46 protein-coding genes and 1 pseudogene (2 of these 47 running past the window's edge) are annotated in these 56,915 nt (G+C 71.0%); 20 read left to right on the top strand and 27 right to left on the bottom strand.

Annotation, left to right across the window (positions count from 1 at the left end; genetic code table 11):
• The 4 genes from Bra3105_RS12230 to Bra3105_RS12245 all read right to left on the bottom strand — a co-directional run.
• On the bottom strand, positions 1–705 hold the 5' portion of the coding sequence (locus Bra3105_RS12230; protein ID WP_267061682.1) for a Gfo/Idh/MocA family protein. Its footprint begins 561 nt before the window's first position; 705 of the gene's 1,266 nt are visible here — the first part of the coding sequence; the start codon lies at positions 703–705; the stop codon falls past the left edge of the window.
• A gap of 442 nt (positions 706–1,147) precedes the next feature.
• Complete coding sequence (locus Bra3105_RS12235) at positions 1,148–1,960, bottom strand: carbohydrate ABC transporter permease (RefSeq protein WP_228356995.1); 813 nt, start codon at positions 1,958–1,960, stop codon at positions 1,148–1,150.
• A 3-nt stretch (positions 1,961–1,963) separates the two neighbouring features.
• On the bottom strand, positions 1,964–2,872 hold the full coding sequence (locus Bra3105_RS12240; RefSeq protein WP_228356996.1) for a carbohydrate ABC transporter permease: 909 nt from the start codon (positions 2,870–2,872) through the stop codon (positions 1,964–1,966).
• Between the two features lie 2 nt (positions 2,873–2,874).
• Positions 2,875–4,203, bottom strand: a complete 1,329-nt coding sequence (locus Bra3105_RS12245; RefSeq protein ID WP_228356997.1) for an extracellular solute-binding protein — start codon at positions 4,201–4,203, stop codon at positions 2,875–2,877.
• A gap of 483 nt (positions 4,204–4,686) precedes the next feature.
• On the opposite strand from Bra3105_RS12245, the gene Bra3105_RS12250 reads away from it, so the two are divergent.
• A complete protein-coding gene (locus Bra3105_RS12250; RefSeq protein WP_228356998.1) occupies positions 4,687–5,826 on the top strand; it encodes a LacI family DNA-binding transcriptional regulator in 1,140 nt (379 codons plus the stop codon).
• 17 nt (positions 5,827–5,843) lie between these two features.
• Here the strand turns inward: Bra3105_RS12250 and Bra3105_RS12255 are convergent, their stop codons facing one another.
• Positions 5,844–7,040, bottom strand: coding sequence for an ROK family transcriptional regulator (locus tag Bra3105_RS12255; protein WP_228356999.1), 1,197 nt, complete (start codon positions 7,038–7,040; stop codon positions 5,844–5,846).
• Between the two features lie 191 nt (positions 7,041–7,231).
• On the opposite strand from Bra3105_RS12255, the gene xylA reads away from it, so the two are divergent.
• Complete coding sequence (gene xylA, locus Bra3105_RS12260; RefSeq protein ID WP_228357000.1) at positions 7,232–8,425, top strand: xylose isomerase; 1,194 nt, start codon at positions 7,232–7,234, stop codon at positions 8,423–8,425.
• A 120-nt stretch (positions 8,426–8,545) separates the two neighbouring features.
• On the opposite strand, the gene Bra3105_RS12265 is transcribed toward xylA, so the two are convergent.
• The 3 genes from Bra3105_RS12265 to Bra3105_RS12275 all read right to left on the bottom strand — a co-directional run bounded on the left by Bra3105_RS12265 (position 8,546) and on the right by Bra3105_RS12275 (position 12,681).
• On the bottom strand, positions 8,546–9,415 hold the full coding sequence (locus tag Bra3105_RS12265; RefSeq protein ID WP_228357001.1) for an endonuclease/exonuclease/phosphatase family protein: 870 nt from the start codon (positions 9,413–9,415) through the stop codon (positions 8,546–8,548).
• Positions 9,416–9,474: 59 nt separating this feature from the next.
• Entirely contained in the window at positions 9,475–10,371 is an 897-nt protein-coding gene (locus tag Bra3105_RS12270) for an ATP-grasp domain-containing protein (RefSeq protein ID WP_228357002.1), read from the bottom strand.
• 276 nt (positions 10,372–10,647) lie between these two features.
• Positions 10,648–12,681 carry a glycoside hydrolase family 127 protein gene (locus Bra3105_RS12275; protein ID WP_228357003.1) on the bottom strand — a complete coding sequence of 678 codons (2,034 nt, stop codon included), beginning with the start codon at positions 12,679–12,681 and terminating at the stop codon, positions 10,648–10,650.
• A 106-nt stretch (positions 12,682–12,787) separates the two neighbouring features.
• On the opposite strand from Bra3105_RS12275, the gene Bra3105_RS12280 reads away from it, so the two are divergent.
• The 4 genes from Bra3105_RS12280 (at position 12,788) to Bra3105_RS12295 (ending at position 17,325) form a co-directional block, all read left to right on the top strand.
• Positions 12,788–13,789, top strand: coding sequence for a LacI family DNA-binding transcriptional regulator (locus tag Bra3105_RS12280; protein ID WP_228357004.1), 1,002 nt, complete (start codon positions 12,788–12,790; stop codon positions 13,787–13,789).
• 208 nt (positions 13,790–13,997) lie between these two features.
• A complete protein-coding gene (locus Bra3105_RS12285; protein WP_228357005.1) occupies positions 13,998–15,161 on the top strand; it encodes a Gfo/Idh/MocA family protein in 1,164 nt (387 codons plus the stop codon).
• 5 nt (positions 15,162–15,166) lie between these two features.
• Entirely contained in the window at positions 15,167–16,456 is a 1,290-nt protein-coding gene (locus tag Bra3105_RS12290) for a DUF993 family protein (protein ID WP_228359658.1), read from the top strand.
• Entirely contained in the window at positions 16,453–17,325 is an 873-nt protein-coding gene (locus tag Bra3105_RS12295; protein WP_228357006.1) for a sugar phosphate isomerase/epimerase family protein, read from the top strand. Before Bra3105_RS12290 ends, Bra3105_RS12295 begins: the two co-directional genes overlap by 4 nt.
• Before the next feature lie 98 nt (positions 17,326–17,423).
• Here the strand turns inward: Bra3105_RS12295 and Bra3105_RS12300 are convergent, their stop codons facing one another.
• From Bra3105_RS12300 to Bra3105_RS12335, 8 genes are all read right to left on the bottom strand, one after another.
• On the bottom strand, positions 17,424–19,310 hold the full coding sequence (locus tag Bra3105_RS12300; RefSeq protein WP_228357007.1) for a M48 family metallopeptidase: 1,887 nt from the start codon (positions 19,308–19,310) through the stop codon (positions 17,424–17,426).
• Positions 19,311–19,713: 403 nt separating this feature from the next.
• Positions 19,714–20,844 (bottom strand): LacI family DNA-binding transcriptional regulator, encoded by a 1,131-nt coding sequence (locus Bra3105_RS12305; protein ID WP_228357008.1) that lies wholly within the window; start codon positions 20,842–20,844, stop codon positions 19,714–19,716.
• A gap of 204 nt (positions 20,845–21,048) precedes the next feature.
• Positions 21,049–22,359 (bottom strand): D-arabinono-1,4-lactone oxidase, encoded by a 1,311-nt coding sequence (locus Bra3105_RS12310; protein WP_228357009.1) that lies wholly within the window; start codon positions 22,357–22,359, stop codon positions 21,049–21,051.
• 3 nt (positions 22,360–22,362) lie between these two features.
• Positions 22,363–23,871 carry an L-arabinose isomerase gene (araA, locus tag Bra3105_RS12315; protein WP_228357010.1) on the bottom strand — a complete coding sequence of 503 codons (1,509 nt, stop codon included), beginning with the start codon at positions 23,869–23,871 and terminating at the stop codon, positions 22,363–22,365.
• 142 nt (positions 23,872–24,013) lie between these two features.
• Positions 24,014–25,897 (bottom strand): BCCT family transporter, encoded by a 1,884-nt coding sequence (locus tag Bra3105_RS12320; protein WP_407650879.1) that lies wholly within the window; start codon positions 25,895–25,897, stop codon positions 24,014–24,016.
• A gap of 253 nt (positions 25,898–26,150) precedes the next feature.
• Entirely contained in the window at positions 26,151–26,903 is a 753-nt protein-coding gene (locus Bra3105_RS12325; protein ID WP_228357011.1) for an L-ribulose-5-phosphate 4-epimerase, read from the bottom strand.
• Positions 26,904–27,029: 126 nt separating this feature from the next.
• Positions 27,030–28,718 (bottom strand): xylulokinase, encoded by a 1,689-nt coding sequence (locus tag Bra3105_RS12330; RefSeq protein WP_228357012.1) that lies wholly within the window; start codon positions 28,716–28,718, stop codon positions 27,030–27,032.
• A gap of 116 nt (positions 28,719–28,834) precedes the next feature.
• Complete coding sequence (locus tag Bra3105_RS12335; protein WP_228357013.1) at positions 28,835–29,872, bottom strand: LacI family DNA-binding transcriptional regulator; 1,038 nt, start codon at positions 29,870–29,872, stop codon at positions 28,835–28,837.
• A gap of 329 nt (positions 29,873–30,201) precedes the next feature.
• On the opposite strand from Bra3105_RS12335, the gene chvE reads away from it, so the two are divergent.
• From chvE to mmsB, 3 genes are all read left to right on the top strand, one after another.
• On the top strand, positions 30,202–31,371 hold the full coding sequence (gene chvE, locus Bra3105_RS12340) for a multiple monosaccharide ABC transporter substrate-binding protein (protein ID WP_228357014.1): 1,170 nt from the start codon (positions 30,202–30,204) through the stop codon (positions 31,369–31,371).
• A gap of 166 nt (positions 31,372–31,537) precedes the next feature.
• On the top strand, positions 31,538–33,082 hold the full coding sequence (gene mmsA, locus Bra3105_RS12345; RefSeq protein WP_228357015.1) for a multiple monosaccharide ABC transporter ATP-binding protein: 1,545 nt from the start codon (positions 31,538–31,540) through the stop codon (positions 33,080–33,082).
• A gap of 10 nt (positions 33,083–33,092) precedes the next feature.
• A complete protein-coding gene (mmsB, locus tag Bra3105_RS12350) occupies positions 33,093–34,274 on the top strand; it encodes a multiple monosaccharide ABC transporter permease (RefSeq protein WP_152354119.1) in 1,182 nt (393 codons plus the stop codon).
• 438 nt (positions 34,275–34,712) lie between these two features.
• Here mmsB and Bra3105_RS12355 read toward each other — a convergent pair whose 3' ends face one another.
• From Bra3105_RS12355 to Bra3105_RS12370, 4 genes are all read right to left on the bottom strand, one after another.
• The gene (locus tag Bra3105_RS12355) at positions 34,713–35,645 is read right to left on the bottom strand and encodes a carbohydrate ABC transporter permease (protein ID WP_228357016.1); all 933 of its coding nucleotides are present in this window, start codon (positions 35,643–35,645) and stop codon (positions 34,713–34,715) included.
• Between the two features lie 3 nt (positions 35,646–35,648).
• Positions 35,649–36,641 carry a carbohydrate ABC transporter permease gene (locus Bra3105_RS12360; protein ID WP_228357017.1) on the bottom strand — a complete coding sequence of 331 codons (993 nt, stop codon included), beginning with the start codon at positions 36,639–36,641 and terminating at the stop codon, positions 35,649–35,651.
• Positions 36,642–36,661: 20 nt separating this feature from the next.
• Positions 36,662–38,023: an extracellular solute-binding protein gene (locus Bra3105_RS12365; protein WP_228357018.1), complete on the bottom strand. Its 1,362-nt coding sequence runs from the start codon at positions 38,021–38,023 to the stop codon at positions 36,662–36,664.
• 204 nt (positions 38,024–38,227) lie between these two features.
• A complete protein-coding gene (locus Bra3105_RS12370) occupies positions 38,228–39,289 on the bottom strand; it encodes a LacI family DNA-binding transcriptional regulator (RefSeq protein ID WP_228357019.1) in 1,062 nt (353 codons plus the stop codon).
• A gap of 186 nt (positions 39,290–39,475) precedes the next feature.
• Between Bra3105_RS12370 and arfA the strand changes: the two are divergent.
• Positions 39,476–40,918 (top strand): annotated as a pseudogene (arfA, locus tag Bra3105_RS18665) (arabinosylfuranosidase ArfA); the annotation flags it as partial.
• 85 nt (positions 40,919–41,003) lie between these two features.
• Here arfA and Bra3105_RS12380 read toward each other — a convergent pair.
• Positions 41,004–41,372: a MerR family transcriptional regulator gene (locus Bra3105_RS12380; RefSeq protein WP_228357021.1), complete on the bottom strand. Its 369-nt coding sequence runs from the start codon at positions 41,370–41,372 to the stop codon at positions 41,004–41,006.
• Between the two features lie 53 nt (positions 41,373–41,425).
• Between Bra3105_RS12380 and Bra3105_RS12385 the strand changes: the two genes are divergently transcribed.
• From Bra3105_RS12385 to Bra3105_RS12400, 4 genes are read left to right on the top strand one after another with little or no spacing between them, the layout of a single operon-like run.
• Positions 41,426–42,403: an alpha/beta fold hydrolase gene (locus Bra3105_RS12385; RefSeq protein ID WP_228357022.1), complete on the top strand. Its 978-nt coding sequence runs from the start codon at positions 41,426–41,428 to the stop codon at positions 42,401–42,403.
• Positions 42,404–42,460: 57 nt separating this feature from the next.
• Positions 42,461–42,832, top strand: coding sequence for an ArsR/SmtB family transcription factor (locus Bra3105_RS12390; RefSeq protein ID WP_228357023.1), 372 nt, complete (start codon positions 42,461–42,463; stop codon positions 42,830–42,832).
• A complete protein-coding gene (locus tag Bra3105_RS12395; RefSeq protein ID WP_228357024.1) occupies positions 42,829–43,338 on the top strand; it encodes an SRPBCC domain-containing protein in 510 nt (169 codons plus the stop codon). Before Bra3105_RS12390 ends, Bra3105_RS12395 begins: the two co-directional genes overlap by 4 nt.
• Positions 43,335–43,955: a TIGR03086 family metal-binding protein gene (locus Bra3105_RS12400; protein WP_228357025.1), complete on the top strand. Its 621-nt coding sequence runs from the start codon at positions 43,335–43,337 to the stop codon at positions 43,953–43,955. The genes Bra3105_RS12395 and Bra3105_RS12400 overlap by 4 nt, the downstream gene beginning before the upstream one ends.
• On the opposite strand, the gene Bra3105_RS12405 is transcribed toward Bra3105_RS12400, so the two are convergent.
• Entirely contained in the window at positions 43,923–45,386 is a 1,464-nt protein-coding gene (locus Bra3105_RS12405) for an MFS transporter (RefSeq protein WP_228357026.1), read from the bottom strand. The two genes, Bra3105_RS12400 and Bra3105_RS12405, sit on opposite strands and share 33 nt — an antisense overlap.
• A gap of 110 nt (positions 45,387–45,496) precedes the next feature.
• Between Bra3105_RS12405 and Bra3105_RS12410 the strand changes: the two genes are divergently transcribed.
• A complete protein-coding gene (locus Bra3105_RS12410; RefSeq protein WP_228357027.1) occupies positions 45,497–45,964 on the top strand; it encodes a MarR family winged helix-turn-helix transcriptional regulator in 468 nt (155 codons plus the stop codon).
• A gap of 89 nt (positions 45,965–46,053) precedes the next feature.
• Entirely contained in the window at positions 46,054–46,902 is an 849-nt protein-coding gene (locus Bra3105_RS12415; RefSeq protein ID WP_228357028.1) for a sugar phosphate isomerase/epimerase family protein, read from the top strand.
• A 171-nt stretch (positions 46,903–47,073) separates the two neighbouring features.
• Here the strand turns inward: Bra3105_RS12415 and Bra3105_RS12420 are convergent, their stop codons facing one another.
• The 5 genes from Bra3105_RS12420 to Bra3105_RS12440 form a co-directional block, all read right to left on the bottom strand.
• Entirely contained in the window at positions 47,074–48,069 is a 996-nt protein-coding gene (locus tag Bra3105_RS12420; protein WP_228357029.1) for a glycoside hydrolase family 130 protein, read from the bottom strand.
• 128 nt (positions 48,070–48,197) lie between these two features.
• Positions 48,198–49,076 carry a carbohydrate ABC transporter permease gene (locus Bra3105_RS12425; RefSeq protein ID WP_228357030.1) on the bottom strand — a complete coding sequence of 293 codons (879 nt, stop codon included), beginning with the start codon at positions 49,074–49,076 and terminating at the stop codon, positions 48,198–48,200.
• A 1-nt stretch (position 49,077) separates the two neighbouring features.
• Positions 49,078–50,013: a carbohydrate ABC transporter permease gene (locus tag Bra3105_RS12430; protein WP_228357031.1), complete on the bottom strand. Its 936-nt coding sequence runs from the start codon at positions 50,011–50,013 to the stop codon at positions 49,078–49,080.
• Positions 50,014–50,018: 5 nt separating this feature from the next.
• Positions 50,019–51,314: an extracellular solute-binding protein gene (locus Bra3105_RS12435; protein WP_228357032.1), complete on the bottom strand. Its 1,296-nt coding sequence runs from the start codon at positions 51,312–51,314 to the stop codon at positions 50,019–50,021.
• A gap of 71 nt (positions 51,315–51,385) precedes the next feature.
• A complete protein-coding gene (locus Bra3105_RS12440; RefSeq protein ID WP_228357033.1) occupies positions 51,386–52,459 on the bottom strand; it encodes a LacI family DNA-binding transcriptional regulator in 1,074 nt (357 codons plus the stop codon).
• 442 nt (positions 52,460–52,901) lie between these two features.
• On the opposite strand from Bra3105_RS12440, the gene Bra3105_RS12445 reads away from it, so the two are divergent.
• The 4 genes in view from Bra3105_RS12445 to Bra3105_RS12460 are tightly spaced (each overlapping or abutting the next) and all read left to right on the top strand, a layout consistent with a single transcriptional unit that may run on beyond the window.
• Entirely contained in the window at positions 52,902–54,248 is a 1,347-nt protein-coding gene (locus Bra3105_RS12445; RefSeq protein WP_228357034.1) for an ABC transporter substrate-binding protein, read from the top strand.
• A complete protein-coding gene (locus Bra3105_RS12450; RefSeq protein WP_228357035.1) occupies positions 54,245–55,465 on the top strand; it encodes a carbohydrate ABC transporter permease in 1,221 nt (406 codons plus the stop codon). Before Bra3105_RS12445 ends, Bra3105_RS12450 begins: the two co-directional genes overlap by 4 nt.
• Entirely contained in the window at positions 55,462–56,313 is an 852-nt protein-coding gene (locus tag Bra3105_RS12455; RefSeq protein ID WP_228357036.1) for a carbohydrate ABC transporter permease, read from the top strand. The genes Bra3105_RS12450 and Bra3105_RS12455 overlap by 4 nt, the downstream gene beginning before the upstream one ends.
• Positions 56,310–56,915: the 5' portion of a glycoside hydrolase family 43 protein gene (locus Bra3105_RS12460; RefSeq protein WP_228357037.1), read on the top strand. 303 nt of this gene lie beyond the right edge of the window; only the first 606 of its 909 coding nucleotides appear in the window; it begins with the start codon at positions 56,310–56,312; its stop codon lies beyond the right edge, outside the window. Before Bra3105_RS12455 ends, Bra3105_RS12460 begins: the two co-directional genes overlap by 4 nt.

A 56,915-nucleotide genomic window follows, 5' to 3' on the forward strand; every position in this document is an offset into this window, starting at 1 on the left:
GCCTGCGGTGGGGCGGGTGGGGACCACGGTGGCGAGCGTCCCGGAGACGGCCTCGATGTCCGTGCCGGTGACCCATTGGACGAGGTCGACGACGTGCGCGCCGATGTCGCCGAGGGCGCCGGAGCCGGCCGTCTCCTTCTCCAGCCGCCAGGTCATGGGGGCGTCGGCGTCGGCGAGCCAGTCCTGCAGGTACTGCGCGCGGACCTGCCGGATCTCGCCCACGAAGCCCGAGGCGACGAGCTGGCGGGCATAGGCCAGGGCGGGGGTGCGGCGGTAGGAGAACCCGCACAGCGAGCGGACGCCGCGGGCGGAGGCGGAGCGGGCTGCGTCCGCCATCTCCTCGGCCTCCGTCACGGAGTTCGCGAGCGGCTTCTCGCACAGCACGTGCTTGCCGGCGGCGAGCGCGGCGAGGGCGATCTCCCGGTGGGTGTCGCCGGGGGTGCAGATGTCCACGAGGTCGATCTCGGGGTCCTCGACGACGTCCTGCCAGCGGGTGGTGGTGGACGCGAAGCCGTACCGCTGCGCGGACTCGGCGAGGGTCTCGGGGCGCCGGCCCGCGAGGGTGCGCAGCTCGGGGGTCAGCGGCAGGTCGAAGAAGCGGTGCGCGGTGCGCCAGGCATGGGAATGGGCGGCGCCCATGAAGCCGTGGCCGATGAGGCCGACGCGCAGCGGGCGGGAGGACGGGGTGGTCACGGCGGGGGTCACGGCTCCTCGGTGAGCGGACGATGGCGGCGGGACGGATCAGGGGCGGGCAGGACGTCGCCCGCTGGCGGCCCCCTCGAACCTATCCGGGCCGACACCGGTGGACAACCGTCATGGCCGCGCAGGTCAGCGCGCAGAAGGACGGGGAGGGCCGCCGCGGCGGCCCTCCCCGTCCCACGGGGTCGGGTGGGGTCAGAGGATGCCGCCGAGGAGGCCGCCGACGACGCCGAGGATCGACTCGAGAAGGCCGGTGACGAGGTCCATGGTGTGTCCTTTCGCGGGGACGGAGGGATTCCGTCGCGGACCTTCAGCCTCCAGGGGACACGACCAGAAGTTACCGTCCGGTCACTGGCTATGACCCCTTCGTGACCGGCCCGTCCGGCACGCGGGCGGATGTTGACCGCGCCGCTCGGGTCTCGCGTGGTGCTTCCCGGCCGGGAGCCGCTCATTTGCCGGCCCCCGCGGTCATGCCGCCCACGAGGTACCGGCGGCCCAGGGCGTACAGCACGATGATCGGGATCGAGGAGAGCACCACGGCGGCCATCACCACGGGCACGTTGGTCGCGTACTCGCCCTGGAAGGACCACAGCGCGAGCGGCAGTGTGCGCTTGTCGGGGCTCTGGGTGAGGATCAGTGGGAACAGGAAGCCGTTCCACGACATCAGCGCCTGGTACACACCGACGGTGACCAGCGCGGGGCGGGTCATCGGGAAGGCGAGGCGCCACATCTTCTGCCACTCGCTGCAGCCGTCGATGTCCATCGCCTCGAACAGCTCCCCGGGCACGTCCCGCATCGAGTTGGAGATGATGAGGATGCTCAGCGGCAGACCGAACGCGATCCCGGGGAGCATCAGGGCGCCCAGCGAGTCGTACATGTGCAGGCGGATGATCAGCAGGTAGATGGGCACGATCGTCGCCTGCACGGGGATCGCGAGGCCCAGCAGGAACACGCTGCGCAGGGGCCTCGAGAAGCGGCTGGTGGCGCGGACGATCGAGTACGAGGCCATGAAGGCCATGAGCACGAGCGGGATCACCGTGCCGAGCGCGACGAGCACGCTGTTGGCCAGGTACATCCCGAAGTCGGCCTCGAGCACGGCGGTGAAGTTCTCGAACGCGAGCGCGGCCGAGGGCAGCACGGGGTTCGAGCCGAAGTACGTGGAGATCGACTTCAGGCTCGTGATGCCCACGAAGTAGATGGGCAGCAGCACGAGCAGCAGCCAGAGCCAGCCGAAGGCCCCGCCGATCCAGTTCCTGCGCATGTCTCAGGCTCCTTCCGTCTGGCTGGCCGAGGCGTCCTTGCCGCCCAGGCGCTGCACGCCGAGCGCGAGTCCGAGGCCCAGGACCACGAGGATCACGGCCAGCGCGCTCGCGACCCCCATCTCGTTGCCGCGGAATCCCGTGAGGTACATGTCCAGAGGGAGGATCCGCGTGGACGAGCCGGGCCCGCCCTGGGTGAGCACGAAGATGATGTCGAAGTAGGTGAGCGCGCCGACGACCATCAGGGTCGAGCTCGTGATCAGCGTGTACTTGAGCTGCGGCAGGGTGATCGAGAAGAACTGGCGCACGCGGCCGGCGCCGTCGATCTGCGCCGCCTCGTACATCGTCAGCGGGATCTGCCGCACCGCGCCCTGGTAGATGAGCGTGTGGAAGGGGATGAACTGCCAGGCGATGATCACCAGCAGCACGATCCACACGAGGGTCGAATCGCCCAGCCAGTTCTGCCTGAGGAAGGGCATGTTCAGCCCGCTCGCGAGCCCGAAGTTCGGGTCCAGAAGGGACTTGAAGGTGATCGCGATGGCCGCCGAGGACAGCAGCAGCGGCAGGAAGTAGAGCACTGCGAGCACGTTGCGATAGCGCTGGCGGCCCGCGAGGAACGTGCCCAGCAGAATGCTCAGCGGCGTCTGCAGCACCCAGGTCGCCACGATCATCAGCACCACGAGCGCGAGCCCGTGCCAGGTCGTGGAGCGGGTGAGCACCTCGCCCCAGCTGGTGAGCCCGGTGAAGGTGATGGCGCCGATGCCGTTCCACGAGGTGAAGGACAGCACGAGCACGCCCACCAGCGGCAGCAGCGCGAAGATCGCGAAGAACCCCAGCGCGGGCAGGGCGAACAGCACGTGCGAGAGCTGCAGGCGCTCGCGGCCGGGGGCGCCGCGGGCCGACGGGCTGGTCATGCTCAGGCCCCCTTGCCGCTGTTCATGTTCTCGGCGAACTGCTCGGGCTCGAGCTTGCCGAGGAAGAGCTGCTCGGTGTTCACCAGCAGCGTCTCGGCGTCGGTGGGCTGCAGCGCCTGGTCCCAGGACTGGGTGAAGGCGGGCGCGTCCTGGAGGGACTGGTAGACCCACTGGAGGTAGTCGGCGTCGTCGCTCGCCTTCAGCGCGTCCTCCTGGCCGGTGACGACGGGGGCGGAGCCGGAGTCGACGAAGGCCGCGGCCACGTCGTCGGTCATCATGCCCTCGAGGAAGAAGTCCTGGGCGACGGTCTTCTCGGCGTCGGAGGCGGCGGAGGACAGCGAGACGTAGTTGCAGGGGTTCCCCACGAGGTCGCCGAGCTCTCCCTTGCCGCCCTCGATGGTGGGGAAGGGGCCGTAGCCCAGGTGCCCGCCGGAGACGAAGTCGCCGCCGCTGGCCTTCATGCCGCCGAAGGTCCAGCCGCCGTGCAGCATGAGAGCGGCCTTGTCGGACCACAGCAGGGCCTGATCGGTGTTGGAGTCGGCGGCCATGGACTCGAACCCGTCGGCGAAGGCCTTGACCTCGAGCAGCTCCTTGACCCTCTCTCCCATCTCGACGACGGCGTCGTCGAGCCAGGCGTCCTTCTCCCCGGCGGCGATCCTCTCGAACACCTTCGGACCGCCGATGCGGTCCAGCAGGTACTCGAGCCACATCATCGAGGTCCAGCGGGACTGCCCGGCGAGGGAAATCGGCGCGACGCCGCCGGAGTGCGCCTTCTCGATGACGTCCAGGAGGTCGTCCCAGGTGGTGGGGGCCTTCGCCCCGATCTTCTCGAGCACGGTCTTGTTGTGGAACATGATGATCGGCTGGGTCGCGCCGATCGGGAGCGCATAGATCTTGTCGTCCACGGTCGCGGCGCCCCACACGGACTCGATGAAGCGGTCCTTGAAGTCGGCGTTCTCATCGAGCCACGAGGTGAGGTCATCGACCTGCTTCTCCTCGGCGTAGGTGCGCAGGCCGCCTCCGCCCCAGCCGTAGATGATCGTGGGCGCCTCGCCTGCACCGATGGCGGTGCGGATCTTCTGCTTGTAGGCGTCGTTCTGGAAGAACGTGAGGTCGATGGTGCCCTTGTCGAGCTCGTTGAAGGCGTCGACGGAGTCCTTGTAGATACCTTCGTTCGGCTGCCCCGAAAGCTGCCAGAAAGTTGCGGAGTCGCCGCCGCCCGAGGAGCCGGATCCGCCGGGCCCCGAGGTGCCGCAGGCGGCGAGGGCGAGGGCGGAGGCGCCGGCGGCGGTGCCGAGCGCGGTGCGGCGCGAGATGAGGGGTGTGTGCATGACCTGCTCCTGCTGTCGACGGTGACGAGAAGTGCGGTGGGAAGCGGGGCGCCGCGGGGCCGATGGCCACCGTCGCGCGATAAGTGAGGCTAATTTACAAAGGGGCGGCGCATCGGTCAAGGGCGGGTTCTGAGTGTCCCGGCCGACGGCCTTGGCGGGTGAAGACGCAGGTGATGGCGGTGCGGCCCTGCGAGGTGCGGGGTGAGCGGCGCATGTCGCCACGGCGCGGCATCGCGCTGTGCTGTGCGCAGCGAGGCCTGCAGGCGTCCCGCTGCGGTGTGCTGCGAGGTGGGCAGGCCGGAGCGGACTGGGGTGCTGGGTCGTCCTCCGGGCGATCGCTGCGGCGTCGCCGCCGATCGTGGAGTGCGGTGCGTGGACGTGGACTCGGAGCAGGTACGGTGTGCCCATCGCCGCGCGGCGGAAAGGTTTCGAAAATATCGCCACGCAGCGGTCCGTCGACAGGGCTGAGAAGGGGGTCACGGGATGCTCGATGCGCAGGGGGCGGAGCCCGACGAGGGCGAACAGCGAGGTCACGAGATCCGTGAGGGCGCAGCGGAACGCGGCCGGACGGACGCGCGGCAGCGGAAGGTGACGCTCGGAGAGGTCGCGCGCCGTGCCGAGGTCTCGCTCGCCACAGCCTCGAAGGTCATGAACGCGCGCGCCGACGTGCGCAGGGAGACCCGCGAACGCGTGGCACGCATCGCCCAGGAGCTGGGCTATTCCCCGCGGGCCCGTGCGGCCGTTCCCGGGCCTGTCGCGCTCATCCGCTTCCCGCGCCTGGACAGCCCCTACGTCATCGACATCCTCGCCGGAGCCGAGCACGCCGCCCGGCGCGCGGGCGCGCAGCTCCTCGTCGAGACCGGCGGCGGCGACCTCGGCGCGCGCGAGCCGCTGACCCGGGAGCGGATGGAGGACGCCGCCCGCCGCGGCGCCGCGGGGGTCATCGCCGTCACCACTCCCGTCGGCCCCGAGCATGCGCGCTGGAGTCGCGAGCTCGATCTCCCCCTGATCGTCATCGACCCCATCTCGGTCCCGGAGGCGGACGTCGGCGCGCCCGTGCCGGACCTGGTGACGATCGCGGCGACGAACTGGGAGGGAGCGGTCTCGGCCGTCCGACACCTCGCCGCACTCGGCCACCGCCGGATCGCCACCCTCGCCGGACCGGAGGAGTCGATCCCCGGCAGGCAGCGCCTGCAGGGGTACCGCAGCGGCCTCGAGCAGCAGGGCATCGCCTTCGACCCCGCGCTCGTGCGGCACGGCCGCTTCGATGACGAGGACGGGGAGATCGGCGCCGCGCAGCTGCTGGACCTCGAGGACCCGCCCACGGCGATCTTCGCCGCCTCCGACGGACTCGGCGTCGGCGTGCTGCGCGAGGCGCGCCGACGCGGTCTCGACGTGCCCGGCGACCTCAGCGTGCTCGGATTCGACGACACGATCGTGTGCCGCTGGACCTGGCCGCGGCTCACCACGATCCGCCAGCCGCTGTTCGCCATGGGGCAGGTCGCCGTCGAGCGCCTGCTCGCACTCGCGGCGGACCCCGAGCTGTTCGCCCATCCCTTCCAGCTCGAGACGCGCCTCGTGGAGCGGGAGTCGACCGGGCCGGCGCCGACGCGCACCGACTGATCAGGGACGGCCCCGGATCAGGCCGCGCGGGCGATCCACTGGCCGGGAGCGGCGAAGACGGGTTCGAGCGCCCACCGTGCGGCGCCGCGCAGAGCCAGGTCGGCCGGGGCGTCCGAGCGCTCGATCGTGATGGGGCCGGCCTCGGTCGCGAGTGCGTGCTCGGCGACGGTCTCGCTGATCACGGGCCCGATCTCCTCGCCGATCGGTGCGAGATGGCCGGAGAGGACCACGGTCGAGAGGTCCAGGACATTCAGGGCGTTGGCGACGGCGGTGCCGATCGCGCGGCCGATCGTGCCGATCACCTCGCTGCGACCGTCGGCCCGGCCGTCCCCGCTCTCGCGGGCGAGCGCGTCGACCAGCTCCTCCAGCGAGGCGCCCGGGCCCAGCCCGGCCCGCTCGCGCAGGGCGTGTGCGGACACGTACGCCTCGAGGCAGCCGCGTCGCCCGCACCGGCAGAGCGCCCCGCCGGGCTCGACGACCATGTGCCCGAACTCGCCGGCCCATCCGTGCTCGCCCTCGAGCACGCGTCCGCCCAGCACGACCGCCCCGCCCACGCCGGTGTGCCCGCGCAGGTAGAGGAAGGACTGGCCAGGCCGCTGATCGAGCTCGGTGAGCACGGAGAGCCGATTGTCGTTCTGGGCGAGCACGGCGAGGCCTGCGAGCTCGGGGCGCTCCCTCAGCCGGGCCACGAAGGGGACGTCACTCCAGCCGAGCCCGGGCGCGGAGAGCACGGAGCCGTCGGCCGGATCGATCCGACCCGGCAGTGCCGCGCACGCCCCGACCACGGGAAGCGGCGTCGGCGACTCGGCGCTCGCCGCCCCGCGCACCTGGGCGACGAGACGCCCGCAGGCCTCGATGACCAGACTCGGCGGATTGCCGGCGGCCGCCAGCGGCTCGTCGGCCGCGGCGAGCACCTCCCCGGTGAGATCTGTGGCGAGGCAGGAGACGCCGTCGGCGGTGACCTCGAGGCCGATAGCCAGCAGGGTGCCGCGAGCGGGTCGCAGCGGGACCATCGGCCGACCCGTCCCGTGGATGAGCGGGGCGTCCTCGGCGACGAGGCCCGCCCCGATGAGCTCCTCGATGAGCTTGGAGACCGTGGGCTTGGTGAGCCCCGTGCGGGCGGCGAGGCTTGCGCGGGAGAGTGGCTCGGGCGCTGAGGAGAGGGTGCGCAGGCAGAGAGAGAGGTTGTGCTCCCGCAGGTGGGTGGACTGCACGGGGATGCTCCTCTCGTCGTGCGATGGCCTGCGCCGCGTCGTTCCTCGCCCGGCCGCGGTTGGAGGATCTTCGCCGGCCCGCTGAGCGTATCCGCTGGGCGGGCGGGTCCGAGCCGCGTCCGCCCACTTGTGCCCGCGGGCGACGGCCCGTAGGTTAGTTGCTGCATCTTACTAAACAGAGGAGATCAACGATGACCGCTCCCACCCCCACCCGCGAGGACCGCTTCTCCTTCGGCCTGTGGACCACCGGCTGGACCGCGAAGGACCAGTTCGGCGACCCGACGCGTCCGCCGCTCGAGCTCACGGCGCACATCCGCCGCCTCGCCGAGATCGGCGCCTGGGGCTTCACCTTCCACGACAACGACGTGGTCCCCTTCGGCGCGAGCCCCGAGGAGCGCTCGCGGATCATCGCGCAGCTGAAGAAGGTCACGGAGGAGACGGGCCTCGTGATCGAGATGATCACGACCGACACCTTCGCCCACCCGGTCTTCAAGGACGGCGCCTTCACCAGCAACGACCGCTCGGTGCGCCGCTACGGCCTGCGCAAGGTCCTCACCAACGTCGATCTCGCCGCCGAGCTGGGCGCGAAGACCTTCGTCATGTGGGGCGGTCGCGAGGGCGCCGAATACGACGGCTCGAAGGATCTGCTCGCCGCCCACCAGCGCTACGCCGAGGGCATCGACACCGTCGCCGGGTACATCAAGGACAAGGGGTACGACCTGCGCGTCGCCCTCGAGCCCAAGCCCAACGAGCCGCGCGGCAACATCTTCCTGCCCACCGTCGGCCACGCCCTCGCCTTCATCGAGCAGCTCGAGCACCGCGACATCATCGGCATCAACCCCGAGACCGGCCACGAGCAGATGGCGACGCTGAACTACACCCACGGCCTCGCCCAGGCGCTGTGGGCCGGCAAGCTCTTCCACATCGACCTCAACGGCCAGCACGGCCCGATGTACGACCAGGACCTGGTGTTCGGCCACGGCGACCTGATCAGCGCGTTCTTCACCGTGGACCTTCTCGAGAACGGCTTCCCCTCCAAGCCCGGCGCCTTCGACGGCGCCCGCCACTTCGATTACAAGCCCTCGCGCACCGAGCACGAGAAGGGCCAGTACGACGCGGCCGCCGCGAACATGGAGATGTACCTGATGCTCAAGGATCGCGCGCTGGCCTTCCGCGCCGATCCGGAGGTGCAAGAGGCCCTGGCCTACTCGGGCATCGAGGACCTCGGCAAGCCCACCCTGGGCGCGGGCGAGTCCCTCGCCGACCTCCTCGCCGACCGCAGCGCCTACGAGGACTTCGACGTCGACGCCGCGGGGGCCCGGAACTTCGGCTTCGTGCGCCTGCAGCAGCTGGCCATGCGGCACCTACTGGGCTTCGCGGGGTGAGTGGGCCCAGCTGATCGGCCCGGCCGATGTCGCTGGGTGAGGTCTCGACGCGCATATGGGGTCGAGACCTCACCCAGCGACATCGAAGGCCGCACGCGAGGGGTATGAGCGCCCCCGTGCCTACTGCGGCAGCACCACGTGCGCCTGCACCGGCAGGTGGTCGCTGGGGAACACCCCGCCGGGCCGGCGGGCGTCGATCGTCGCGTCGAGCACGCGCACGCCCTCGCTGAGCAGGATCCAGTCGATGCGGAAGTCGGACTCCTCGACCTCGCCGAAGAACGGGAAGGTCGACAGCTGCGGGCTCAGCCGCTGCTCGGCCGCGACCCATGAGTCCTGCAGGCCGGCACGCTCGACGAGGATCTCGTAGGCGGGGGAGTCGCCGGCGACGGAGTTGAAGTCGCCCGTGGTGATCGTCGGCAGATCCCACAGCGCGAACTGGCGCAGACGGTCGGCGATCAGCTGTGCGCCCTTGGCCTTCGCCTGCGTGATGACGTGGTCCAGGTGAGTGTTGAGGTGCACGAGCTCGCGCCCGCTCTCGCGATCGCGCAGACGCACCCAGGTGGCACCGCGCGGACCAGTGTTCCCCCAGGTCGTCGAGCCGATCACGCGCGGTGTGTCGGAGAGCCAGAACTGGTCCCAGGCGACCAGCTCGAAGCGCTCGGTGTTGAACAGGATCGGATTGATGAGCCCCTGGCTGCCGCCCTTGACGCCCATGGTGCCGACGGCCCGGTACGCCCGGCCGAGCCCCTCCTCGATCGGTCCGAAGGTGTGCGTCTGCATCTCCTGCAGGCCCAGCAGATCCGGCGTCACCGCGGCCATGAGCTCGCGGATCGCGGGGGCGCGGTGCGCCCAGTGGGCGGGCTCGTCGGGCGCCGTGGAGTCCGTCTGGAAGAGCGCGTTGAAGCTCATGACGTGCACGGGGCGGGAGGCATCGTGCCGCTCGGCGGGGGCTTCGTGTCGCTGGCAGGGGGTGTCCTGCTCGGGAGTCATCTGCGGGATCCTTCCTGGTGGCGTCGAAGGCCGGGGTTCCGCGTCGGCCGGGCGGCGGTTCAAGCCCCCTGAGGGAGTCGTGCGAGGATCGCCTCGGCGAACACCTCGACGATCTCGGGCGCGAGGTGGAGGTTGAAGGTGGGCTCGAACAGCTCGGCCTCGAGCAGCACGAGCCCGTGGTGCGCGGAGTCCACGGTATCGATCCGCGCGTACAGCGGCATCTGCTGCCCCGTCGCCCGGACCACCGCGGAGAGCACCTGCTCGGCGAAGGCGCGCTCCTCCGCGGTGGTCTCCACGACCACGGGGTTCTCCTCGTAGACGCCGCCGATGAGGCCGCCGCCGCGGGCGAGCAGCGCGCCCTTGGCGATCGCGTGGGTGAAGTGCCCGTCGATGAGGTACAGCGCCTTCTCCGCACCGGCCGAGAGCTCGGGCACCTCGGGCTGCAGCATCACGGTGCCCTCCTCGGCGAGGATCTCCAGGCCCAGCGCCTGCGCGGAGGGATCGCCGGCGCTGAACAGGCCGGTCAGGCGGGATCCGGCGCCGACGGCGGGCTTGAGGACAACATGCTCGGTGCCGCGCCCCACGAGCGCCGTGGCGAGCTCCGCCCCGTTCTCGAGATACTCGGTGGGGACGACGGCCACGCCCTCGCGCTCGAGGTCGGCGAGGTAGCGCTTGTCCATGTTCCAGCGCACCAGGGCCGGGTCGTTCAGCACGCGCGAGGCCGTGCCCGCGTGCTCCAACCAGGCGTCGAACGCACGGGGCTGGGTCGCGTAGTCCCACGGACTGCGCAGCACGAGCAGGTCCCATGCTCCCCAGTCCAGGTCCTCGTGCCAGTCCAGTCGCGCGGAGCGGTGCCCGCGCGTCTCGAGCGCCGCCACCAGGGGCGCGGAATCGTTGTCGTAGTCGAGCTCGCTGTAGAAGCTCGGGCTGGTGCCGATGATGCCGATGGATGCCACGTGACCAGCGTAGGGGCGGCGCCGGGACCGTGCGAGGTCGTCCGCGACCGCGCGGGGCGGGGCGCGACGGCCCACCCCGCCACACCACGCCCCATCGGACCGCGAAAGCGCGGGGCACCGCCCCGCCGGACCGTGAGAAGTACGAAACGGTTGCGATGAGCGCTCTTGGCAACCGTTTCGTACTTCTCACCGCGCACGGGCTAGGTATGCGGCGGCATGAGAAGGGGGGTGGCGGCTATCGGACGGTGCTCGCGGAGTGCGGCGCGCTTCGTGACGTCACGATCGATCCCGCAGCGGCATCCACACGCGCATCGGACCGATCTCCCGGTTCGCCCACGCGTAGTAGGGGATCGCCCGCCAGGTGTGAGGGGTCGGCTCGGAGGCCGTCGACGACCAGGCGCGATACGGCCACGCCTGCGTCACCGCGGGCACGTCGCCCTCGCCGCTCACGGTCGACGGCGGGGGAGCGGCCCAGCCCGCCACGTCGAGCGCGACCACACCGTCGAGCGCGTCGATCCGCTGCTCCCGTACGGGCGCGGAGGGGTCGACGAGCGCGTCGTCGACGGTGCGCTCGCCCTCCTGGTCCGCCTGCTCGAGCGCGTAGACGAGCGGGCCGCGCTCCAGGGCGACCACGCCGCGGGAGGCGTCCACCCGATGCGGCGCGGCGACGAAGCGGGCGCTCATCGGCAGCTCCAGCACCAGCTCCTCACCGGTGGCGAAGACGCGCCGCACGGTATGGGCACCGGGGGAGAGCGGCGTCGAGGCGTCCCGGCCATCGACCCCTGAGGGGTCCCTGAGCCGCGCCCCGTCGGCCCATGCCGGCACGCGCAGCGTCAGCTCGACCTCGTGGCTCGGCGCCGCGAGGACACGGATCCGCACCGTTCCGTCGTGCGGGTAGTCGGTCGCGACCTCGATCGCGAAGTCCTCACCGTCCACCTGTGTGCCGTACCGGCCGCTCGCATACAGGTGCAGCTGCAGCCCGGACTCGTCGGACGTCGCGACGTACTGGTCGAGGCTCGCCAGGGTGCGCATGACGTTCGGCGGGCAGCAGGCGCAGTCGAACCAGCCGCGCCGCCCGTGCGCGATCGAGCGGCCCTCGTCGGCGATCGCGCCCTCGCGCAGCTGCAGCGAGTTCACGTAGAAGAACTCGGTTCCCGCGAGGGAGACGCCGGGCAGGACGGCGTTGTGCAGCAGGCGGTCGATCGCATCGGCGAAGGTCTCGTCGCCCGTGGCGAGCAGCAGCCGCCAGGCCCATTGGACCGCCGCGATGCCCGCGCAGGTCTCCGCGTACCCGCGGTCGGTGCCCAGCTCGAAGGGGTCGCCGAAGGCCTCCCAGTCCCAGCGCGATCCCATCCCGCCGGTCACGTAGGTCTTGGTGGCGAGCGTTGTCGCGAACAGGCGCAGCTCGTGGGCGAGGAGCTCGGCGTCGTCGTCCTCGATCGCGAGGTCCGTCGCCCCGGCGGCGAGATAGAGCGCGCGCACCGCGTGCCCCTCGACCGTCGTCGCCTCCCGCACCGGCACACGGTCCGAGAAGTAGCCCGGGCCCGGATCCTTCGAGGTCGTGGCGTGCCCGCGACGCTCGAGGAAGGTGCGCGCGAGGTCCAGGGCGTCGGCTCGGCCGGTCTCGCGATGCAGCTCGACCAGGGCCATCTCGATCTCGGGATGACCCGGGACGCCGACGTTCCCGCCGGGGCCGAACACCCGGATGAGGTGGTCCAGGATCCGCAGCGCCACCTGCAGGAGCGCGTCGTCGCCGGCGCTCCGGGACTGGGCGACGGCGGCCTGCATGAGGTGGCCGTAGCAGTACAGCTCGTGGTTCCAGGCGAGGTTCGTATACCGCTCCTCGCGGGAGTGGCGCAGCTGGTGGACGCTGTTGAGGTACCCGTCCTCCTGCTGCGCTGCAGCGACGGTCGCGGTGGCGTCCTCCATGAGGCGCCGCAGCTCGGCGTCGTCCTCGCGCCCCAGCTCGAAGGCCACGGCCTCGAGCCACTTAAAGACGTCCGAGTCCTGGAAGATCATGCCGCGGGCCTCGCCCTCGGCGGTCCCGGCGGCGATCCGGAAGTTCTGCAGCGTGCCGGAGGCCTCGAGCTGCTCGTGCCCCGCGCGCAGGGCGTCGCGCCGGTTGCGCTCCTGACGCAGGCCCCAGAACCCGCCATCGATGCGGGCGGCGCCCGGGGCGAGGGGGTGCAGACGGACGCGGGCCGACGGGGTGGGGCGCACCGGGGCGGCGAGGGCGGGCGCCGGGCGCGCCGTCTGCGCGGCGGCAGGATCGGGTCGGCTGGGGGCGGCGGAGCCGGACGGCTGCGTCATGAGTGCTCTCCTTCGAGCGGTGGGAAACTAGGCAAACGTTTGCCTCGCGTCACAGTATGCGAGGCGCCTCGCCGCGGACGCAAGCCCCCTGACGTACAGTTCCTGCATGTCTGCGCACTCCTCCGTCCCGCCCGTCGTGAAGATCGGCGATGTCGCGCGCACTGCGGGAGTTTCCGTGGGGACCGTCTCGAAGGCCCTGAACGGGACCGGCAGCCTGCGGGCCGAGACGCGCCGACATGTCCAGGAGGTCGCGGACCGACTGGGCTTCGTCGCCGACTCCCGCGGGCGCGGGCTCTCGAGCGGCCGCACCTTCACCGTCGGCTTCCTGACCACGGACACCTTCGGTCGCTTCACGCTGCCGATCCTCATGGGCGCCGAGGACGCGCTCGCCGTCGGACGCATGGCGGTGATCCTCGCCGATACCCGTGACGACCCCGCCCGCGAGGAGCACCTCCTGCGTTCGCTGCGCGGTCGGCGCGTGGACGGTCTGGTCGTCACGGGTCGAACGACGGACGAGCGCCCGCCGGTGGACATCGACATCCCGGTCGTGCATGCCTTCGCGCCCTCGTCGGACCGGGATCGACCCGCCGTGCTGAGCGACGAGAGCGCGGGCGCGCGGGTGGTCGCGGAGCACCTGCTGGCGATCGGCCGCACCCGGGTCCTGCACGTCACGGGACCGCGCCGCCATCACTCGGCGACCGCTCGGGCGGAGGTCGTCGCGGGCGTTCTCGGCGAGGCCCTGGTCGGTCAGGCGATGTTCGGCGAGTGGAGCGAGGACTGGGGGCGGCGCGCCGTCGACCTCGCTCTCGCATCGGGTCTCTCCTTCGACGCCGTCTGCTGCGGCTCCGACCAGGTGGCGCGCGGGGTGCTGGACCGGCTGCGGGATCACGGCACGAGCGTCCCGGGCGAGGTCGCCGTCACCGGGTTCGACAACTGGGACGTCATGGCGCTCGCCGCCCGGCCGCCCCTGACCACGATCGATCTGTGCCTGTGGGACGTCGGGCGCAGTGCCGGCCGCATGCTCCTGGATCTCATCGAGGGGCGCGAGGTCGCCGAGCGCCGCGTGGTCGTGCCGCCCCGCCTCGAGGTCCGCGGCTCGACCGTCTGAAGCTTCGCGTCGAGCCGGCGTCGACGGTTCGGCCCTGAGGGGGCGGGGGCGTGCCCCGCCGCCCGCCGCAGCCTCATCCTCGACACCCCGCCCCGCCCATGGTCTACGATGCGGGAAAGCGGTTACCCGCATCGCGCTCGCGATGCCTCGACGGTCGCCGCCCCGACGCACCCGACCCGGCACCGCCGCCGGACACCAGGAGACCTCCATGACAGAGCGACGCATCGGCATCATCGTCAACGGCGCGAGCGGACGCATGGGCTACCGCCAGCACCTCGTGCGCTCCCTGCTGGCGATCCGCGAGCAGGGCGGCGTCGAGCTCGCCGACGACACCCGCCTCGTGCCCGACCTGCTGCTCGTCGGCCGCAACGAGGAGAAGCTGCGCGTGATCGCCGAGCGCCACGGCCTGACCGAGTGGACCACCGACCTCGACGCCGCGCTCGCCGATGATCGCTTCGAGATCTACTTCGACGCCCTGGTCACGAACCTGCGGGTCGCGAACATCCGCACGGCGATCGCCGCCGGCAAGGCCATCTACACGGAGAAGCCCACGGCAGAATCCCTGGACGACGCCCTCGCGCTCGCCCGGGAGGCGAAGGCCGCGGGCGTGGTCAGCGGCGTCGTCCACGACAAGCTCTATCTGCCCGGCCTCCTCAAGCTGCGCCGCCTCATCGAGGCGGGCTTCTTCGGACGCATCCTCTCGGTGCGCGGCGAATTCGGCTACTGGGTGTTCGAGGGCGACGGGCAGAGCCCGCAGCGTCCCTCCTGGAACTACCGCGCCGAGGACGGCGGCGGCATCGTCGCGGACATGTTCCCCCACTGGAACTACGTCATCGAGAACCTCTTCGGCCGCATCGAGGACGTGTACGCGCAGGTCGCGACGCACATCCCGGAGCGCTGGGACGAGAAGGGCGAGCGCTACGAGGCCACGGCCGACGACTCCGCCTACGGCGTGTTCCGCCTCGAGGGCGGGACGATCGTGCAGATGAACTCGAGCTGGGACGTGCGCGTGGACCGCGACGAGCTCGTGCAGTTCCAGGTCGACGGGACGCTCGGCAGCGCCGTCGTCGGCCTCTGGGGAGCGAAGATCCAGCCGCGCGCGGCGACCCCGCGCCCCACCTGGAACCCCGACGTGCCCGACGCGCACGACTACCGCGCCGACTGGCACGAGATCCCCGACAACGCCGGGCCCGACGGCTTCGACAACGGCTTCAAGGCGCAGTGGGAGGACTTCCTCGCCCACTGGGCCGAGGGGCGCGACTACCCCTACGACCTGCTCGCCGGCGCCCGCGGCGTGCGCCTGGCGGAGGCGGGTCTCGAGAGCTCCGCGCAGGGCCGGCGCATCGCCCTCGAGCCGCTCACGGAGGCGTGAGGACCATGGTGGAGAAGAACCCGGAGCAGACCGCGCAGCACCTCGCCCTCCTCGGCGAGGACGGCCGACTCACGACGGCGCCGCTGCCCCCGTCGGCAGCTTTCACCCGTCCCGCCTCCCCGCTGCGCTCGCGCGTGGTCTACGCGGCCTCGCACGTGGTGCCGCTCGCCCACGCCGACAACACCCCGGGCGCTCCTGCGGCGATCGACTGGGAGGCGACCCTCGGCTTCCGCCGCACGATCTGGTCCTGGGGCCTCGGCGTCGCCGACGCCATGGACACCGCGCAGCGGAACATGGGGCTGGACCCCGCGGCGACCCGGGAGCTCATCACCCGCAGCGCCGACGCCGCCCGCGAGGCGCTCGCCGACCCCGCGATCGCCCCGCTGTTCGGTCCGGACGCCCAGGTCGGCGACCTCGTCGTCGCCGGGGTCTCGACCGACCACCGGGAGGAGGCGGAGCTCTCGCTCGACGAGATCGTGGACGCCTACCGCGAGCAGCTCGCGGCGACCGAGGAGTCCGGCACCGGTGCCGTGCTGATGGCGAGCCGCCACCTGGCCCGCGCCGCGCGCTCGGCCGCAGATTTCGAGGACGTCTACGCCCGCGTCCTCGAGCACGCGCGTCGTCCTGTGGTGCTGCACTGGCTCGGCACCGCCTTCGATCCGCAGCTCGAGGGCTACTTCGGCTCGTCCGACACCGCCGAGGCCGCCGACACCCTGCTGCGCATCATCGCCGCCGACCCCACGCGGATCCGCGGCGTGAAGATGAGCCTGCTCGATGACGCCGCGGAGGTCGCCGTGCGCGACCGCCTGCCCGCGGGCGTCCTCATGCTCACCGGCGACGACTTCCACTTCTCCCACCTCATCGTGGGCGACGAGAACGAGGGCGGTTCCGGGCAGCGGAGCGCGCCGGCCGACGGGGGCTTCTCCCACGCGCTGCTCGGCGCCTTCGCCGCGACCGCCCCGGCCGCGTCGGCCGCGATCCAGGCGCTGGACGCGGGCGATGCCGCCCGTGCCCGCGCGATCCTCGACGACGCCGAGCGCCTTGCCCGGCAGGTGTTCGCCGCCCCCACCTACCACTACAAGGCCGGCGTCGCGTTCCTGTCCTGGCTCAACGGGCACCAGCGCGCCTTCCAGATGGTCGGCGGACTGTACAGCGCGCGCAGCCTCCCGCACCTCTCGCGCATCGTCGAGCTCGCCGCGGCCACCGGGAACCTCGAGGACCCGGCCGTTGCCGCAGAGCGCTGGCACGCGATGCTCCGCCTGCACGGCTTCGACCCCCAGGAGGTCCTCGCATGAGCGTCCCTCGCCCCGCGCCCGCATCGCGCCCCGCGCCCGTCCCGCGCCTCTCCCTGAACCGCTGGAGCGTGCGCACCACCCCCATCGACGAGGTGCTCGCGGCATGCGTCGACGGCGGCGTCGGAGGGATCGGCCTGTGGCGCCAGGACGTCGAGACCACGGGGCTGACCGAGCTGCGGCGCCGGGTCGACGACGCCGGACTGCAGGTCACGAGTCTGTGCCGCGGCGGATTCTTCACGGCCGCCGACCCTGCCGACCGTCGCGCGGCGCTCGCGGACAACCGCCGCGCGATCGACGAGGCGGTGGGGCTCGGCACCGACGTGCTCGTGCTGGTCGTCGGCGGCCTGAGCTGTGAGGACAAGGACCTCGCGGCCGCCCGGGAGCGGGTCGCGGAGAACATCGCACGGCTCGCCCCGCACGCCGAGCAGGCCGGGGTGCGCCTCGCGATCGAGCCCATGCACCCGATCTTCGCGGCCGACCGCGGCGTCGTCTCCACCACCGCCCAGGCCCTCGACATCGCAGAGCAGGTGGGCAGCGACGCCGTCGGCGCCATCGTGGACACCTACCACGTGTGGTGGGACCCGGACCTGGCCGCATCGATCGCCCGCGCGGGCGCGAGCGGACGCCTGCTGGGCTACCAGGTGTGCGACTGGATCCTGCCGCTGGCCGCGGAGACCCTGAACTCCCGCGGGTACATGGGCGACGGCTTCATCGACTTCCCCGCGATCACCCGCATGATCGCGGAGACCGGCTACAGCGGGCCGATCGAGGTCGAGATCTTCCACGAGGACGTCTGGGCGACGCCCGTCGTCGATGCCGTGCGCACCATCCGCGAGCGCTTCGAGCAGCTGGTCCTGCCCAGCGCCTGACGGGGTGGCGTGAAGCGAGTGCCAGACGCGGGTGGCTGGCGCGGGGCGCGTGATGCGAGTGCCTGACGCGTGTGTCCGACCCGGGCGGCCGGCCGGGGTCAGGCGCCGCCGACGGGGGTGCGCCCGCGTCCGGTGGTCAGCCTGCCGGGGCACACGTGCTGGAGCGCCTCGCCGATGTCGCCGAGCGTGGCCGAGTACTGGGCGGGCTTGACCTTCAGTTCCTTGTCGCGCCCGGAGACGCGGATCCGCACACCGCCGCCGCGCACGTTGATCTCCTCGATGCCCTCGGCCGGGATCCAGATCGACCCCTTCTCCGCGCGCAGGGCCGGCAGGCCCTTCTGCTCGAGGCGGCGGGTGATCCGCTCGGCCTGGCGGTCCTCGCGGCTGCCGCCCGCGAGCATCGCGAAGCCGTTGATGCGGCTGCGCACGATGAGCAGGCCCTGGGGGAGGACCCACAGGTCGCGCGGCATCAGACCCGTGCCGGATCCGTTGGTGAGAGCGGCCAGCAGGGTGTCCTCGGGGATCGCCTCCGCGTCGGCCGACGTCGGCGCTTCGTACGGGGTCTCGAGGTCGGCGCCGCGGCGCTCGAGCTCGGCGAGGACCCTCTTCGTCGCCTCGGGACCGCCGTCGCCCGCGATCTGCGAGATGTCGACGACGCCATGCTGGTCGGTGAAGACCGCCTCGGGCCGGAAGTCCGGCTGCAGGTGGAGGGCGCCGGAGACCAGCAGCCGGTCCCGGAAGATCGCCGTGCACAGCAGCTGCTGGATCTGCTCGGGTCGGATGGTCTCAGGGTCGAAGGTGCGCTGCTGCGGCACGGCGAGCATGCGGGCGCCGACGGGCACCTGCACCTGCGTCTCGAGGATCGCGCGCGGGGTGGGCGCCGGGACGACTCCCGCGGCGACGAGGTCGTGCGCGAGCTCGGCGGCCCGACGGTGCTCGTGGATCACCTGGGCTCGCTGGAACATCTCGTCCCAGGTCCACAGCGGCGCGTCGGCGCGGACCAGCAAGGTCCGCTCGATCGCATCGACGTCACGGGGAAGGAGCGTGAGCGCAGGGGCCGCACCGTCCGGGACGGGCGGTGTCGGGTGGGTCCTGGCGCGCTCGATGCGCTCACGGGTCAGCGGGTGGCTGTCGTACCGGCTGGGCTTCTCCTCGGCGATGATCTGGTGGGCGAGCGGGACGATCCGGTCGCGACGATCGTCGACGAACCGGTGCAGCCCGCCGATGATGGGGGCACGGGCTCCGGTCGCCGCGAAAGCCGGGAGCGCGAAGTCCTCCCAGTAGTACTTCCAGGCGACGTCGGCCTCGGTCATCCGCTCGAACGCCGAGGCCATGGCGTCGGAGCCGGCCAGCCGCAGCGAGAAGCCGTCGGCCGCACGCTCCATCTCACGGGAGCTCAGCTGCGCCGCCCAGACGTACAGTCGCGCGTAGCCGCGGAACAGAAGACCCCACAGGCCCGAGGAGTTGCGGCCGATCGCGACCAGGGCGCGCTGGGCGCGCAGCAGGAACGAGCCCAGTGCGTAGCGCCCGCCCGCGTAGTGGCCGAGCTCGTGCGCGAGGACCGAGCGGAGCTCGCCCACGCTCAGCAGCCCCAGCACAGGCAGTCCGATGAGCATGATGCGCTCCCCGCGGATCCTGGTGACCGCGGCGTTCGCCTCCGCCGCGACGTAGATGCGGTCCACGGTGGGAGTGCCGACGGCGCCGGCGAGCTCGTCCACCTGCGCCCACAGCGCCGGGGCCAGGGATCGCTCCAGGGAAGGGCCGTCGATGCCGCGCCGCGGCCGGGTCGCCAGCTCTTTGATCGCGTAGCCGATGCCACCGAGGAGGCCGAGCAGGACGATCACGGCGAAGATGATCGCGCGGCCGGTATGGAGCTCGACGATCGTGAGGACGAGCAGTGCCACCACGATCACCACCAGCGCGATCACGAGGACCGGGTAGAGGATCAGCATGAGCAGCGCGGGGAGTGCGCGGAGATAGGACATGGGTACGGGGCCTCCTGAGGTGCGGAGTCAGGCTAGGCCTGCAGGCGCGGATGCGGGACTGCTTTCCGAATTCCGTGCGTCGTGCGCGTGGCCCGGATGTCGAGGGACCTCCTGCGTGCGTCGTCCCGATCCGGCCGGGCCAGTGCCCTGGCGACGAGAGGTCTCCGTCTCCCCCGTTCACTTCGTGTAGCAGGACGTCGGGTGACGTGCATATACGACGGTCACCCGACCTCCTGCTACGTGTAGTGCACGCCTCTCGCGGAGACCACACGCCACAGGACGATCAGGAAGCCCCTCAGCCCCCGGATGCGGGATCGCCGGTCCTCGCGGTGACGCGACCCTCCCCTGCTGTGCCTTCCTGTGGCGCGATCGTCGTGACCTGCCGCGACGCGATCGTCGAGGTCTACCGCGATGCGGTCGCCGTGCTCTCCCGCAGCGCGATCTCCCCGGGCGCCGTCCAGACGGCCTGCGCCGCCTCCGGATCCTCGCCGGCCTCCCCGAGTACCCAGCTCACGGCGGTGTCGGCGATCTGCTCGAGGGGGAGGGCGAGGGTGCTCAGGGTGGGGCTCGCGTCCACGCCGGCGGGGACGCCGCCGAACCCGGCGACGGCCACGTCCTGCGGGACCCGCAGTCCCTGGCGGCGCAGCTCGCCGATGGCCCCGAGCGCCATCACGTCCGCCGGGGCGAACACGCACAGCGGAGCCGCCGTCTGCGAGCCCTCGCGAGCACCGCCCGAGCCGTCGCGATCACCGCCCGAGCCGTCCGCGTCGGCGCTCGTCCCGGCTCCCGTGCCCCCCGCGCCCCCGCGCAGATGCTCGGCGACGCGCCGGGCGAGCTCGTGCCCGCCCTGGCGGTCGAGGGTCGCCTCGACGCTCAGCTCGGCCTCGAGGCCCGCCTCCGCGAGACCCGCGAGGAAGCCGCCTGTGCGGTGGGCGGCCGCGGGCACGGGGCCGTGCGCGCCGACGACGGCGAAGCGACGATGGCCCTCGACGACCAGCGCGGTCGCGAGCGCCCGCGCGCCGTCGGCATCCCCGACGTCGATCGTGCGCCCCACGCCGGGCGACTGGCCGATCCCGACCACCAGGCCGCCGTTGCGGGCGAATCCCTCGAGCATCGCCGTCAGGGTCTCGTCGGAGCTCGCGCCGTAGGAGGAGGAGCCGACGATCACCAGGGCGTCCACGCGCTGGGCGATCAGCGCCCGGATCGCGCGCGACTCGGTCTCCGCGTCGCGGTCGGTCTGGGTGAGCAGCACCTGCGTGCCCGAGGCGAAGACGCGCATCTGGATCTGCCGGGCGATCTCCCCGAAGTACGGGTCGGAGATGTCGTGGACGACCAGGCCGATGAGCCCGGAGCGGGAGCGGGCGAGCGCCTGGGCCTGCGCGTTCGTCACGTACCCGAGCTTCGCCGCCGAGCGCTGCACGCGCTCGGCGACGTCCTTGCCGGGCACCCTGTCCGAGCCGTTGAGGACCCTCGAGGCGGTGGCGAGCGAGACGCCGGCGTCTCGCGCGACGTCGGTGAGCCGGACGGCGGGCATGCGGTCTCCTGCGGGTCGGGTGCGGGGCCGCCGCGGGACGGCGGCCCGGGACCGGGACGGCGGCCCAAGACGGGGGCGCCGCCGCACGGACGGTTGCTGGGAAGGATACGTGCGCGAGCTGCCGCGCAGGTCCTGAGCCCGCCGGGTCCCCGCTGCCCGCCGGCTCACCGACGCGTCGGGCGGCTCACCGACCTGTCCGGGCGCTCACGGCCCCAGCAGTCCGTCCACGTACTCGTTCCGGAACACCCGCCGCGGGTCCAGTCGATCCCGCAGCGCCTGGAAGTCCGCGAGCCGCGGGTACTGGGCGCGCACGGCATCCGCGTCAAGCGTGAACACCTTCCCCCAGTGGGGACGCGGCGAGAACGGAGCGAGGGCGGCCTCGACCTCGGGCAGCACCGCACGGACCTCGTCGGGCCTGCTCCGCCAGGTGAAGTGGATGCATGCGCTCGCGCGCCCGTGGGCGGGGCTCAGCCAGAGGTCGTCGGCCGCGGTGGAGCGGATCTCCGAGACGATCAGCAGCGGGCGGATCCGCTCGACCGTCTCGCTCACGGCGGCGACAGCCTCGCCCACCTGCTCGCGCGGCACGAAGTACTCGGACTGGATCTCCGCGCCGCTGCTGGGCGTGAACTCCATCCGGAAGTGGGGGAGGACCTCGAACGCCGGGCCGGGCTCCCCGCTCTGGTCGGTGCAGAACGTGGGCGGCATGTCCGGGGCCGGGTGGACGGGCCCCGGGGCTCGCCGCGCGCCGTGCCAGGCATCCGGCATCGGGTCCGGGGCGCCGTCGGCCTCCTGCTTCACCCACACCTGCGCGGCCGTCCCGTCCCAGTGGTGGAACATGCTCACGCTGTAGGCGCTCGCGAGCACGGCGCCCAGGCCCTCGTCGCTCATCTGCTCGGGCGGCAGGTCCAGGTAGACGGCCTGCCGCATCCGGAAGGCGGGCACCAGGTCGAGCTCGAGGCGGGTGACGATCCCCAGGGCGCCCAGGGCGAGCACCATCCCGTCGAACACCTCGGCGTCGGCCTCACGGGAGAAGCCGACGAGGTCGCCGTCCGCGGTGACCAGATCGATCGCCCGCACCGAGGAGGCGAGGGAGCGCTGGCGGTCACCGGAGCCGTGGGTGCCGGTCGCGCTCGCACCGCCCACCGAGATGTGCGGCAGGGAGCCCATGCTGGGCAGCGCGAGGCCCTGCTCCCAGAGGGCGAGCACGAGCTCCCCGTAGCGGACCCCTGCGCCGACGCGCACGGTGCAGCGCTCCGTGTCGATGTCGATGCCGCCGGGCATCGCCTCGAGCGTCACCAGATCCGCGTCGGACGCCGCGACCCGCGAGAACGAGTGCCGGGTGCCGAGCGCCCGCATCCGGTCGGAGCGGCCGACGAGGGCGCGCAGCGCGTCGAGGGACGTCGGCCTATGCAGCGGGCCCGGCCCGTAGTCGACCGTCCCCGACCAGCTGAGGCCCGGGCGGGAGCCATTCGCCGCTTCACCGGTGGATCCACGCATCCGGGAGCTCGCCCCCATGCCTCAGAACCCCTGCGCGAGGCGGTGGAAGACCTGGTTCACGCGCAGCTCCTGCGCGAAGGAGCGCACGGTGGTCGACTCGTCGATGACGGCGAGCTCGAGCCCGGAGATCTCCGCGAGGTCCTCCCAGATCTCGAGGTCGGTCGCCGTGGTCATCACCGTGTGGTGGGCGGCGCCGGCGGTCAGCCAGCACTCGGCCGACGTCGCGAGGCTCGGCGCGGGCTCCCACACCGCGCAGGCCACGGGCAGGTGCGGCAGGGGCTCGTCGGGCGCGACGATCTGCACCGTGTTGGCGACCAGGCGGAAGCGCTCGCGCATGTCGCTCATGGCGATCACGAGGCCGGGACCGGGGTCGGCCGTGAAAGTCAGGCGCACCGGGTCCTCGCGATCGCCGATGCCCAGCGGGTGGATCTCGAGGCGGGGCCGTGCGGTGGTCAGCGACGGGGAGACCTCGAGCATGTGGGCGCCGAGGATCTTCTGCTCGCCGGGCGTGAGCTCGTAGGTGTAGTCCTCCATGAGCGAGGCGCCGCCCGGGAGGCCGAAGCCCATGACGTTCGCGACGCGCACCAGGATCGCGGTCTTCCAGTCGCCCTCGGCGCCGAAGCCGTACCCGTCGGCCATGAGGCGCTGCACCGGCAGGCCGGGCAGCTGGCGCAGCCCGCCGAGGTCCTCGAAGTTGGTGGTGAAGGCGCCGAAGCCGCCCTCCTCGAGGAAGGAGCGCAGGCCCAGCTCGAGCCGCGCGCCGTAGCGCAGTGACTCGCGGCGCTCGCCGCCCTCCTGCAGCTCGGGGACGACGTCGTACTCGGCGTCGTAGACCGCGACGAGCTCGTCGATCGCGGACTCCTCGATCCCGTCGACCACCTCGACGAGGTCGTTCACGCCCCACGTGTTCACCGAGACGCCCAGGCCCAGCTCGGCCTCTGTCTTGTCGCCCTCGGTGACGGCGACGTCACGCATGTTGTCGCCGAAGCGGGCGAGGCGCAGCGAGTGCAGCTCCGCCCAGCCCGTCGCCGCGCGCGCCCAGCGGCCGATGCGCTGCTGGACGTCCGCATGCGAGGCGTGGCCGACGACGGTCTTGCGCTCGACGCCGAGCCGCGAGGCGATGTACCCGAACTCGCGGTCGCCGTGGGCGGCCTGGTTCAGGTTCATGAAGTCCATGTCGATGCTCGACCAGGGCAGCTTCTCGTTCGCCTGCGTGTGCAGGTGCAGCAGAGGGGTCTGCAGGGCGTCGAGCCCGAGGATCCACATCTTCGCCGGGGAGAAGGTGTGCATCCAGGCGATGACGCCCACGCACGCCGGGTCGGAGTTCGCCGCGAGAGCGGTCTCGCGGATCGCGTCGCGGCTGGTGAGCACGGGCTTCCAGACGATCTTCACGGGCACGTCGCTCGCGGCGTCGAGGGTCTGGGCGATGACGCGGGACTGCTCGGCGACCTGGTCGAGGGTCTCCGGGCCGTACAGGCCCTGGCTGCCGGTGAGGAACCAGATCTCGCGTGCGGCGAACGGGTTGTCCACGGGGTCTCCTTCGGTCGTGGTTGAACGTTCACATCCTACGGTGGGGAGTCGGCCCGGCGCGAGACGTCGTCCCGGATGCGGACAGCCAGGAGGCCGCCGCCCACGGGGCGACGGCCTCCTCTTGGCCCGAGATGTCGAGGGGTCAGTCCTCGCGGCGCTTCGAGCCGGGTCGGGCGGAGCCTCGTCCGCCCCGCTGCCCCCTGTCGAGGGCGCCGCGGGTCGCCGAGAGCCGGTAGTCGATCCGGTCGTCGACGAAGCTGCCCAGCTGCTCGTTCTCCGGGAGCGACCCGGTGACGTGCTCGGTCACGCGCTCGAGGCGGGCGCTGAGCTCGTGCGCCTCGACGACCGCCGAGTCCAGGCGCAGCGCCTTGACCAGCGCCACGCACATGAGCAGCAGGATCACGCTGAACGGCAGCGCCGTGGCCAGCGAACCCGCCTGCAGGGACTCCAGCCCGCCCGAGAGCAGCAGCGCGGCGGCGAGGAAGCCCGAGAGGGCGGCCCACAGGATGCGCGACCACATCGGCGGGTTCGGGTGACCGCCCGAGGCGAGCATGTCGACCACGAGGGACCCGGAGTCCGAGGAGGTGATGAAGAAGATCGCGACCAGCAGGATGCCAAGCACCGAGAGGATGCCGCTGAGCGGAAGGTCCTCGAGGATGCGGAACAGCGACTCCTCGGCCGTGATGTCGCCGAGGTCGCCCGCGCCGAACCACTGGCGGTACAGGCCGCTGCCGCCCCAGATCGAGAACCACACCATGCCGACCACGGAGGGCACCAGCAGCACGCCGGCGATGAACTCGCGCACCGTGCGGCCGCGGGAGATGCGGGCGATGAACACGCCCACGAACGGCGCCCAGGCGATCCACCAGCCCCAGTAGAACAGGGTGGCGCCGGACCACCAGGTCTGCGCCTTCTCGGAGCGCTGGTAGGCGCCCACGTCGAGGGTCATGTGGAAGACGTTGGCGAAGTAGACGCCCAGGGACTCGACGAAGTTCTGGAGCAGGAAGACGGTGGGCCCGAACAGCAGCGCCACGATCATCAGCAGACCGGCGAGCGAGAGGTTGATGTTCGAGAGCCACTTGATGCCCGCGCCGACGCCGCTGACCACGGACATCATGGCGAGCAGCGAGATCACGACGATCAGCGCCACGAGCAGCCAGTTGCTGACGTCGCCGATCAGGCCGATGGCCTGCATGCCGGCGGAGATCTGCTGGACGCCCAGGCCCAGCGAGGTGGCGATGCCGAAGACGGTGCCGAAGATCGCGAGGACGTCGATGACGTCGCCGATCCAGCCCTTGACGCGCTCGCCGAAGATCGGCTCGAGCGCCCACCGGATCGACACGGGGCGGCCACGACGGTGCACGGCGTAGGCGAGGGCCAGGCCGATCACGGCGTAGCAGGCCCAGGGGTGCAGGCCCCAGTGCAGGAAGGTCTGCGCCATGGCCAGGCCGGAGAGCTCCACACCCTCGCCGTCCCATCCGGGCTTCACATTGGTGGTGGTGTAGCCCAGGGGCTCGGCGACGCCGTAGAAGACCAGGCCGATGCCCATGCCCGCGGCGAACAGCATCGCGAACCACGAGAGGGTCGAGAACTCGGGTCGGTCCTCGTCCCGGCCCAGGCGGATCCGGCCGAAGCGGCTCAGCGCGATGATCGCCGAGAACGCCACGAAGAGGCCGATGATCAGCATGTAGTACCAGCCCAGGGTGGCCACGATCCAGTTCTGGACGCCCTGGAACACGGTGCTGGAGACGCCGGGGGCGATCACGGTGCCCACGGCGACCGCGAGGATCACGATCAGGGAGGGCCAGAAGACGGCGGGGGCGATGGTGCCGCGGCCGATGCGCGCGCCCTGCCGGCGCAGCTTCTGCGTGATCTCGTCGTCGCTGTCGCGCTCGTCGATCTGCAGGTGCTCGGGCAGGTGGACGGTGGTGGGGAGGTCCTCGGGCCAGGCGGCAGGTCGGTCGTGCGAGGAGGTCGGGGTGTCGGGGGCCGCGGTGGCGGCTTCGGGCGGGATGGGCGAGCTCAAGCAGTTCCCTTCGACGAAGGCGGGCGGGTCGTGCATCGGACATCGGACGTCGTCGGCCGAACCTCCAGCGTCGGTCCTTCCCAGACTTCTTTCAAGGGGCGAAGGGTCTGCCCGGTCTCGTGCACGGGAGCAGCGGAGGTGCATCGCTCCTGTTCGCGCGGGAGTTCGGTGCGGAACGGCGCGGCGACGGGGTTACGGACCTCATAGTCGCCTGCCGTGCCGAACAGTCGCCGGCCGTTCCGACAACCGGGGCTCAGCGCTGCCCGTAGACGTTCTGGTAGCGCTCGAAGAGGGAGTCGACGAGCGCCTCGGGGACCTCCAGCGGCTCGCCGAGCTGGCGGGAGACGTGCACGGTGCGCGCGACCTCCTCGCACATGACGGCTGCCTTCACCGCGTCGCGGGCGTCGCGCCCGATGGTGAACGGGCCGTGGTTCCGCATGAGCACGGCGCGCGAGCGCGAGTCTCGCAGGGTCTCGACGATGCCCTGGCCGATCGAGTCGTCGCCGATCACGGCGAGCGGGCCCACGGGGATCGGCCCGCCGAACTCGTCGGCCATCATCGTGAGCACGCAGGGGATCTCCTCGCCGCGCGCCGCCCAGGCGGTCGCATAGGTCGAGTGGGTGTGCACGACCCCGCCCACCTCGTCCATGTGGCGGTACACGTAGGCGTGCGCGGCGGTGTCGGAGGAGGGGGAGAGCGCCTCGGGCGTGCCGTCGGCGATCTTCTCCCCGTCCAGCGTGCACACGACCATGGTCTCGGGGGAGAGGTCGTCGTAGGAGACGCCGGAGGGCTTGATGACGAAGAGCTCCGGGGCATCCGCGGCTTCCAGGGCATCGGCCGACGGCACGCCGGCCGACGGGCGGGGCACGCGCTCGGACACGTTCCCGGCGGTCCAGACGACCAGGCCGTTGCGCGGGAGCTCCGCGTGCAGCGCGGCGACACGCTCGCGGGTCCGGGCGACCGCCTCCTGGACGGCCTCGGGGAGCTCGGTGAGGACGAGGGTCATGGGGCTCCTTCGACGTGAGGCCACATCGTCATGGCAACGTTCACATTACGGGTCCGACGACGACCCGCGCAAGGCAGGACCGCGGATTGCGCGCGAGCGGCGCGAAAGGGGCGCGCCCCGTCGGGCTCAGTCGATCGACTCCCCGGCGAGGCGCTCCACGGGCAGTGCCGCGCGGTAGCCGCGCAGCCAGTCGGCGTAGCCTCGCGCGCCCTCGTCGGTCGGCTCGAGCGTCGTGACCTCCTGGGAGGCGAAGACCTCGTCGGCCAGGAAGCGGCGCAGCGCCTCCGTGGTCGCCCCGTCGGCTCCGCCCGGCGCCGCCCCGTCCGATGCGGCCCGGCCGGTCCTCCCCTCGGCGAGCTGCGCCGTGTGCGCGGCGAGCAGCGCCATGCCCCAGGCGCCGCCCTCGCCGGCCGACGCGCCGAGGGCGACCGGCGTGCGCAGGGCGTCGGCGAGGACCTGCTGGGCCACGCCCTTCGTGCGGAAGATGCCGCCGTGGGCGTACATGACGTCGAGCCCCACCTTCTCCTCCTCGAGGAGCACCTCCATGCCCACGGCCAGCGCGCCGAAGGCCCCGTGCAGCTGCGCGCGCATGAGGTTCTCGAGCGTGAAGCTCGCCTGTTGGGTGCGCACGAGCAGCGGCCGACCGGAGTCGACGCCCGTCTGGTGCTCTCCCGAGAGGTAGTTGAAGGACAGCACCCCGCCCGCGTCCGCATCGCCCGCGGCGCCCGCCTCGAAGAGGCGTGCGTACAGTTCCTCGGTGTCCACGTCCTGCCCGAGCAGCTGCGCGAACTGCGCGAACACGCCGAGCCACTGGTCGAGATCTCCCGTGCAGTTGTTCGTGTGGATCATCGCGACCGGATCGCCCGAGGGCGTCGTGACCATGTCGATCTCCTCGCGGGGCGTCGCGAGCGGACGCTCGAGCACGACCATCGCGAACGCGCTGGTCCCGGCGCTCACGTTGCCCGTGCGCGGTGCGATCGCCTGCGTCGCGACCATCCCCGTGCCGGCGTCCCCCTCGGGCGGGGCGGTGAGGGCGCCCGCCTCGAGGGCGCCCGACGGATCGAGCAGTCGCGCGCCCTCCTCGGTGAGCGTCCCGGCGTCCTGCCCGGCCACGAGCACCTCGGGGAGCAGGTCGGCGAGTTCCCAGGGGACGTCCGCGACGGCGTCGAGGCCGGTGAAGCGCCCGAGGAGCTCGCGGTCGTAGTCCGGTGCGCCGCCCGCGGAGGAGATCGGGAACATGCCGCTGGCGTCGCCCACGCCCAGCACGGAGCGTCCGGTGAGGCGGCGGTGGACGAGGCCGGAGAGCGTGGTGATCGCGGCGATGCTCCCCACGTGATCCTCGCCGCCGAGCACGGCGTGCAGGAGATGGGAGACGGACCAGCGCAGCGGGATGTTCTGGCCGAAAGTCTCCGAGAGCAGGGACGCGGCGTCGGAGGTATAGGTGTTGCGCCAGGTGCGGAACGGGGCGAGCAGCTCGCCGTCCGCGTCCAGGGCGATGTAGCCGTGCATCATCGCGGAGATGCCCAGGGACGCCAGGCGGGTGAGCGGCACGTCGTAGTGCGTGCGCACGGCGTCGGCGAGGTCCGCGAAGCACGTGGCGAGCCCCTCCCAGACCTCGTCCATCGGGTAGGTCCAGCTGTCGTCGGCGAGCGTGTTCTCCCAGGCGAAGGAGCCGGTCGCGAGCACGGCCCCCGCATCGTCGATGAGGGCCGCCTTGATCCGGGTCGAGCCCAGCTCGATCCCCAGGTGCGCGCGCCCCTGGGAGATGAGGTCGGCGGCATCGGGGCGGGGAGCGGTCACATCATCGTGGGTCATGGCCCTATTCGATCAGGCGCACCCGGGGTCGGCAACGTGCACATCGGACGCGGTGGAAGATTCCGACCTCCCAGGAGCGGCGGCGCGAGCGTCCGTCCGAGGGGTGGGTGCGCGGTTCAGAGGGGTCGAAGACTCGACTCCCGGACGACGAGCTCCGGCGCGAGCGCGGCCGAGGAGTCGGCCGAGAGGTCGGCCGTGCCGTTCTCTGCGCCTGCCCCGTCCTCGAGCCGCGCGAGCAGCCGGTGCATCGCCGCTCGGCCGAGCTGCGCGAAGGGCTGGGCGACGGAGGTGAGCGAGGGCGTGGAGTAGGTGGCGCCCTCGATGTCGTCGAAGCCCACGAGGGCGACGTCGCGGGGCACCTCGATGCCGCGCTCGCCCAGGGCGCGCAGAATCCCGATCGCCATCAGGTCGTTCGCGGCGAAGATCGCGTCGGGGAGCGCTCGTGCGGCGAGCTTCGTGCCGATCCGGTAGCCCGATCGCGCGGACCAGTCGCCGGGATCCGTGAACTCGCCGTCGGCCCCGACCTCCGCGAGCGTCTCCTCGGTGCCGCGGCGCCGGGCGCGCGCATCGAACCAGTCGACGGGGCCGGGGACGTGCACGATCCGCCGCATGCCCTGGTCGGCCAGGTGCGTGATGACCGCGCGGGCACCGCTCGCCTGGTCCACGCCGACGACCTCGACGCCCGTCGCGTCCAGGGGCCCGGAGGACACCGAGAGCACGGGTGTGGTGCGGGCCGCGGCCTCGGCCACGGGCGTCATGCCGTCGTGCCCGGCGACCACGATGATCCCGTCGACCCCGGACCCGACGAGGTCCGAGGCGACCTGCGCATGCGGCTCACCCGGGGCGACGGTGGTGAGAAGGGTCGAGTAGCCGGCCTCGCGCGCGGCCCGCTCGATCGCCGCGGTCGTCTCCGCGGGGCCGAACAGCGACGAGCCGTCCGACAGCACGCCGACGAGGGCCGAGCGGGTGGTCTTCAGCGCCCGGGCCGCACGATTGCGCGCGTACCCGAGCGCCACGATCGCCTCGAGCACGCGGTCGCGGGTCTCCGGGCGCACGATCGCGGGCTCGTTGAGCACCCGGGAGACCGTCTGGTACGAGACCCCGGCGCGCGCCGCGACATCGAGCATCGAGGGTCGGCGCGAGGTCGTCGGCATGGGAGCTCCGTGGATGTCGGCGGGAGAGGGTCGCTGGAGGGGAGTGCAGGGTGTTTCGAAGGATACGGCGACACGGCGGTGGACATCTGGGTCGCCCATCCGTCGCCCACACCGATGTGAACGTTGCGATTCCGTGACCTCGCGGGCCACGTAAATGCTTGCGCCCGGAGAGGATGTGAACGTTATCATCCATGGTGCTCCACGCCACAGCGCATGGATCCGATGCCGCCGGCACCGCTGCCGGCCCATCCGCCCGCCGCCCCTGTCCCCGACGCCCGCGCAGCGTGCGCGGGTCGCCGACGCGGGCACCGTTTCGAAGAGGAGACACCATGACCAGCAGCCTTCCCGTTCCCAGCAGGCGCACCTTCCTCGCCGGCGCCGGCTCCCTCGGCGCGATCGCCGCCCTCGCGGCCTGCTCCGGCGGCGGCGCCGGATCCTCCGGCCCCGACACCGAGGCCGACCCCAAGGACCAGACCATCGGCGTGGCCATGCCCACCCAGACCTACGAGCGCTGGGTCCAGGACGGCGCGAACATCAAGAAGTCCCTCGAGAAGGAGGGCTACAAGGTCACCCTCCAGTACGCCGACGACGACATCCCCACTCAGTCCCAGCAGATCGACCAGATGGTCACCCAGGGCGTCGCCGCCCTGATCATCGCCTCGATCGACGGCTCGGCCCTGACCAGCCAGCTCGACGCCGCGAGGGCCGCCGGGATCCCCGTGATCTCCTATGACCGCCTCCTCACCAACAGCGAGAACGTCGACTTCTACGTCACCTTCGACAACTACAAGGTGGGCGTCACCCAGGCGAACTCCCTGCTGTACGGGCTGGGCCTGCTCGACGAGAAGTTCGAGAAGGCCTCCGACGCCCCGAAGGGTCCGCTGAACATCGAGCTGTTCGCCGGCTCGCTCGACGACAACAACGCCCACCTGTTCTGGAAGGGCGCGATCGACACCCTGCAGCCGTACATGGACGACGGCGTGCTCGAGGTGCCCTCCAAGCAGACCGACATCGACCAGTGCGCCATCCAGCGCTGGGAGCAGGAGACCGCGCAGAAGCGCATGGAGAACCTGCTGACCACGCACTACAAGGGCGACAAGAAGCTCGACGGAGTCCTCGCCCCGGCCGACCCGCTCTCGCGCGGCATCATCAACGCCCTGCAGAACGACGGCCGCGGCGACACCATCAAGGACGGCCTGCCGATCATCACCGGCCAGGACGCCGAGATCGCCTCGATCAAGCTGATCGCCGACGGCGTGCAGTTCTCGACGATCTTCAAGGACACCCGCAAGCTCGCCGACCAGGCCGTCGTCGCCGCGAAGGCGTACCTCGAGGGCAAGGAGCCGGAGGCGAACGACACCAAGACCTACGACAACGGCTCGAAGGTCGTCCCCTCCTACCTGCTGCCGGTCGAGATGGTGCTCGAGTCCAACTACGAGAAGATCCTCGTCGACTCCGGCTACTACACGGAGGAGCAGGTCGAGAAGGGCCAGGCCTGAGCGTGCTCGGGACGAATCGGCGTCGGCCGCGGGACCAGCGGTCCCTCACTGCGGCCGACGCCCCCACCCATGCCCGCGCGGTCGACCCGCTCGCCGCGCGCGCCCGTGCCGGATGCACCTGCGCCCGTGGCGCACGCACCTGCGCCCCAGCCCGAAGGAGGGCCCGATGAACGACAGCATCCTCGAGATGCGCTCCATCACCAAGCGCTTCCCCGGCGTCACCGCCCTGAAGGACGTCTCCCTGAGCGTGCGCGAGGGCGAGATCCACGGGATCTGCGGGGAGAACGGCGCCGGGAAGTCCACGCTCATGAAGGTGCTCTCGGGCGTCGAGCCCGCCGGCACCTACGACGGGGAGATCCACTTCCGCGGCCGCCCCATGAGCTTCCACTCGATCAACGACTCCGAGGCCGAGGGGATCGTGATCATCCACCAGGAGCTCGCCCTGGTGCCGCACCTGACCATCGCCGAGAACATCTTCCTGGGCAACGAGCGCTCCCGCGGGGGCGTCATCAGCTGGGGCGAGACGAACGCGGAGGCGCTCAGGCTGCTGCGCCGCGTGGGCCTCGACGAGAACCCGGTGACACCGGTCGGACAGCTCGGCGTCGGCAAGCAGCAGCTCGTCGAGATCGCCAAGGCGCTCTCGAAGAACGTGAGCCTGCTGATCCTCGACGAGCCCACCGCCGCGCTCAACGACGACGACTCCGAGCACCTGCTCGGCCTCATCCGCGGTCTGCGCGACGAGCAGGGCGTCACCTCGATCATCATCTCCCACAAGCTCGGGGAGATCGCCGAGATCGCCGACACCACCACCGTCATCCGCGACGGCTCGACCATCGAGACCATCGACATGCACGGCGGGGCAGCGGCGGGCCGCGCCCTCATCCCGCGCATCATCAAGGGAATGGTCGGGCGGGACATGGACAGCATGTTCCCCGAGCGCAGCGTCGAGATCGGCGAGGAGGTGCTGCGCATCGAGGACTGGCACGTCACCCACCCGACCCAGCCCGACCGGACCCTCGTCGACGGCGTCTCGCTCACCGCGCGCGCCGGCGAGGTCGTCGGCATCGCCGGCCTCATGGGCGCCGGCCGCACCGAGCTCGCGATGAGCGTGTTCGGCCGCTCCTACGGGCGCGAGATCAGCGGGAAGGTGTTCATGCACGGGCGTCCCGCGAACGTGCGCGGTGTGGCCGACGCGATCGGCAGCGGCATCGCGTACGTCAGCGAGGACCGCAAGCGCTACGGGCTCAACCTCATCCAGGACGTGCGGCGCAACATCAGCGCCGCGGCGCTGGGCAAGGTCTCCCGCACGGGCTGGATCGACGGCAACCAGGAGATCTCCGTCGCCGAGCGCTACCGGAAGTCGCTGAACATCAAGACGCCGACGGTGCTCTCGCGCGTCGGCCAGCTCTCCGGCGGCAACCAGCAGAAGGTCGCGCTCAGCAAGTGGCTGTTCACCGAGCCCGACGTGCTGATCCTCGACGAGCCCACCCGCGGCGTCGACGTCGGCGCGAAGTACGAGATCTACACGCTGATCAACGAGCTCGCCGAGCAGGGGAAGGCGATCGTCGTGATCTCCTCCGAGCTGCCCGAGGTGATGGGGCTCGCCGATCGCATCTACACACTGTCCGCGGGTCGCATCACCGGAGAGGTGAGCGCCGCGGACGCCACGCAGGAGCACCTGATGGAGCTCATGACCATGGAGAGGGAGTGAGGGACCACCGATGGCCGGAACCTCCGATATCAAGGACCTGCTCACCAGGAACGTCCGCCAGAGCGGCATCTACATCGCGTTCGTGTTCATCGTGCTGCTGTTCACGGTGCTCACCCGCGGCGCGCTGCTGAGCCCGGGCAACCTCACGAACCTGATCCTGCAGTACTCCTACATCCTGATCCTCGCGATCGGGATGGTGCTCATCATCGTCGCCGGGCACATCGACCTCTCGGTCGGCTCGGTCGTCGCGTTCACCGGCTCGGTCGCCGCCGTGGTCGTCATCCAGCACGGGCTGCCGTGGTGGCTGGGGATCCTCGCGGCCCTGGGCGTCGGCATCCTGGTGGGGCTGTGGCAGGGATTCTGGGTCGCGATCGTCGGGATCCCGGCGTTCATCGTGACCCTCGCGGGCATGCTCATCTTCCGCGGCATGACCATGCAGACCCTGGGCAACGTGTCCCTCTCGCCGTTCCCCGAGGCGTACCAGAAGATCGCCGGCGGCTTCCTCAACGGCCTCTTCGGCGGTCCCGGGTACGACGTGTTCACGCTGGTCGTCGCGGCCGCCGTGGTGATCGTGTTCGCGCTCCAGCAGTGGCGGGCGCGCCTCGCGAAGCTGCGCTACGACCAGAGCGTCGAGGCGCTGTGGATCTTCGCGGTCAAGGTCGCGGTCGTCGCCGTCATCGTGATGGCCTTCGCCTGGCAGATCGCCAACGCCCGAGGCCTCCCCGTGGTGCTGATCCTGCTCGCCGCGCTGATCCTCATCTACTCGTTCGTCAGCCAGCAGACCGTCTTCGGCCGGCACGTCTACGCCATGGGTGGGAACCTGCAGGCCGCACGCCTCTCCGGTGTGAAGACGCGCCTGGTGAACATGATGCTGTTCGTGAACATGGGCCTGCTCTCCGCGATCGCCGGCATCGTCTACTCGGCCCGCTCGAACTCGGCGCAGCCGGGGGCGGGCAACATGTTCGAGCTCGACGCGATCGCGGCCGCGTTCATCGGCGGCGCCGCCGTCAGCGGTGGCGTGGGCAAGGTGCAGGGCGCGATCATCGGCGGCCTGATCATGGCGGTCATGTCCAACGGTATGCAGATCATGGGCATCGGCCAGTCCACCCAGTCGATCGTGCGCGGCGTGGTGCTGATCCTCGCCGTCGCCTTCGACGTCTACAACAAGAAGCGCGCTGGCGCCGAGGGGTGAGGCCGCCGGGACGGCGGCCCGGCGGTCCGGCCGGGTGACCCGGTGCTCCAGTGGCCGGCACCCATCGCTGCCGCCGTCGGCCGCCGTGGTCGCCGCCGTCGGCCGCCCGTGGAGCGTGAGAAGTACGAAACCGTTGCCAAGAGTGCTCATGGCAACGGTTTCGTACTTCTCACGCCCATGCGGCCGCGTGGTCGGCCTGCGCCGGGGTCCTCTGGGTGATCGGGCCGGATCCTTGCTCGTCGAGGAGCTCCTGGGTGGCACGGCACATCACACCTCCTCGATGCCCTCAGCCGAGCACGTCGGAGCGACCCGCAGGGCAAAGATATGAGGATGGCGAACCACCGAAGCGCTGTGGTGGTTTGCCATCCTCATATGTTCGTGCCCGTGTGCCCGTGTGCCCGTGTGCCCCACCGCCGAGGGGGAGTCCGTCGGCCCGCGCTACCCCTTCAGCCCGGTCCCCGCGACGCCCTCGACGATCTGGCGCTGGAAGACGAGGTAGAGCAGGACCAGGGGGAGGGCGGCGAGGATCGCGCCGGCCTGGATGTCGGCGAAGCGCTGACCGAAGCTGCCCTGCACCGTCGCGAGTCCGACGGGGATCGTCATCAGGTTCGGGTTGGTGAGGACGAACAGCGGCAGCAGCAGGTTGTTCCACACGCCCACGAAGGTGAGGATCGCGACCGCGGCGATCACGGGGCGCGAGAGCGGCATGATCACCGACCAGTAGATCTTCCAGAGTCCGGCGCCGTCGATGCGCGCGGCCTCCTCGAGCTCGCGGGGGATGCCGTCGAAGAACTGCTTGAAGATGAACACCGAGATCACCGCGGGGACCTGCGGGAAGATCACGGCCCAGTAGGTGTTCAGCAGGTTCGCGGCGCCCAGCATCTCGAAGATCGGCACGATGAGCACCTGGCTGGGGATCATGATGCCCAGCAGGATCATCAGCATCACGGTGGTGCGGCCGCGGAAGCGCATCCGGGAGAGCGCGAAGGCGGCCATCGAGGCGAACACGACGGTGAGGACGGTCGTGAGGATGCCGGTGATCGCGCTGGCCAGGTACCAGTTCCAGATGTCGCCCGCGCCGAAGAGCGTCGAGTACGAGTGCAGAGTCGGGTACCAGTGGGAGAGGATCTCGTTCGCGCCGAGCGCCGCGACGCCGTTCTCGGACAGCGAGGTCTTCAGCGCGAACAGGCTCGGGATCAGCCAGATCACCGCGAACACGACCAGCACGATCCAGGTGACGATCGTGAAGGTGCGTCCGCTGATGCCGGCCCCCGAGGACCGGGCAGGGGGAGCGGCGGCGGAGATCGCGCCGCCCACGCCGGATCGGCCTGCGCGCCCGGCGCCCGGGGTGGTCGCGGTGGTCGTGGTCATGGCTCAGGCCTCCTGGTCGCGACGTGCGGCCACGCGCTCGACGATCTCGCGGATCACGGCGATGGCGACGATGATGATGAACAGCAGCACCGAAGCGGCCGATGCGGCGCCGATGCGGTTGTCGGTGAAGGCGGTGCCGGTGATCAGGCCGAGGCTGACCTGGGTGGAGATGCCCGGACCCCCGTTGGTCATCAGGTAGACCTGGTCGAAGATCTTCAGGCTCGCGATGATCTGCAGCAGGATGACGAGCGTCGTGGTGCGGCGCAGCAGCGGGATCGTCACGTGCCGGATCTGCTGCCAGGTGCTCGCGCCGTCGACGGCCGCGGCCTCGTAGAGCTCGCGCGGGATGTCCTGCAGCCCCGCGAGATAGAGGATGAAGTTGAACCCGATGGTCCACCACACCGTCGCGATCGCGACGCCCACCATCGCGCTCTTGGGATCGGCGAGGATCCCCGAGCCCGGAGTGAAGCCGAGCAGCGACTGCACGCTCGCGAAGAGGCCCGTGGCCGGCGTGAAGATGAAGACCCAGATCAGGGAGATCGTCGCCGAGGGCAGGATGAACGGCAGGAAGAACGCGAGACGGAAGAACCACTGGCCCCGCTGCAGGCGGTTGGTGAGCACCGCGAAGACGAACGCGAGGATCACCAGCGGCGGCACGGTGTAGATCGTGAACTGCAGGGTGTGCCAGAGGGAGGACCAGAAGTCCGCGCGCGAGAACATCTCGACGTAGTTGTCGAGGCCCGCGAAGCTTCCCAGGCCCCGGTGGACCAGCGAGGTGTTGAAGAAGCTCGCGACGAACATCCAGATCGTCGGCCCCAGCAGGAACGCCAGGTAGAAGATCCCGAAAGGCGCGAGGAAGAGCCAGGCGCCTGGCCCGGTGCCGCGGTCGGAGGGTCGTCCGCCGCGCCCGGACCGACGGGCCGGAGCGTCAGCGCTCGCGGCCGACGGGGCGTTCGGCGCCGACGGGACGTTCGGCGTCGTCGTTGCACTGGTCATGATGCGTGCGTCCCTTCGGCTCAGAGCGGGCTGGGCGTGTCGAGGTAGGTCTGGAGCTGGCTGCGGATGGCGCTCAGCGCGCCCTCCGGAGTGGTCGACCCCTGCTGCACGAGGGCCAGCTGCGCGCCGACCGTCGCCTCGAAGGTCGAGCCCGAGCCCCCGTACCAGGCGGCGTCGTCGTAGTAGGCGTTCTCCGCGGCGGAGGCGTAGTCGGACTGCGGCGTGAGTTTCTTGTACTCCGCGCTGTCGTAGGTGGGGAGGTAGGCGGGGACGTGCCCGCCCTCCGCCCAGGTCATCGACTCGGTGAGCATCGACTTGATGAATCCGAGCGCCTGCGTCAGCTGCTCGGGCGTGCGGTCCTTCTTCGGCAGGATGAAGGTGTGGGAGTCGGCCTGCGCGGCGGGCCGGTCGAAGAGGGTGGGGATCGGCGCCATGCCGAACTTCAGGCCCTCGATCGACTGGAAGGTGCTGATCTCCCATTCGCCCTGCAGGTAGATGCCGGCCTTGCCCGTCGCCATCTGCGTCTGGGACCCCGCGTAGTCGATGCCGCGGTTCAGCCAGCCCTTCTCGACCCACTTCTGCAGACGTGCCGTGATGTCCGTGTAGATGTCCTCGTCGACGGTGATCTTCGCGCCCCCGTCCGAGAGGAAGGGGGTGGCGTCCTCGTACTGGTTGTACAGCGACCAGAACAGTCGCCACGGCGTCGCGGTCTCGCTCACGTTCGCGGAGGTCAGGGCCTCCGATCCGGTGACACCCTTGATCTCCTCGAGGGCGGACTCGAAGGTCTCGACCCCCGAGAGGTCGGTGAGGGAGCCGTCGGACTCGAGCAGTCCGGCCTTGTCCATCACGTCATGGTTGAAGAACATGACGAAGGGGTGGGTGTCCAGCGGGATCGCGATGTTCTTGCCGTCGGTGACCTGCGCGCTCCAGGCCTTCTCGTTGAAGTCCGAGGTCTTCAGGCCCACCCTCGCGAGGTCGTCCTCGCTGATGGGGTCGAGGATGCCGCCGTCCCACAGGGGCTTCGCACGCGTGAGGTGGGCGACCGCGACGTCGGGCGGCTGGTTGCCGACGGTCGCGAGCGTGACCTTGGAGTAGTACGGATTGCCCCAGGCGAAGGTCGTGGCCTGCAGCGAGGAGGAGCCGCCGTGGGCCTTCGCGTAGACCTTCTCCATGTCCTGCATGCGCCCGCCGTCTCCGCCGCCGAACAGGTTCCAGAACACGAGGGTCTCGGGGGCGACCTCGCTGCCCACCAGGCCCGCGCCGAGGGGTCCGCCGCAGCCGGCCAGTGCGGCGGACGCGCCGAGCACGGCGGTCGAGCCGAGAAGGGTGCGGCGGCCGACGGGACGTCGGCCGGCAGAGCCGAGGGGCGTGCGCACACGCATGGGGCATCACTCCGTCGTGGATCGGGATCGCGGTGTGAACGTGACCCAGAGCATCTTTGCAACGTTGAGAATACACGCGGCGGTGCCGAGCGCAAAGGGGTGGCGGAGAGCTCGGCGGGCGCTGGGCGCGCAGGACGCCGGGGTGCCGTCGGGCGCACTCCGGACACGCTCCGGGCGCGCTCAGCGGCGACGTGAGCCGCCCCCTCAGCCCTCCGGCGTGCTCCCGCGGACCACGAGCTCGTGCGGCGCGGTGATCGTGCGCGGACCCCCCTCGTAGCCGTTGATCCGCTCGATGAGCATGTCGAGGGCCGCCTTGACCAGGAACTGCTTGTCCGGACGGATCGTCGTGAGCGGAGGATGGGCGAAGAGCGCCTCAGGGCTGTCGTCGTAGCCGACCACCGCGACGTCGCCCGGGACGGTGCGGCCGCGGTCGCGCAGGCCGGCGAGCGCGCCGAGGGCGATCTCGTCGTTGCCGCACACCAGGCCGTCGAGGTGCGGATGCGCGTCCAGCAGGCGGTGCGCGGCCTCGCGCCCGTCGGCCCGATGCCAGTCCGCGACCTCCTCGATCGGCGCCCGCGCGGGGTCGAGGTCGTGGCGCCACAGGGCCTGGCGGAAGCCCTCGATGCGCAGGCCGGAGGAGCTGTGGGGCGCGGGGTCCGTGGTCTCCATGGCGCCCACGAAGGCGAGCCGGCGCCGGCCGCGCTCGAGCAGGTGGGCGGTGGCGTCGGCGGTCGCCCGCGTGTTGTCGATCCGGACGTAGTCGGATCCGGGCGGCAGGTGCGCGTCGGAGAGGTGCTCGCCGATGAACACGGTGGGCTGGTCCACGTGCTCCATCTGCGCGAGGTAGTCCTCGCCCACCTGCATGGGGTTGAAGATGACGCCGTCGCCCAGCCGCCGCCGGAAGCCGCGCAGCACCTCGATCTCCTCGTCGCGGCCCGCGGAGGTGGTGTGCAGGACGACCGTTCGGCCCCGGCCCTGCGCCTCGTCGATGAAGGTCTGCGCGAGGTTCGAGAAGTAGCTGAAGTTCAGCGAGGGGACAGCGAGGGTGACGATGCCGCTCGCACCGGTGCGCAGCTGCTGGGCGGCGAGCTGGGGCCGGTAGCCCGTCACCGCGATCGCCTCCTGCACGCGGGTGCGGGTGGACTCCCGCACGTGCGGGTAGTCGTGGACGACGTTGGACACCGTCTTGATGGAGACGTCCGCGATCTCGGCGACGTCGCGCAGCGTGGGCGGTCGGCGCCGTGCGCGGCGGGTGGACGGTGGCATGCGGCTGATTGTGCCACCGCGGGGTGCCGCGGGAAGCCGCTTGCCTGCGGGGTCCGCAGGATCGGCGCGGCGGAGCGCCTCCTCCTGGCCTCCTCCCGGCAGCGGCCGCGGGGAACTTCTTGACGGCCGACGGGGGCCGTGGTGAGATCGTCTGCAACGTTGTAGACGATGAAAGGCCCCGCCGCGATGACCCGCACCGTCACCCTCGCCCTGCACCCCGCCTTCCGGGTCGCGCCCGTGCGCCCGCGCACCTTCGGGGCCTTCGTCGAGCACCTGGGCCGCTGCGTCTACGGCGGCATCTTCGAGCCCGACCACCCCGCGGCCGACGAGGCGGGCTTCCGCACCGACGTCCTCGACCTCACGCGCGAGCTGGGCGTCACCAGCGTCCGCTACCCGGGCGGCAACTTCGTCTCCGGGTACCGGTGGGAGGACGGCGTCGGCCCCGTCGAGGAGAGGCCCGCGCGCCACGACCTCGCGTGGCACTCGACGGAGCCGAACACCGTCGGCCTCGACGAGTTCATGGCCTGGGCCGAGCGCGCCGGCGTCGAGCCGATGTACGCGGTGAACCTGGGCACCCGCGGCGTCCCCGAGGCGCTCGACGTGCTGCAATACGCCAATGCGCCGCAGGGCATCGCGCTCTCCGACGCGCGCGCGGCCCACGGCCACCCCGAGCCCTACGGGATCCGCATGTGGTGCCTGGGCAACGAGATGGACGGCCCCTGGCAGACCGGCCACAAGACCGCCCAGGAGTACGCCCGCACCGCCGCCGAGACCGCGCGCGCCATGCACCAGGAGGACCCGGGGCTCGAGCTCGTCGTCTGCGGGTCCTCGAGCTCGCAGATGCCCACCTTCGGCGCCTGGGAGGCGACTGTCCTCGCCGAGACCTACGACCTCGTGGACATGGTCTCCGCCCACGCCTACTACGCCGAGAAGGACGGCGACCAGGCCTCCTTCCTCGCTTCGGCCGACGACATGGACCACTTCATCGACGCCGTCGTCGCGACTGCTGACCACGTGCGCGCCGAGCTCAAGGCCGAGAAGCGCATCATGGTCAGCTTCGACGAGTGGAACGTCTGGTACCAGCACCGCGCCGAGTCCCGCCCGCCCGAGGGCGACGACTGGCCCGTCGCGCCCGTGCTGCTCGAGGACACCTACAACGCGATGGACGCCGTGGTCGTGGGCAGCCTGCTGATCTCCCTGCTGCGCCACAGCGACCGCGTCGCCTCGGCCTCCCTCGCACAGCTCGTCAACGTGATCGCCCCGATCATGACCGCGCCCGGCGGGGCGGCCTGGCGCCAGACCACCTTCCATCCCTTCGCGCTCACCGCCCGCCACGCCGCCGGCGAGGTGCTCGACGTGCGCATCGAGGCCCCGACCTTCGCCAACGAGCGCTTCGGCACCTCGAGCGCGGCCGACGCCGTCGCCACCTGGGACGAGAGGGCCGGGGACCTGACCCTGTTCGTCGTGAACCGCGATCCCGAGCGCGAGCTCGACCTCGCCGTGGACCTCGCGGACTTCGGCGGCCTCTCCCTCGTCGAGGCGCTCACCCTCCACCACGAGGACCCCTACGCCGCGAACACCCAGGACGCACCGGACACGGTGACGCCGCAGGCCAACGACTCGATCCGGGTCGAGGGCGGCCGGCTGTCCGGCGCGCTGCCCGCGATCTCCTGGAGCCTCGTGCGGCTGCACCGGGACTGACCGGTCGGCGCCCTCAGCCCTCGTCGGCGAACCGACTGCAGGCGGGGCAGCGGGTGAGCAGGTCGTGCCGGCAGGTGCGCACGTGCTCGAGGAAGGACTCCGCGTCCGCGAGGCGCTCGCGCTGGGCGCGGATGCGCGAGAGGCGCTCCTCGATCACCTGCGCGCGCCCCGCCTCGTCGCGGTGCAGCACGAGGCGGATCTCCGCGAGCGAGAGCCCCACCTCCTGGCATGCGCGCAGCACGCGCAGGCGTCGCACCTGCTCCTCGTCGTACTCGCGGTGGCCCGAGGCCGTGCGCGAGGGCGAGACCACGCCCATGTCGTCCCAGTGCCGCAGCACGTGGGCCGGCACCCCGATCAGCCGCGCGGCGTCCCCGATCCTCATCGGGCCATCCTGGCATTGACCTCAGGTCGACCTGAAGCCCTAGCGTCCCCGGCATGGAGACGAAGACGCACCCCCTGGCGCTGCCCGCGCCCGCCATGGTCGATCTCGACGGCATCCGCACGGCCACCTGGCTCCTCGAGTCGGCGGTGGGCGGGCCGACGGGGCGGACGTCGGTGCGGCCGACGGGCCGGGACGTCGTGCTGTGCCATGGAACTCCCTGGTCGGCGCGGGTCTGGGCCCATGTCGCGGCGACCCTGGCCGCGGATCGCCGGGTGCTCCTGTGGGACATGCCGGGGTACGGCCGCTCCGAGATGGGGCCGCAGGTCCCGGTGGACCTCGCGACGCAGATGGGCCGGCTTCCCCGCCTGCTCGACGTGCTCGGGATCGAGCGCCCGCACGTGGTCGCCCACGACATCGGCGGCGCAGTGGCGCTGGGCGCCCACCTCCTGCACGGCCAGGACCTCGCCTCGCTGATGCTCTGGGACCCGGTGGTGCTCGAGCCCTGGGGATCGCCGTTCTTCCGGCTGGTCGCGGAGAACGCCGACGTCTTCGCCGCGCTGCCGCCGCAGCTGCACCGTGCGCTCGTGCGCGAGTACATCTCCGGCGCGGCGGGCGGTGCGGCGGGTGACGCTGCGGGCGGCGAGGCCGGCGGCGCGGCGGGCGCCCCGCTCGACGCCCCGGTGCTCGAGCAGCTGGTGGACCCTTGGGCGACGCCCGAGGGGAGGTCCGGCTTCTGCCGCCAGATCGCGGCGCTCACGCCGGCCCACACCCGACAGATCGCGCGCGGCCTGGGCTCGGTGCGCTGCCCGGTCGCGATCGGCTGGGGCGAGGAGGACCCGTGGATCCCCGTCGAGCAGGCGGACAGGCTGTCGGCGGCGCTGCCCGGGAGGCCGACGCCCCGCCTCCTGCCGGGCGTCGGGCACCTGGCGCCCCTCGAAGCACCGCGCGCCGTCGGGGACACGGTGCGGCAGTGGCTCGCGCGGCTCGAGTCCTCCGCGGGCCCCGACGTCTGTGTTCAACCGAGGGGTTGATCGCGGACGTCGGCCGGCGTACTGTCGTCCTCAACCCACCGGTTGACGAAGGACGTGATGAACGACGATGAACTGACGAGGGCCTTCGCCGCCCTCGCCGACCCCACCCGGCGCGACCTGGTCTCCCGGCTCGCCCTCGGCGACGCCGCCGTCGGCGACCTCGCCGCCCCCTACGACATGTCACTGCAGGCCGTCAGCAAGCACATCGCGGTCCTCGAGAGAGCGGGTCTGGTGACCCGCAGCCGCGACGCGCAGCGCCGCCCCGTCCGCCTCGACGCCGAGGCCCTGGGCGAGCTGACCGGATGGATCGACCGGCACCGACGCGCGGCCGAAGCGCGCATGTCCCGCCTCGAGGACGTGCTGGCCGATCCCGAGACCGCCCCGCCCGCCACCCCGACGCATGCACCTTCCGAGGAGGACCAGCCATGAGCACCGACGCACCCCTGACCACCGCACGCATCAGCGCCGACCCCGACCTGCCCGTCGTGCGCATCGAGCGCGACTTCCACGCATCGCCCCAGCAGGTGCTGCGCGCCCACACCGACCCCGAGCTCTTCGCCCGCTGGATCGGCCCGCACGACCTCACCACCCGCATCACCCGCTGGGACGCCACCACCGGCGGCGCCTGGGCCTACGCGGCCTTCCGCACAGACGACCCCGAGGGGGAGTCGTACTCCTTCCACGGCAGCTTCCACGACGTGCTCCCCGACCGCATCGTCCAGACCTTCACCTACGACGCCTGGCCCGAGGCCGTGACCCTGGAGACCGTCCGCGTCGAGGACCTCGGCAACGGCCGCACCCGCCTGCACGGATGCTCGCTCTTTGACTCCTTCGCCTCCCGCGAGCAGATGCTCGCGAGCGACATGGAGAGAGGCGTGCAGCAGGGGTACGAGGCCCTCGACGCGCTCCTGACCGAGCGGGGCGAGCAGCGATGACCGCGCCCCTCCCACAGCTCCCGCCCGCCGAGAAGTACCGGGCCATCTCCGACCGCTTCACCGCGACCGTGCGCGGCACGGCCGACTGGGACGCGCCCACGCCCGTGGTCGAGTGGAGGGCGCGCGACGTCGTCGACCACCTGGTGACCTGGCTGCCCGCGGTCATCGAGGACGGCTCCGACGTGCGCTTCGCGCCGGGGTCGTCGGCCGAGGAGGACCCGGTCGGTGCCTGGACGCACCTCGACGAGCAGATCCGCAGGATCCTCGCCGCCCCCGAGGTCTCCGCGCGCCCCCACGCGAATCGCCACACGGGGCAGGACCGTGCGGTCGGCGCCGTGATCGACGAGATCTTCACCGGGGACGTCTTCTTCCACACCTGGGACCTCGCGCGCTCGAGCGGCCAGGACGACCGCCTCGATCCCGACATGGTCCACGCGGCGCTCACCGGCATGAGCGCCATGGAGGAGTACCTGCGGCCGACGGGCCAGTTCGGCGAGCAGCAGCCCGTCCCGGAGGGCGCGAGCGAGCAGGAGCGGCTCTTCGCCTTCCTCGGCCGCGATCCGCGCTGGGCGCCGCCGGCGGGCTCAGGACAGGGCCGGCTCGGCCTCGGGAGCTGACTGCGGGGTGGGAGTGGGCGACGACGGACGGCGCGAGATGCACAGTGTGACGCCGGCGGCTGCGAGCCCCGCGACCGCGCCGAGCGCGAAACACAGGCGGAAGGCGTCCAGCGTGGGGATCGCCGCGCTGCCGAGCGGCATGGTGACCGAGGTGAGCACGATCGCCATCACCGCCCCGGCGCTCGTGGTGCCCATCGAGCGCATGAGCGAGTTCAGCCCGACCCCCGCCCCGGCCTCCGCCTCGGGGGCGTTCTCCATGATCAGCGTGGGCATGGCCGCGTAGGCGATGCCCACGCCGGCGGAGGACACGCAGGAGGCGAGCATGAGCTGCCACGGCGCACCGGTGAGGAAGAACGCGAGGACGTACCCGGAGGCGAGCACGATCATGCCGATCGCGAGGGTGATCCGCCCGCCCAGGCGGTCCAGCATGCGGCTCGAGATCGGGGTGAAGGCGAGCATCATCAGGCCCGCCGGCGCCATCCAGAGTCCCGCCTGCAGCATCGTCTGGTGCAGGCCGTAGCCGGTCGCGTCCGGCGCCTGGAGCAGCTGGGGCATCACGATCGACTGCGCCATCATCCCGAACCCGGCGAGCACCGCCGCGATGTTCGTGAGCAGGATCGGCCGACGGGCGGTGGTGCGCAGGTCCACCAGCGGGCTGGTGCGACGCAGCTCGAAGCGGCCCCAGAGGAGGAGGACCAGCAGCCCGCCGAGGATGGTGCCGAGGGTCGCCGGGCTCGTCCATCCCCAGCTGCTGCCCTTGGACACGCCCACCAGCACTCCGACGACGCCGACAGCCATGCCGAGCGCGCCGAGCACGTCGAGGCGCCCGGAGGCCGCGGCGGGCCGATGGGGGAGGGCCGCTGCGGTGGCGATCACCATGATGGCGGCGAGGGCGCTGGCCACCCAGAAGAGGGCGTGCCAGTCGTAGGACTGGGCGATCCAGGCCGAAATCGGAAGACCCAGGGCGCCTCCGACGCCGAGCGTGGCGCTGATGCCGGCCACGGCCGCGTTGCGCAGATGGGCGGGCATCACCTCGCGGACGAAGCTGATGGCGACGGGGATGTACCCCATCGCGAGGCCCTGCAGCACGCGCCCCACGAGGACGGGGGCGAGGGAGTCGCCAAGGGCGCAGACCAGCGAGCCGATGAGCAGGAGGACGGCGGAGGCGAGGAGCACGGGCTTGCGGCCCTTGAGGTCGGCGAGCCGCCCCGAGACGGGCATGGCCACGCCGCCGGCCAGCAGCGTCGCGGTGACGACCCACGCCGCGTTGGCGGCCGAGGTGTCGAGCATGGTGGGCAGCTCGGGCTGGATGGGGATCACGAGCGACTGCATGAGCGAGGCGCTGAGGCTCGAGAAGCCCGCCACGGCGAGGATCAGTGCCGGGCGCCGGGTGGCGGCGCGGTGCGGGGCGACGTCGGGTGTCGGTGTCATCAGGGCCTTCCGGAGAGGTGCGCGAAACGATGTGTAAGTTACACAAGCGACGCTATGTAGACTACACACTGCTCGATGGGAAGCCCATCCCGGGTGACGAGAGGAACGAGATGACCGCGCACGAGGGCGACGATCCGACGATGGACGTCGAGGGCGGCAGGCGCCTGGCCGGCCAGTACGCGAGGCTCGAGCGCTTCCGTCGCAGCCATCAGCAGAACATGCGTCTGGGGACCGCCGACCTGCGGATCCTCTGGCTGTTCACGGATGGGTCGCCGCGCACGCTCAAGGAGATCGCTCGCGAGCTCGGCCTCGAGCAGTCGACGGTGAACCGCCAGGTGAACGCGGCCGTGGCCGACGGGCTCCTCGAGAAGACGCGCCCCGCGGCGGGGTCCGCCTTCCATGTCGTGAGCACGCAGGCCGGCAGGGACGTCTTCGAGAAGGACGTCGCCATCTCTCTCCAGGGGTACGAGGCCGCCCTGCGCACGCTGGGGGAGGCCGACTCCTCACGGCTGCTGGAGCTCCTGGAGCGATTCGTCGACGCCTACGGATCTCTCGCCCCCGGGGACGACGCCTCGTGACCTGATCGGGTGCGTCCCCGGGAGTCCCAGCAGATGGACATCGCTCGGGAATTCCCCACGTGGGAAGAGAACGCGCCTAGGCTCGGGGAATGTTCTCGAACCTCTCCGCCGGAGCACTCGGCCTGGACCTCGACCTGCCCACCGCCGTCGACCTCGCCGCGAAGCACGGCTTCGGCGGCGTCGACCCCGATCTCGGACACTTCCGCTCGCTGGGCAGCACCGCAGCCGTCCGCGAGTTCGCCGACTCCGTGCGCGAGCGCGGACTGGAGTGGGGCATGACGGGGCTGCCCGTGCCGCTCGATGCTCCGGCCGAGGAGTTCCGCCGCGCCCTCGTCGATCTCCCGGAGAGCCTGGACCTGCTCACCGCTGCCGGCGTCACGCGCGTGGGCACCTGGATGCGGCCGATGCACGACGAGCTCGACCACCGCCGCAACTGGCGGCTGCACGCCGGGCGCCTCGCGCTGGTCGCCGACCTGCTGGCCGACGCCGGCCTGCGCATCGGCCTCGAGTACATCGGGCCCAAGACCTTCTGGTCCACCGAGCGCTTCCCCTTCATCCACTCGCTGCGCGAGGCCCGCGAGCTGATCGCCGATTCGGGTGCCGACAACGTGGGCCTCATCCTCGACAGCTATCACTGGTACACCGCCGGCGAGGACGTGTCGGACCTCGAGGGCCTCACCGACGCCGACATCGTCTCGGTCGACATCAACGACGCCCGCGACGACCGCGAGCGCGACGAGCAGCAGGACCTCGACCGACGCCTGCCCTTCGCGACCGGCGTCATCGACGTCCCCGGCTTCATGGGCGCCGTGCGCGCGGCCGACTACTCGGGCCCCGTGAAGATCGAGCCGTTCATGAAGGAGCTCGCCGAGCGCCCCGTCGACGAGGTGCTCGAGCAGATCTCGGGCCTCCTGGACCGCGCGATCGCGGGGGAGTGAGGCCAGCGCCCGGCCCGGCGCGGAACAACTGACGCGGTCCGGTCGAGCAGAAGATATGAGGCCGGCGAACCAAGAGAAGCTTCTCTTGGTTCGCCGGCCTCATATCTTGTGGGGGACCGTGGCACTTCGTGCGGGCCGCGGGGCCTCGGAGCCGTTTTCGCCCCGTCGGACTCATGCGTCGGCGTGGAGTCCTGTGCCGTACCTGTTGTCGGGGTCGGTGACTGCGACGGCGAGGGTGGTGTCGGACTGTCCGTAGTAGGCGAACCAGCGGTCGTGGAACTTCACGAGTCCTTCGACGAAGGTGACGTTGGAGACCAGGCCGTGGGTGTCCTCGTAGGTCTGCGGGCGCAGCCAGGGCTCTTGGAGACGGGCGAGGACCGTGGTCGGTTGGGCGGGGTCGATGACGATCTGTCCGCAGCGGTAGTCGACGCCGGTGGTGCCGTCCTCGTGGACGATGCGGGTGGCGCCGTTGGTGAGCATGAGCAGCAGTCCGGTGTCGGTGAGGACGGGGGAGGTGCCGATCTCCACGAGGGCTTCGTCGAAGGTGCCCGGGGTGGGGGAGTACATGGGTTCGGTGTCGGGTGTTCCGGGTGTCCAGTGGATGAGGTCGTCGCTGGTGGCCCAGTAGATCGCTCCCTCTCCGAAGTACATCCACCACTGTCCGTGGATCTGCTGGGGGACGATCACGCCGGCCTTCGACCAGTTCTGCTTGCCGTTGTCGCTGACCGCGGCGAAGGTGTTGAAGTCCTCGAAGAGTGGTCCGTGCTTGGTCCAGGTGCGCAGGTCCGGTGAGGTCGCCAGGCACAGCTGGGCGGTCTCGCGGTCCCAGCCCGTGTAGGTCAGGTAGTAGGTGCCCTCGATGCAGGCGATGCGGGGGTCCTCGCAGCCGTACCGCTCGTAGTCGTGCTCGGGGGACAGGATCGGGGCGTCCTCGCGCTCGAAGTGGTAGCCGTCGTCGCTGAAGGCGATGCCGATGTGGGAGACGATGTCTTCGGCGTGGGCGCGGTAGAGGAGGACGACCTGGTCGTCGACGACGAGGGCTGCGGGGTTGTAGAGGTTCGCCGATTCCCAGGAGTCGCCCTTCGGGCGCAGGATCGGGTTGTGCTCGTAGGGGGTGAACGGCCCCAAGGGGAAGCGTGCATCGCCGAAGAGGCTGACGGTGGTCATGGTTGTCCTTCGCGGTTCGGGGGTGTGGTGAGGGGGCTGTGGTTTGCCTGCACCGGTCGTCATGGAGACCGGAGCGGTTCGTGAGGGCCTGCCGCCGGGTCGGATGCGCGCATCGAGCAGTGAGGACTTCACCCCTTGATGCCGGCTCCGATGTCGGATGCCGTGAAGTAGCGCTGGAACAGGCAGAACAGGATCACCACGGGGAAGGCGAGCGTGCAAGCGCCGGCGAGGATCGCGCCGTTGGGGTTCGCGACCGTCCCGGCGACGTTGTTGATGTAGTTGGCGAGCGCCACGGCGAGCGGCTGCATCGAGGACTCCTTGGTGATGAGGAACGGCCAGAGGAACTCGTTCCACGGGCCGATGAAGGTGATCAGCACGACCGTCGCGATGGCAGGGCGGACCATGGGGATCGCGATGGACCACAGCACGCGCAGCTCGCTGGCGCCGTCGATGCGCGCCGCTTCGAAGATCGACTCCGGCAGGCTCCGGAAGAACTGGCGGAAGATGAACACCGCCGTCGTGTTGATGAGCGAGGGCAGGATCATCCCTGCGTAGGTGTCGCCGAGCCCGTAGTTCCCGGCGATCTGGACGTAGAGCGGGATCATCAGCAGCTGGAAGGGGATCATCTGGACGCCCAGCATGACCACGAACAGCGCGCTGCGGCCCCGCCAGCGGAGCCTGGCGAGGGCGTACCCGGCGGCGAGTCCGAACACGAGGGTTCCCGCGAGGACGCCGGCGGTGAAGACGAGTGAGTTCACGAGCGCCCGCAGCAGCCCGAGCCGCTCGTTGATCGTCGTGAAGTTCTCGAGCGTCCACCCGCCCTGGGGAGCGAGAGCCGACAGGCTCGTCGTCGGGTCCTCCTGGAACGCCCCGATCGCCATGAAGTAGAAGGGGAAGATGAAGACCAGAGCGATGACGGCGAGCACCGCGTACACAGACCCCCGTGACCTGCGCCTGCGGCCTGCGCGGTCCGGGGTGGCCCCGGGGGTCGAACGATCGACGGACATCTCAATCCTCCTTCGTCAGGCGCGTCGATATCAGTGACAGCAGGCCGACGAGGATCACGAGGATCACGCCGATCGCCGAGGCGAGGTCCGGGTTCCCCTGCTGGATGCCCTTCTGGTAGATGAGCAGGACGGGTGAGGCCGAGGCCCCGTCGGGCCCGCCCCCGTTGGTGAGCAGGTAGGGCTCCGTGAACAGGTTCGAGCCGGTGATGATGGCGAGGATCAGCACGAGCAGCGTCGTGGAGCGGACCCCGGGGACGGTGATGTGCAGGAAGCGCTTCGCCGCCCCGGCGCCGTCGACCTGCGCGGACTCGTAGAGCTCCTTGGGGACGTTCTGCAGGGCGGCCAGATACAGCAGGACGTAGAACCCGAGCTGCTTCCAGGTCACGAACAGTGCGATGGAGGGCATCGCCAGGTGCGAGTTCACGAGCCACGAGGGGTCAGGGGCGAACGGACCGAGGATCGAGTTGACCAGCCCGTCCTGCGAGAACATGAGCATCCAGACGCCGATCAGGGACACGCTCGCGGTCACGTAGGGGACGTAGAAGGCGACCCGGAAGGCCGCTGTCCAGCGCGTCAACGAGTTCAGCGCCGAGGCGAGCACCATCGAGAGGATCACCGTCAGCGGGACGTTGATGATCAGGAACACCGCGATGTTCGCGAAGGAGCCGAGAACGCGCGGATCGCTGAGCACGGCGCGGTAGTTCGCGAGCCCCACGAACGGGTGGTCGGCGTGGACGCCGGGCGCTGTGAACACGTAGTCGAAGAACGAGATGTAGACGGCATAGCCCAGCGGGTACGCCATCACCACCGCCAGGAAGACCATGTAGGGGAGGGACATGCCGAGCCCCAGCGGCTGTGTGCCGAGAAGGCGTCGCCACCACGGGTCGCGGGCGGAGGTGCGGGCGCGAGGCGCCGCGAGAGCGGAGGGAGTCGTCATCGTCATCACTCCTTGATCAGGGCGTCGATCTGGTGGGCGACGTCCTCGAGCCCCTGCTCCACGGAGTCGGTCCCGAAGATCACCGCCCCGGAGTACGCGTCGCGGAATCTCTGCCAGATCTCGATCCCTCCGGAGACGTACGGGACGTCGGCCACGCGGTCCGCCTGGTCGGCGAAGCTCGTGTAGTCGGGGTTCTTCGCGAAGTAGTCCGGGTACACGGAGGCGAGATCCTGGCGCAGAGGCATCTGCCCCGTCAGCTCGAGGAGCTCCCCGTCCCACTTCTCGTCGGTCGCGAAGGTCAGGAACTCCCAGGCCGTGAGGCGGTTCGTGCTCGTCGAGCACAGAGAGACGTTCTTGGAGTCGGCGAAGGTGATGGTCTTCTCGGCGGCGATCCCCTCGGCCGTCGGCACAGGCATGAAGCCGTAGTCGATCGCATCCTTGTAGGTCGCGATCGCGTAGGGACCCGCCAGCTGCATCGCGGTCGCGCCCGTGGTCATGGCGTCATCGGTCGACTGCTCCCGTGGTGCCAGCTCCTCGTCGTACATGGACCTCCACATGCGGGCGACCGCCAGTCCGTCGGGCGAGTCGAAGGTCGCCGAACCGTCCTCGATGAGCCGGGTGCCGCCCGTCTGGGCCAGGTAGAGCGGGTAGAAGTCGGACCAGGGCTGATAGAAGTCGCTCGTCGGCGACGGCCAGATCGCGGATCCTGCAGCCCCGGAGGAGACGATCTGACGGGAGGCGTCGAGGAGCTTGTCGAAGGTGTCCAGGTCCGGTGTCTCCGCGTCGAGGCCGGCATCGGCGAAGATCTTCCGGTTGTACATGAGCATGACGGGGTTGGACTTCCACGGCAGCTGGTAGTAGCCGCCCTTCCCCTCGTCCTCGGCATAGTTCCGGGCGCGCGTGCCGCCGCGCTCCTCGATGTGGCGGCGGCCGCCCTCGAAAGTCGTCAGGTCGACGAGACCGCCCGCACGCACCCAGTCCGGGAGAGCAGCGGGAGAGATGTTGAAGATGAGGTCCGGGGTGGTTCCCGCGACGATCGCCGCGGTGATCGCCTCCTCGGAGCTCGAACCGGCCGGGATCTCCTGCAACGTGACCGGTTCGTGCTCGTGCTCGGCGTTCCACGCCTCGCTCACCGCCTTGCCCCAGGCGAGCTCCTGCTCATTGGTGGAGACCCAGATGCTGATCGGACCGCGCGAGGTCGCGGCCTCCTGGGAGTCCACGGCGCTGCGTCCGCACGCCGCGAGGGCGAGCGGAAGAGCGAGCGCTGCGGTGCCGAGAGTGCGGCGGGTGAGGGTCCTCATCGATCTCCTCAGGGACAGTCGGCTCCATGGGCCGAGGGGTGGGCGCGCACGGCTCGGGTGCGCGCGGTGGGTCAGACGGTGGACGGGGGTGCGAGGCTTCCTCGGCGCACGACGCGATTGCCCTCGACTTCCACGCACTGCGGGGCCGCCCCGGTGAGGACGGCCAGAAGAGTGCGCGCCGCGGCCTCCCCACGGGCCTCTGCCCCGGTCGATACCGAGGTGAGTCCGGGGGAGAGGTGCGCAGAGAGCTCGGAGTCGTCGAACCCGGTGATCGAGAGGTCGTCGGGAACCCGCAGCCCGATGCTGCGGGCATAGGAGAGGCCGGCGATCGCCATCACGTCGTTGGCGAAGACGATCGCCGTCGGGCGGTCGGGGAGCGTGATCGGCGCGGTTCCATCGGCCGAAGGGCAGGGGGCCGCGGACCCGAGCAGCTGCTCGGCCGCCGACCGTCCCGAGGCTGCGGTGAAGTCGCCCTCGACGATCCGGGCCTCTTCCAGACCGTGCCGACGCATCGCCGCCTCGAATGCACGGCGGCGAGTCGCCGCGTGGACGTAGCGCAGAGGGCCCGCGACATGGGCGATGCGCTCGTGGCCGGCGTGGACCAGAAGGTCGACGAGCTCATGGATGGCCGACGCGTCGTCGGTCCAGACCACGGGAAGATCCGAGCTCGTGTCCGTCCGGGGCTGCTCACCGGTGAGAACGACTGCGCTCAGTCCGAGGTCGCGCACGAGCTCGGGCCGGGTGTCGTCCTGTTCGACATCCAGCAGGATCACCCCGTCGACCCGTCCGGCTGCGAAGCGCTCGTAGACCGCGGCCTCGGCATCGGGGTCCCCGACGACGTGGAGCATGAGGCCCATTCCCGCCTCTGCCAGCACGGCCTCGCAGCCTGCGATGAAGCGGGAGAAGAAGGTGTCCGTGGCGATGACGTCGGGACGCCTGTTGAGCACCAGTCCGATGCTGCCGGTGCGGGAGGTCGCCAGGGCCCGGGCGCTCTGGCTGGGAGTCCAGCGCAGGTCCTCGGCCGCCGCGAAGATGCGTCGGCGCGTCTCCTCCGCGACCGGCCGGTTCCCCGAATACGCAAGGGAGACGGTCCCCTTGGACACACCCGCGACGCGCGCGACGTCACCGATGGTTGCTCGCGGCATCGGGCACCTCCTCGTGGAACGGCGGATTCGGCGATGGCGTCCTACGGCGGCGCGCATCGGAACGAACGGGCGCCATCAAACCGGTTTGCATCCACGGTGTCAAGGTGCACGGCGCGATGCTGGCGGGCGTGCCCGAGGCCGTGCTCGACGCTCGCAGCGGTGGCTGTGGCTGTGGTCGGGGCTGTGCTCGGGCGGGTGTGCGGACCATTCGTCGACGCGAAAGGTCCGCAGACCCGCACAGATGACGTGGTGAGCGGGTGAGCGGGTGAGCGGGTGAGCGTGAAGCGCGGAGCGGAACGTGCACGCCGCGCGCGCGGCGAGACCATACCGAGACCTCCCGCCTCTTGTGATGCGCACCATGTGCAACGTTAGAATCGCCGCGACACCACCGGATGGAGGAGGACGACGACGTCCTGCCCGGTGGAGGCCCAGGGAGGTCACCATGACGCGACGGAGCGCACGGAACAGCGACGATCACTCGATGCGGGACGCGGGACGGCTGCGGCGGGGCCCGGTGGACGGCGCCGGGATCTCCCGGGCGCCGCTCAGCCGGCGCAGCGCCCTCGGCCTTGCGGGCGCCTCCGCGATGGGCATCGGTCTCGCGGCCTGCGGTGGCAACACCGGAGGGCTGACCAAGGGCGGCGGCAGCGACGGCGGTGGCGGCGGGATCAGCCAGTGGTACCACCAGTACGGCGAGGACGGCACGCAGGACGCCGCGAAGAAGTACGCCGCGGCCTACGACAAGAACGACGTCACGGTGAACTGGGTGATGGGCGACTACGCCGCGAAGCTCTCCACGAGCCTGCTCTCGGGCAACGGCGTCGACGTGTTCGAGAACAACGCGATCGCGGTCGACCAGGCGAAGCAGGGGCGCTACGCCGACCTCTCCTCGATCATGGAGCCGGTCAAGGACCAGTTCAACCCGGCGTCGCTGAACACGGTGACGATCGACGGCAAGATCTGGGGCGTCCCGATGATCCTGGATCCCCAGCACTTCTACTACCGCAAGTCGATGTTCGAGAAGGCCGGCATCGAGGTCCCGAAGACCATGGACGACCTCGTGGATGCGGCCAAGGAGCTCACCGGGGGCAAGCAGAAGGGCCTGTTCCTGGGGAACAACTTCGATGCGACCTGCTGGACGATGATCTGGGCCGCGGGCGGCAGTCCGATGAACGAGGCGAGGGACGCCGTCGGCTACAACACGCCGGGCATGGTCGAGGGCCTCACGCAGATCCAGCAGATGAAGTCCGACAAGTCCCTGCTCACCGGGGCGCCCTCGGACTGGACCGACCCCGCGGCCTTCTCGACCGGGCTCTCGGCCATCACCTGGGGCGGATGCTGGGCGCTGCCGCAGCTCGAGGACGCGCTCGACGACGTCGGCGTCTTCCCCCATCCGTCCGTCGGCTCGGACGGGAAGCAGGTCGCGATGGTCGGCTCGTGGAATGAGCAGGTCGCGGGCGCCTCGAAGAACATCGAGGCCGCCACAGCCTTCGTGAAGTGGCTGTGGATCGACCAGACGGACGACCAGACCGACTGGGCCCTGAGCTACGGGTTCCACATCCCGCCGATCACCTCGGTGGCCGACAAGGCCGAGGCCCTGAAGTCCGGCAACGGGCTCGAGATCGCGACCATGGCGAAGGAGATGGGCGTCTCCGGGCCGCCCGAGTGGACCGGTGCCGTGAACACGCCGTTCACCGACGCCATCAGCAACATCCTCAAGAAGGGGGCGGACCCGGAGGCGGAGCTGTCCGCGGCGGAGGAGGCCAGCAACAAGGCAGTCGCGAAGTGAGCACCGCGACCGCGGGCCGGTCCTCGCGCGCCGCGCAGGCGCGCTCGCGCGACAGCTCCCGCCCCACGCGCATCCGCGGGACCGGGATCGCGTTCTGGCTGTTCTTCACCCCGTTCGCCGTCGGCCTGCTGATCTTCACGATCATCCCGCTGCTGTGGGGCGGGGCGCTGAGCTTCTTCGAGGCGAAGGGCACCGTGCTGCCCACGCAGTTCGTGGGCCTGGGGAACTTCAAGGACTTCCTCACCAACACGGCGTTCCTGTACTCGCTGCGCACCTTCACGATCTTCGCGATCTTCATCGTGCCGGTGACCATGGCCACCTCCCTGTTCCTCGCGGTGCTGGTCAACGGCATCCCGCGCTTCCAGGCGTTCTACCGCTCGGTGTTCTTCCTGCCGACGGCCTGCAGCTACGTCGTCGCCTCGGTCGTGTGGCGGCTGGGGCTGTTCAACGGCCTGGACTCGGGCGTCGTGAACACGATGCTCTCGAGCATCGGGCTCGACCCGATCGCGGACTGGCTCTCGGCCTCCCCGTACTGGTGGGTCGTGCTGATCTCCGTGCGCCTGTGGATGCAGGTCGGGTTCTACATGCTGCTGTTCCTCGCGGGCCTGCAGGCGATCCCCTCCCAGCTCTACGAGGCGGCGGCGGTCGACGGGCTGAACCCCGGCGGCTGGCGCATGTTCCGCATGATCACGCTGCCCCAGCTGCGCACGACCTCGACAGCGGTGCTGCTCCTGCTGCTCATCGCGGCCTTCCAGGCGTTCGACGAGTTCTACAACCTGACCGGCAACAATCCGGAGACCCGCCCGCCGCTCGTCTACCTCTACAACATCGCGCTCGGGCCCGAGCAGGACTTCGGGCACGGCAGCGCGGGCGCGCTCGTGCTCACCGCGATCATGGTCGTCGCCGGCCTCCTGCAGACCTGGATCATCGGCTTCGACAGCAACGACGACGCCCGTCGGCGCCGCCTGCCGTGGCGTCGGCGCGGGCCCGTCGGGTCCGTCGGTGCCGGTGCCGCTGCCGGGGCCGGCGTCGGCACGGACGTCGGAGGCGGCATCGGCGCGGGCGTCGGGACGACGGTCACCGCGGATCTCGCGGGGACCGGCGCGCCCCAGAGTCCGTCGGCCGACGCCCCCTCCGACCTGTCGGCCGACGGGGGCCACCCCGCCGCCGCGGCGGCACCGGAGATCATCCGACCCGACGGAGGAGACCGCTCATGAGCACCCTGACGATGGCCGGGTACCGGCGCCGCCGCGGCGGACTGATCGTGCGCTACGTGATCGCATCGCTGCTCGCACTGGTGTTCCTGGTGCCGTTCTACGCGATGGTGAAGACGGCGCTGTCCACGAACGACGAGATCTACTCGACGACCTTCACGTTCTGGCCCTCTAACCCGCAGTGGGCCAGGATCCCGGAGGTGCTGAGCGATCCGCGGTTCCTGGACGCGCTGAAGAACTCGGCGATCATGGCCGTGGTCGCCACGAGCCTGTCGATCCTCATCGCCGCGCTCGCCGGCTACGCCCTCGCGCGGATTCCCAACCGGTTCGCCAGGCCCATGTTCATGATGGTCGTGATCGTGCTGCTGATCCCCGGCACCACGGCGTTCGTCCCGAACTTCATCATCGTGGCCTCGCTGGGGTGGATCGGCACGCTGCGCGGCCTGATCATCCCGGGCCTGTTCGGCGCGTTCAACGTGTTCCTCTTCCGCCAGTTCTACGTGAACTTCCCGAAGGAGGTCGAGGAGGCGGCGCACATCGACGGCGCCGGCTACTTCCGCACGTTCTTCCAGGTCATCTTCCCGAACACGCTGCCCTTCGCCTCGGCGCTGACCGTGCTGGGGCTCATCGGATCGTGGAACGCCTTCCTGTGGCCCCTGGTGGTCGCCGGATCCGGGCAGAGCGCGAACACGGTGCAGATCTACCTGTCGTCCTTCCTCACCGCCCAGACCTTCGACTACGGGGGACTGTTCATGGCGGCGACGCTCAGCCTGATCCCGGTGCTCGCGATCTTCTTCTTCCTCCAGCGCTATCTGGTGTCCGGCATCGCGGCGACGGGGCTCAAGGGATGAGCGCGCCCGCCTACGGGCATCCGCTCCCGGACCCGGACGTGGTGCGGACGGACGACGGTTGGATCGCCTTCGGCACGGGGCCGCGCACCGCGGACGGCCGCGCGGTCCCGGCCGCCGTCTCTCCCGACCTGCGCACGTGGGAGACCATCGGCGAGGTGCTCGAGGCGCTTCCAGAGGAGGCCGGCGAGTCCTACTGGGCGCCGGAGGTGTGCGAGCGCGACGGCGCCTGGTGGATGTACTACTCGGTGGGCCACGGCGATCGTGGGCACCATCTGCGGGTGGCCCGCGCCGGGACCCCGCGCGGGCCCTTCCGCGACCAGGGCGTCGACCTCACCCCGGGGGAGCTCTTCGCGATCGACGCGTCCCCGTTCCGGGCGGCCGACGGGAGCTGGTGGCTGTTCTTCGCGCGGGACGTTTTGGACGCCGAGCGCGTGGGCACGCACCTCGCGGTCGCGCCGCTGCCCGAGCCGACGCGGATCGGGGAGATCATCCCGGTGCTCGCCCCGGATGCCGACTGGCAGATCTTCGCGCGCGACCGTCCGATGCACGGCGGCGTCCACGACTGGCACACGCTCGAGGGAGCCCATGTGCTCGAGCGCGAG

Origin of the sequence: Brachybacterium halotolerans subsp. kimchii (assembly GCF_020792675.1) — a bacterium.
Classification (GTDB): Bacteria; Actinomycetota; Actinomycetes; order Actinomycetales; family Dermabacteraceae; genus Brachybacterium; species Brachybacterium halotolerans.

Excerpts from the sequence above, each read along its gene's own strand:
- Bra3105_RS12235 (WP_228356995.1), bottom strand. The coding sequence starts at position 1,960 with ATGCGCAGGAACTGGATCGGCGGGGCCTTCGGCTGGCTCTGGCTGCTG.
- Bra3105_RS12240 (WP_228356996.1), bottom strand. The coding sequence starts at position 2,872 with ATGACCAGCCCGTCGGCCCGCGGCGCCCCCGGCCGCGAGCGCCTGCAG.
- Bra3105_RS12245 (WP_228356997.1), bottom strand. The coding sequence starts at position 4,203 with ATGCACACACCCCTCATCTCGCGCCGCACCGCGCTCGGCACCGCCGCC.
- Bra3105_RS12250 (WP_228356998.1), top strand. The coding sequence starts at position 4,687 with ATGCTCGATGCGCAGGGGGCGGAGCCCGACGAGGGCGAACAGCGAGGT.
- xylA (WP_228357000.1), top strand. The coding sequence starts at position 7,232 with ATGACCGCTCCCACCCCCACCCGCGAGGACCGCTTCTCCTTCGGCCTG.
- Bra3105_RS12265 (WP_228357001.1), bottom strand. The coding sequence starts at position 9,415 with ATGACTCCCGAGCAGGACACCCCCTGCCAGCGACACGAAGCCCCCGCC.
- Bra3105_RS12275 (WP_228357003.1), bottom strand. The coding sequence starts at position 12,681 with ATGACGCAGCCGTCCGGCTCCGCCGCCCCCAGCCGACCCGATCCTGCC.
- Bra3105_RS12280 (WP_228357004.1), top strand. The coding sequence starts at position 12,788 with ATGTCTGCGCACTCCTCCGTCCCGCCCGTCGTGAAGATCGGCGATGTC.
- Bra3105_RS12285 (WP_228357005.1), top strand. The coding sequence starts at position 13,998 with ATGACAGAGCGACGCATCGGCATCATCGTCAACGGCGCGAGCGGACGC.
- Bra3105_RS12290 (WP_228359658.1), top strand. The coding sequence starts at position 15,167 with ATGGTGGAGAAGAACCCGGAGCAGACCGCGCAGCACCTCGCCCTCCTC.
- Bra3105_RS12295 (WP_228357006.1), top strand. The coding sequence starts at position 16,453 with ATGAGCGTCCCTCGCCCCGCGCCCGCATCGCGCCCCGCGCCCGTCCCG.
- Bra3105_RS12300 (WP_228357007.1), bottom strand. The coding sequence starts at position 19,310 with ATGTCCTATCTCCGCGCACTCCCCGCGCTGCTCATGCTGATCCTCTAC.
- Bra3105_RS12305 (WP_228357008.1), bottom strand. The coding sequence starts at position 20,844 with ATGCCCGCCGTCCGGCTCACCGACGTCGCGCGAGACGCCGGCGTCTCG.
- Bra3105_RS12310 (WP_228357009.1), bottom strand. The coding sequence starts at position 22,359 with ATGGGGGCGAGCTCCCGGATGCGTGGATCCACCGGTGAAGCGGCGAAT.
- Bra3105_RS12325 (WP_228357011.1), bottom strand. The coding sequence starts at position 26,903 with ATGACCCTCGTCCTCACCGAGCTCCCCGAGGCCGTCCAGGAGGCGGTC.
- Bra3105_RS12330 (WP_228357012.1), bottom strand. The coding sequence starts at position 28,718 with ATGACCCACGATGATGTGACCGCTCCCCGCCCCGATGCCGCCGACCTC.
- Bra3105_RS12335 (WP_228357013.1), bottom strand. The coding sequence starts at position 29,872 with ATGCCGACGACCTCGCGCCGACCCTCGATGCTCGATGTCGCGGCGCGC.
- chvE (WP_228357014.1), top strand. The coding sequence starts at position 30,202 with ATGACCAGCAGCCTTCCCGTTCCCAGCAGGCGCACCTTCCTCGCCGGC.
- mmsA (WP_228357015.1), top strand. The coding sequence starts at position 31,538 with ATGAACGACAGCATCCTCGAGATGCGCTCCATCACCAAGCGCTTCCCC.
- mmsB (WP_152354119.1), top strand. The coding sequence starts at position 33,093 with ATGGCCGGAACCTCCGATATCAAGGACCTGCTCACCAGGAACGTCCGC.
- Bra3105_RS12355 (WP_228357016.1), bottom strand. The coding sequence starts at position 35,645 with ATGACCACGACCACCGCGACCACCCCGGGCGCCGGGCGCGCAGGCCGA.
- Bra3105_RS12360 (WP_228357017.1), bottom strand. The coding sequence starts at position 36,641 with ATGACCAGTGCAACGACGACGCCGAACGTCCCGTCGGCGCCGAACGCC.
- Bra3105_RS12365 (WP_228357018.1), bottom strand. The coding sequence starts at position 38,023 with ATGCGTGTGCGCACGCCCCTCGGCTCTGCCGGCCGACGTCCCGTCGGC.
- Bra3105_RS12370 (WP_228357019.1), bottom strand. The coding sequence starts at position 39,289 with ATGCCACCGTCCACCCGCCGCGCACGGCGCCGACCGCCCACGCTGCGC.
- Bra3105_RS12380 (WP_228357021.1), bottom strand. The coding sequence starts at position 41,372 with ATGAGGATCGGGGACGCCGCGCGGCTGATCGGGGTGCCGGCCCACGTG.
- Bra3105_RS12385 (WP_228357022.1), top strand. The coding sequence starts at position 41,426 with ATGGAGACGAAGACGCACCCCCTGGCGCTGCCCGCGCCCGCCATGGTC.
- Bra3105_RS12390 (WP_228357023.1), top strand. The coding sequence starts at position 42,461 with ATGAACGACGATGAACTGACGAGGGCCTTCGCCGCCCTCGCCGACCCC.
- Bra3105_RS12395 (WP_228357024.1), top strand. The coding sequence starts at position 42,829 with ATGAGCACCGACGCACCCCTGACCACCGCACGCATCAGCGCCGACCCC.
- Bra3105_RS12400 (WP_228357025.1), top strand. The coding sequence starts at position 43,335 with ATGACCGCGCCCCTCCCACAGCTCCCGCCCGCCGAGAAGTACCGGGCC.
- Bra3105_RS12405 (WP_228357026.1), bottom strand. The coding sequence starts at position 45,386 with ATGACACCGACACCCGACGTCGCCCCGCACCGCGCCGCCACCCGGCGC.
- Bra3105_RS12410 (WP_228357027.1), top strand. The coding sequence starts at position 45,497 with ATGACCGCGCACGAGGGCGACGATCCGACGATGGACGTCGAGGGCGGC.
- Bra3105_RS12415 (WP_228357028.1), top strand. The coding sequence starts at position 46,054 with ATGTTCTCGAACCTCTCCGCCGGAGCACTCGGCCTGGACCTCGACCTG.
- Bra3105_RS12420 (WP_228357029.1), bottom strand. The coding sequence starts at position 48,069 with ATGACCACCGTCAGCCTCTTCGGCGATGCACGCTTCCCCTTGGGGCCG.
- Bra3105_RS12425 (WP_228357030.1), bottom strand. The coding sequence starts at position 49,076 with ATGTCCGTCGATCGTTCGACCCCCGGGGCCACCCCGGACCGCGCAGGC.
- Bra3105_RS12430 (WP_228357031.1), bottom strand. The coding sequence starts at position 50,013 with ATGACGACTCCCTCCGCTCTCGCGGCGCCTCGCGCCCGCACCTCCGCC.
- Bra3105_RS12435 (WP_228357032.1), bottom strand. The coding sequence starts at position 51,314 with ATGAGGACCCTCACCCGCCGCACTCTCGGCACCGCAGCGCTCGCTCTT.
- Bra3105_RS12440 (WP_228357033.1), bottom strand. The coding sequence starts at position 52,459 with ATGCCGCGAGCAACCATCGGTGACGTCGCGCGCGTCGCGGGTGTGTCC.
- Bra3105_RS12445 (WP_228357034.1), top strand. The coding sequence starts at position 52,902 with ATGACGCGACGGAGCGCACGGAACAGCGACGATCACTCGATGCGGGAC.
- Bra3105_RS12455 (WP_228357036.1), top strand. The coding sequence starts at position 55,462 with ATGAGCACCCTGACGATGGCCGGGTACCGGCGCCGCCGCGGCGGACTG.